This is a genomic window from Micromonospora sp. DT31 (assembly GCF_049841795.1).
GTDB lineage: Bacteria > Actinomycetota > Actinomycetes > Mycobacteriales > Micromonosporaceae > Micromonospora.
This window is the reverse complement of sequence record NZ_JBNCKZ010000018.1, coordinates 38,529-92,165: the sequence shown is the minus strand read 5'-3', so window position 1 is coordinate 92,165 and position 53,637 is coordinate 38,529. Positions and strand designations below refer to the sequence as shown.

49 protein-coding genes are annotated in these 53,637 nt (G+C 74.1%); 30 read left to right on the top strand and 19 right to left on the bottom strand.

The features are described 5' to 3' along the window. The first annotated feature begins 238 nt into the window (after positions 1–238). A complete protein-coding gene (locus tag ACLQ2X_RS23880) occupies positions 239–763 on the top strand; it encodes a GNAT family N-acetyltransferase (protein ID WP_425683323.1) in 525 nt (174 codons plus the stop codon). 30 nt (positions 764–793) lie between these two features. Here ACLQ2X_RS23880 and ACLQ2X_RS23875 read toward each other — a convergent pair whose 3' ends face one another. Beyond that, complete coding sequence (locus ACLQ2X_RS23875; RefSeq protein ID WP_425683322.1) at positions 794–2,245, bottom strand: M20/M25/M40 family metallo-hydrolase; 1,452 nt, start codon at positions 2,243–2,245, stop codon at positions 794–796. 101 nt (positions 2,246–2,346) lie between these two features. On the opposite strand from ACLQ2X_RS23875, the gene ACLQ2X_RS23870 reads away from it, so the two are divergent. Next, positions 2,347–3,645, top strand: coding sequence for an NAD(P)/FAD-dependent oxidoreductase (locus ACLQ2X_RS23870; RefSeq protein WP_425683321.1), 1,299 nt, complete (start codon positions 2,347–2,349; stop codon positions 3,643–3,645). A gap of 15 nt (positions 3,646–3,660) precedes the next feature. Here the strand turns inward: ACLQ2X_RS23870 and ACLQ2X_RS23865 are convergent, their stop codons facing one another. The 3 genes from ACLQ2X_RS23865 to ACLQ2X_RS23855 all read right to left on the bottom strand — a co-directional run bounded on the left by ACLQ2X_RS23865 (position 3,661) and on the right by ACLQ2X_RS23855 (position 6,675). Continuing rightward, the gene (locus ACLQ2X_RS23865) at positions 3,661–4,767 is read right to left on the bottom strand and encodes an AI-2E family transporter (RefSeq protein ID WP_425683320.1); all 1,107 of its coding nucleotides are present in this window, start codon (positions 4,765–4,767) and stop codon (positions 3,661–3,663) included. Between the two features lie 41 nt (positions 4,768–4,808). After that, the gene (locus ACLQ2X_RS23860; RefSeq protein ID WP_425683319.1) at positions 4,809–5,624 is read right to left on the bottom strand and encodes a spermidine synthase; all 816 of its coding nucleotides are present in this window, start codon (positions 5,622–5,624) and stop codon (positions 4,809–4,811) included. An 82-nt stretch (positions 5,625–5,706) separates the two neighbouring features. Then, positions 5,707–6,675: a 4a-hydroxytetrahydrobiopterin dehydratase gene (locus tag ACLQ2X_RS23855; RefSeq protein ID WP_425683318.1), complete on the bottom strand. Its 969-nt coding sequence runs from the start codon at positions 6,673–6,675 to the stop codon at positions 5,707–5,709. A 182-nt stretch (positions 6,676–6,857) separates the two neighbouring features. Between ACLQ2X_RS23855 and ACLQ2X_RS23850 the strand changes: the two genes are divergently transcribed. Further along, the gene (locus ACLQ2X_RS23850) at positions 6,858–7,145 is read left to right on the top strand and encodes a hypothetical protein (RefSeq protein WP_425683317.1); all 288 of its coding nucleotides are present in this window, start codon (positions 6,858–6,860) and stop codon (positions 7,143–7,145) included. A 43-nt stretch (positions 7,146–7,188) separates the two neighbouring features. On the opposite strand, the gene ACLQ2X_RS23845 is transcribed toward ACLQ2X_RS23850, so the two are convergent. Both ACLQ2X_RS23845 and ACLQ2X_RS23840 read right to left on the bottom strand, forming a co-directional pair. Then, the gene (locus ACLQ2X_RS23845; protein ID WP_425683316.1) at positions 7,189–7,560 is read right to left on the bottom strand and encodes an STAS domain-containing protein; all 372 of its coding nucleotides are present in this window, start codon (positions 7,558–7,560) and stop codon (positions 7,189–7,191) included. A 42-nt stretch (positions 7,561–7,602) separates the two neighbouring features. Beyond that, a complete protein-coding gene (locus tag ACLQ2X_RS23840; RefSeq protein WP_425683315.1) occupies positions 7,603–7,965 on the bottom strand; it encodes an STAS domain-containing protein in 363 nt (120 codons plus the stop codon). A gap of 224 nt (positions 7,966–8,189) precedes the next feature. Between ACLQ2X_RS23840 and ACLQ2X_RS23835 the strand changes: the two genes are divergently transcribed. The 5 genes from ACLQ2X_RS23835 (at position 8,190) to ACLQ2X_RS23815 (ending at position 12,578) form a co-directional block, all read left to right on the top strand. Next, positions 8,190–9,974, top strand: coding sequence for a PP2C family protein-serine/threonine phosphatase (locus ACLQ2X_RS23835; RefSeq protein ID WP_425683314.1), 1,785 nt, complete (start codon positions 8,190–8,192; stop codon positions 9,972–9,974). 17 nt (positions 9,975–9,991) lie between these two features. Continuing rightward, entirely contained in the window at positions 9,992–11,026 is a 1,035-nt protein-coding gene (locus ACLQ2X_RS23830; protein ID WP_425683313.1) for a cobalamin B12-binding domain-containing protein, read from the top strand. Between the two features lie 77 nt (positions 11,027–11,103). Further along, a complete protein-coding gene (locus ACLQ2X_RS23825) occupies positions 11,104–11,451 on the top strand; it encodes an STAS domain-containing protein (protein ID WP_425683312.1) in 348 nt (115 codons plus the stop codon). A gap of 72 nt (positions 11,452–11,523) precedes the next feature. Continuing rightward, positions 11,524–11,970, top strand: coding sequence for a response regulator (locus ACLQ2X_RS23820; protein ID WP_425683311.1), 447 nt, complete (start codon positions 11,524–11,526; stop codon positions 11,968–11,970). 122 nt (positions 11,971–12,092) lie between these two features. Next, positions 12,093–12,578: an ATPase gene (locus tag ACLQ2X_RS23815; RefSeq protein WP_425683310.1), complete on the top strand. Its 486-nt coding sequence runs from the start codon at positions 12,093–12,095 to the stop codon at positions 12,576–12,578. A gap of 3 nt (positions 12,579–12,581) precedes the next feature. Here ACLQ2X_RS23815 and ACLQ2X_RS23810 read toward each other — a convergent pair whose 3' ends face one another. The 3 genes from ACLQ2X_RS23810 to ACLQ2X_RS23800 all read right to left on the bottom strand — a co-directional run bounded on the left by ACLQ2X_RS23810 (position 12,582) and on the right by ACLQ2X_RS23800 (position 15,189). Further along, complete coding sequence (locus ACLQ2X_RS23810) at positions 12,582–13,403, bottom strand: hypothetical protein (protein WP_425683309.1); 822 nt, start codon at positions 13,401–13,403, stop codon at positions 12,582–12,584. A 306-nt stretch (positions 13,404–13,709) separates the two neighbouring features. Beyond that, complete coding sequence (locus tag ACLQ2X_RS23805; protein ID WP_425683308.1) at positions 13,710–14,138, bottom strand: OsmC family protein; 429 nt, start codon at positions 14,136–14,138, stop codon at positions 13,710–13,712. Between the two features lie 106 nt (positions 14,139–14,244). Next, on the bottom strand, positions 14,245–15,189 hold the full coding sequence (locus ACLQ2X_RS23800; RefSeq protein WP_425683307.1) for a serine/threonine-protein kinase: 945 nt from the start codon (positions 15,187–15,189) through the stop codon (positions 14,245–14,247). 135 nt (positions 15,190–15,324) lie between these two features. Between ACLQ2X_RS23800 and ACLQ2X_RS23795 the strand changes: the two genes are divergently transcribed. Next, positions 15,325–15,549, top strand: coding sequence for a hypothetical protein (locus tag ACLQ2X_RS23795; protein WP_425683306.1), 225 nt, complete (start codon positions 15,325–15,327; stop codon positions 15,547–15,549). Between the two features lie 3 nt (positions 15,550–15,552). Here the strand turns inward: ACLQ2X_RS23795 and ACLQ2X_RS23790 are convergent, their stop codons facing one another. Together ACLQ2X_RS23790 and ACLQ2X_RS23785 are read right to left on the bottom strand one after the other, a co-directional pair. Beyond that, positions 15,553–16,350, bottom strand: coding sequence for an alpha/beta fold hydrolase (locus tag ACLQ2X_RS23790; RefSeq protein ID WP_425683305.1), 798 nt, complete (start codon positions 16,348–16,350; stop codon positions 15,553–15,555). Further along, complete coding sequence (locus ACLQ2X_RS23785) at positions 16,347–17,228, bottom strand: SDR family oxidoreductase (protein ID WP_425683304.1); 882 nt, start codon at positions 17,226–17,228, stop codon at positions 16,347–16,349. The genes ACLQ2X_RS23790 and ACLQ2X_RS23785 overlap by 4 nt, the downstream gene beginning before the upstream one ends. A 140-nt stretch (positions 17,229–17,368) precedes the next feature. Between ACLQ2X_RS23785 and ACLQ2X_RS23780 the strand changes: the two genes are divergently transcribed. From ACLQ2X_RS23780 to ACLQ2X_RS23765, 4 genes are all read left to right on the top strand, one after another. Further along, positions 17,369–18,109: a response regulator transcription factor gene (locus ACLQ2X_RS23780; protein ID WP_425683330.1), complete on the top strand. Its 741-nt coding sequence runs from the start codon at positions 17,369–17,371 to the stop codon at positions 18,107–18,109. After that, complete coding sequence (locus tag ACLQ2X_RS23775; protein ID WP_425683303.1) at positions 18,087–19,592, top strand: HAMP domain-containing sensor histidine kinase; 1,506 nt, start codon at positions 18,087–18,089, stop codon at positions 19,590–19,592. The genes ACLQ2X_RS23780 and ACLQ2X_RS23775 overlap by 23 nt, the downstream gene beginning before the upstream one ends. Positions 19,593–19,701: 109 nt before the next feature. Then, entirely contained in the window at positions 19,702–20,421 is a 720-nt protein-coding gene (locus ACLQ2X_RS23770) for a helix-turn-helix domain-containing protein (RefSeq protein WP_425683302.1), read from the top strand. Positions 20,422–20,570: 149 nt separating this feature from the next. Continuing rightward, positions 20,571–21,743: a glycoside hydrolase family 16 protein gene (locus tag ACLQ2X_RS23765; protein ID WP_425683301.1), complete on the top strand. Its 1,173-nt coding sequence runs from the start codon at positions 20,571–20,573 to the stop codon at positions 21,741–21,743. 99 nt (positions 21,744–21,842) lie between these two features. Here the strand turns inward: ACLQ2X_RS23765 and ACLQ2X_RS23760 are convergent, their stop codons facing one another. Then, positions 21,843–22,241, bottom strand: a complete 399-nt coding sequence (locus ACLQ2X_RS23760; RefSeq protein WP_425683300.1) for a VOC family protein — start codon at positions 22,239–22,241, stop codon at positions 21,843–21,845. Positions 22,242–22,420: 179 nt separating this feature from the next. Here ACLQ2X_RS23760 and ACLQ2X_RS23755 point away from each other — a divergent pair, with 179 nt between their 5' ends. The 4 genes from ACLQ2X_RS23755 (at position 22,421) to ACLQ2X_RS23740 (ending at position 27,475) form a co-directional block, all read left to right on the top strand. Continuing rightward, positions 22,421–22,579: a hypothetical protein gene (locus tag ACLQ2X_RS23755; RefSeq protein WP_425683299.1), complete on the top strand. Its 159-nt coding sequence runs from the start codon at positions 22,421–22,423 to the stop codon at positions 22,577–22,579. Continuing rightward, positions 22,576–23,991, top strand: coding sequence for a class I SAM-dependent methyltransferase (locus ACLQ2X_RS23750; protein WP_425683298.1), 1,416 nt, complete (start codon positions 22,576–22,578; stop codon positions 23,989–23,991). Before ACLQ2X_RS23755 ends, ACLQ2X_RS23750 begins: the two co-directional genes overlap by 4 nt. Positions 23,992–23,998: 7 nt before the next feature. Further along, positions 23,999–26,026, top strand: a complete 2,028-nt coding sequence (locus tag ACLQ2X_RS23745; protein ID WP_425683329.1) for a sulfatase-like hydrolase/transferase — start codon at positions 23,999–24,001, stop codon at positions 26,024–26,026. Between the two features lie 165 nt (positions 26,027–26,191). Next, positions 26,192–27,475 (top strand): citrate synthase, encoded by a 1,284-nt coding sequence (locus tag ACLQ2X_RS23740; protein WP_425683297.1) that lies wholly within the window; start codon positions 26,192–26,194, stop codon positions 27,473–27,475. Between the two features lie 332 nt (positions 27,476–27,807). Here the strand turns inward: ACLQ2X_RS23740 and ACLQ2X_RS23735 are convergent, their stop codons facing one another. Beyond that, the gene (locus ACLQ2X_RS23735; RefSeq protein WP_425683296.1) at positions 27,808–29,205 is read right to left on the bottom strand and encodes a glycosyltransferase family 4 protein; all 1,398 of its coding nucleotides are present in this window, start codon (positions 29,203–29,205) and stop codon (positions 27,808–27,810) included. A gap of 428 nt (positions 29,206–29,633) precedes the next feature. On the opposite strand from ACLQ2X_RS23735, the gene glgX reads away from it, so the two are divergent. The 4 genes from glgX (at position 29,634) to ACLQ2X_RS23715 (ending at position 36,489) form a co-directional block, all read left to right on the top strand. Then, positions 29,634–31,754 carry a glycogen debranching protein GlgX gene (gene glgX, locus ACLQ2X_RS23730; protein ID WP_425683295.1) on the top strand — a complete coding sequence of 707 codons (2,121 nt, stop codon included), beginning with the start codon at positions 29,634–29,636 and terminating at the stop codon, positions 31,752–31,754. Between the two features lie 3 nt (positions 31,755–31,757). Next, the gene (treY, locus tag ACLQ2X_RS23725) at positions 31,758–34,058 is read left to right on the top strand and encodes a malto-oligosyltrehalose synthase (RefSeq protein ID WP_425683294.1); all 2,301 of its coding nucleotides are present in this window, start codon (positions 31,758–31,760) and stop codon (positions 34,056–34,058) included. Continuing rightward, complete coding sequence (gene treZ, locus ACLQ2X_RS23720; RefSeq protein WP_425683293.1) at positions 34,055–35,788, top strand: malto-oligosyltrehalose trehalohydrolase; 1,734 nt, start codon at positions 34,055–34,057, stop codon at positions 35,786–35,788. Before treY ends, treZ begins: the two co-directional genes overlap by 4 nt. A gap of 140 nt (positions 35,789–35,928) precedes the next feature. After that, positions 35,929–36,489, top strand: a complete 561-nt coding sequence (locus tag ACLQ2X_RS23715; RefSeq protein WP_425683292.1) for a maleylpyruvate isomerase family mycothiol-dependent enzyme — start codon at positions 35,929–35,931, stop codon at positions 36,487–36,489. Between the two features lie 164 nt (positions 36,490–36,653). On the opposite strand, the gene map is transcribed toward ACLQ2X_RS23715, so the two are convergent. Continuing rightward, positions 36,654–37,436, bottom strand: coding sequence for a type I methionyl aminopeptidase (gene map / locus ACLQ2X_RS23710; protein WP_425683291.1), 783 nt, complete (start codon positions 37,434–37,436; stop codon positions 36,654–36,656). Positions 37,437–37,498: 62 nt separating this feature from the next. On the opposite strand from map, the gene ACLQ2X_RS23705 reads away from it, so the two are divergent. The 3 genes from ACLQ2X_RS23705 (at position 37,499) to bla (ending at position 39,500) form a co-directional block, all read left to right on the top strand. Next, entirely contained in the window at positions 37,499–37,783 is a 285-nt protein-coding gene (locus tag ACLQ2X_RS23705; RefSeq protein ID WP_425683290.1) for a helix-turn-helix transcriptional regulator, read from the top strand. Between the two features lie 52 nt (positions 37,784–37,835). Then, positions 37,836–38,444, top strand: coding sequence for a DUF6518 family protein (locus ACLQ2X_RS23700; protein ID WP_425683289.1), 609 nt, complete (start codon positions 37,836–37,838; stop codon positions 38,442–38,444). Positions 38,445–38,537: 93 nt separating this feature from the next. Next, the gene (gene bla / locus ACLQ2X_RS23695) at positions 38,538–39,500 is read left to right on the top strand and encodes a class A beta-lactamase (protein WP_425683288.1); all 963 of its coding nucleotides are present in this window, start codon (positions 38,538–38,540) and stop codon (positions 39,498–39,500) included. A gap of 63 nt (positions 39,501–39,563) precedes the next feature. Here the strand turns inward: bla and ACLQ2X_RS23690 are convergent, their stop codons facing one another. From ACLQ2X_RS23690 to ACLQ2X_RS23680, 3 genes are all read right to left on the bottom strand, one after another. Next, positions 39,564–41,042 (bottom strand): glutamate--cysteine ligase, encoded by a 1,479-nt coding sequence (locus ACLQ2X_RS23690; protein ID WP_425683287.1) that lies wholly within the window; start codon positions 41,040–41,042, stop codon positions 39,564–39,566. A 219-nt stretch (positions 41,043–41,261) separates the two neighbouring features. Beyond that, positions 41,262–42,089 (bottom strand): SAM-dependent methyltransferase, encoded by an 828-nt coding sequence (locus ACLQ2X_RS23685; protein ID WP_425683286.1) that lies wholly within the window; start codon positions 42,087–42,089, stop codon positions 41,262–41,264. A 304-nt stretch (positions 42,090–42,393) separates the two neighbouring features. Further along, a complete protein-coding gene (locus ACLQ2X_RS23680) occupies positions 42,394–43,392 on the bottom strand; it encodes a matrixin family metalloprotease (protein WP_425683285.1) in 999 nt (332 codons plus the stop codon). 258 nt (positions 43,393–43,650) lie between these two features. On the opposite strand from ACLQ2X_RS23680, the gene ACLQ2X_RS23675 reads away from it, so the two are divergent. Continuing rightward, positions 43,651–45,528 (top strand): BTAD domain-containing putative transcriptional regulator, encoded by a 1,878-nt coding sequence (locus ACLQ2X_RS23675; protein WP_425683284.1) that lies wholly within the window; start codon positions 43,651–43,653, stop codon positions 45,526–45,528. Between the two features lie 91 nt (positions 45,529–45,619). Beyond that, positions 45,620–45,961, top strand: coding sequence for a DUF3817 domain-containing protein (locus ACLQ2X_RS23670; protein ID WP_425683283.1), 342 nt, complete (start codon positions 45,620–45,622; stop codon positions 45,959–45,961). Here the strand turns inward: ACLQ2X_RS23670 and ACLQ2X_RS23665 are convergent. Both ACLQ2X_RS23665 and ACLQ2X_RS23660 read right to left on the bottom strand, forming a co-directional pair. Beyond that, a complete protein-coding gene (locus ACLQ2X_RS23665) occupies positions 45,942–46,832 on the bottom strand; it encodes an alpha/beta fold hydrolase (protein ID WP_425683282.1) in 891 nt (296 codons plus the stop codon). The genes ACLQ2X_RS23670 and ACLQ2X_RS23665 overlap by 20 nt on opposite strands. A 35-nt stretch (positions 46,833–46,867) precedes the next feature. Further along, complete coding sequence (locus tag ACLQ2X_RS23660) at positions 46,868–47,416, bottom strand: hypothetical protein (RefSeq protein WP_425683281.1); 549 nt, start codon at positions 47,414–47,416, stop codon at positions 46,868–46,870. Positions 47,417–47,557: 141 nt separating this feature from the next. On the opposite strand from ACLQ2X_RS23660, the gene ACLQ2X_RS23655 reads away from it, so the two are divergent. From ACLQ2X_RS23655 to ACLQ2X_RS23640, 4 genes are all read left to right on the top strand, one after another. After that, a complete protein-coding gene (locus tag ACLQ2X_RS23655; protein ID WP_425683280.1) occupies positions 47,558–48,682 on the top strand; it encodes a Vms1/Ankzf1 family peptidyl-tRNA hydrolase in 1,125 nt (374 codons plus the stop codon). Beyond that, complete coding sequence (locus ACLQ2X_RS23650; protein WP_425683279.1) at positions 48,675–50,429, top strand: thiamine pyrophosphate-binding protein; 1,755 nt, start codon at positions 48,675–48,677, stop codon at positions 50,427–50,429. Before ACLQ2X_RS23655 ends, ACLQ2X_RS23650 begins: the two co-directional genes overlap by 8 nt. A 278-nt stretch (positions 50,430–50,707) precedes the next feature. Continuing rightward, positions 50,708–52,108: a hypothetical protein gene (locus ACLQ2X_RS23645; protein WP_425683328.1), complete on the top strand. Its 1,401-nt coding sequence runs from the start codon at positions 50,708–50,710 to the stop codon at positions 52,106–52,108. A 224-nt stretch (positions 52,109–52,332) separates the two neighbouring features. Beyond that, entirely contained in the window at positions 52,333–53,472 is a 1,140-nt protein-coding gene (locus ACLQ2X_RS23640) for a SigB/SigF/SigG family RNA polymerase sigma factor (protein ID WP_425683278.1), read from the top strand. The last annotated feature ends 165 nt before the right edge of the window (positions 53,473–53,637 follow it).

The following is a 53,637-nucleotide window of genomic DNA, read 5'->3' as shown; positions in this document are numbered from 1 at the left end:
GCTGATCCGCGCCGTCAGCCATGTACAACGCCGCCGACCCGGCCCGGATTCCGCCGTGGCGGTGGCGCCCACCACCATCCCCACCGGCCAAACATCCGGCCCGCGCCGCTCGTCCGATTCAGCGCGGTGATGCTGGTGCGGAACGCCCGGATAAGGGCGGTCTCATCCCAACGCCTCGGCACGGTGGGCGCGGCCCCGGGTGGGGTGGCACTGGGCGGGTGGGTGAGAGTGGTGCATCGTGAGGTATCTGCGCAGCGACGGCCGGGTCGCCATCCGCCGGCCCCGCCCCGCCGACGAGGCGGAGTTCGTCGCGGCCGCCCGGCGCAGCCGCGAGCTGCACCATCCGTGGCTGTCGGCGCCTGACGATCCCGACCGGTACGCGGCCTACCTGCGCAGGACCCGGCGGCGGGACACCTCCGGGTTCCTGTTCTGCGACCGGAAAACCGGCGAGATCGCCGGCTACGCGAACATCGGCGGCATCGTGCTGGGGGCGCTGCGCGGCGGCTACCTCGGGTACGCGGCATTCCACCCGTACGCGGGCACCGGGCACGCCTCGGCCGGGGTGCGGCTGGTGGTCGGGTACGCGTTCGGGCCGCTCGGGCTGCACCGGCTGGAGGCGAACATCCAGCCTGGCAACGAGCCGTCGAGACGACTGGCCCGCCGGCTCGGCTTCCGGCTGGAGGGCTTCTCCCCGGACTACCTGTTCGTCGACGGCGCGTGGCGCGACCACGAGCGCTGGGCGATCACCGCACCGGCCACCTGAGGGCGACCGGGGCGGTGACCGTCCGGCAGGTCAGCTACCCGGCCTGGGGAACGCCACCGGGCTGCGGTGCCCGGCCCGGTCCACCGCCCGGACACCGAAGAACACGTTGTCCTTGGACAGGTCCACGGTCACCTCGGTGACGTCGCCGACCGGCAGCACCCGCTGCCAGTCGGCAGCGGTGGTCTCCCGCCACACCACCTCGTAGCCGGCCAGGTCCGGCTCCGGGCCGCGCTGCCAGCGCAGCGTGGTGTCGTTCGTCAGGTTGGTGGTCACCACGGTGACGCCCCTGGGTGTGCCCGGCGCCTGGGCCAGCGACCAGAGCGTGGCGGCGTTCACCCGGGCCACCCGGGTGATGTAGTCGAAGTCGCAGAACTGCGGCAGGTCGCCGTACTGGACCCCGTCGACCACGCGCACGTCCTGGTGCTGGTGGGCGAAGTTCTCGTTCGGCTCGGTGAACCGGCCGGCCGGCCAACCCTCGCGCAGGAACGAGATGTGGTCGCTGCCGCGCAGGTAGCGGTCCCGCCGGTAGATCACCCGGACGTCCATGCCGGTGGCCGCGTTGTCGGCCACGTCGCGGACGAACCGGGCCAGCTGCCGCGACGGCGAGTCGTTCTCGCCGCCGACGGACTGCCGCACGCTCGCCTCGGCCGGGGTCTCGGCGGTCGGCACGCCCTCGGCGAACAACCGCACGGTACGCGGGTCGCGGGTGCCGTCGTCGGCGGTGCTCGACCCGACGATGTCGTTGCTGAACATCGCCTGCACGTCCACGCCGGCCGCCTTCAACCGCCCGGCCAGGTACGCCGAGCCGTACAGCCCCTGCTCCTCTGCGGCCACCGCGGCGAGCACGATGGTGGCCTCGGTGCGCCGGGTGGACAACACCCGGGCCAGTTCCATCACCACCGCCACCCCGGAGGCGTCGTCGTCGGCGCCGGGCGCGTCGCTGACCGCGTCCATCACGTCGCTGGCCCGGGAATCGTAGTGGCCGGTGACCACGTACACCCGCTCGGGCGTGACGTCGCCGCGCAGGGTGGCCACCACGTTGGTGATGGTGGTCGGGGTGGGGATGCGGGAGGCGGGCTGCTGCACGTACGACTGGAGTTCGACGGTCATCCGGCCGCCGGACGCGGCCGCGTACCCGGACAGTTGGGCGTGGATCCAGTCGCGGGCGGCGCCGATGCCGCGTACCGGATCGGTCTGGCTGGACAGGGTGTGGCGGGTGCCGAACGCGGCGAGCCGGCGCACGGTGGCCTCGATCCGGCGCCTGTCGATTTCGCGCAGCAGCGCGGTCAGCTCCCGGTCGGGACGCTGCGGGCGGGCCGGGCGGCCCGGCCCGGGTGGCCCGCCGGCCGGGGTGGCGGCGGCCGGGGTGGCGGCGGTGAGCGGCGTGGCGACGGCGGCGGCGGTGGCCGCGGCGGAGGCGGTGAGGAAGGTGCGCCGGCTGGACCTCGTGGGTCGACCCTCGACGCTCGCGTGATTTCCCATCTCGGCATCCTCGCGCCGATCGGGAGGAATGTCCATATCGGTGGGGCTGGATGAATGTCCGCCCACGTTTGTCGCAGGCCAGCCCGGGAACGGCAGCGGGCATGACGAAACCACGGGTGGTGATCGTGGGGGCCGGGTTCGCCGGATACCACGCGGCCAAGACGTTGCGCCGGCTGGCCCGCGACCGGGCCGAGATCGTCCTGCTCAACTCGACCGACTTCTTCCTCTACCTGCCGCTGCTGCCCGAGGTGGCGGCCGGGGTGATCGAGCCGACGCGGATCGCCGTGCCGCTGGCCGGCACGCTCGACGGGGTGCGGGTGGTGGTCGGCGAGGCCGACCGGGTGGACCTGCAGAACCGGTGGGTCGGCTACCGCACCGCCGAGGGCGAGCAGGGTCAGCTCGCGTACGACCGGCTGGTGCTCTCCGTCGGCAGCGTCAACAAGCTGCTGCCCATCCCCGGGGTGACCGAGCACGCACACGGTTTCCGCGGCCTGCCCGAGGCGCTGTACCTGCACGACCACGTCGTCCGGCAGGTCGAGGTGGCCGAGGTGACCGAGGACCCGGCCGAGCAGCGCTCCCGCACCACGTTCGTGGTGGTCGGCGCCGGCTACACCGGCACCGAGGTGGCCGCGCACGGGCAGCTGTTCACCGACCGGTTGGCGGCCCAACGCCCGCACCTGAACATCCGCCCCCGGTGGATGCTGCTCGACCTGGCGCCCCGGGTGCTGCCCGAACTGGACCGGCGGATGTCGGCCACCGCCGATCGGGTGCTGCGCCGCCGGGGCGTGGACGTGCGGATGGGCACCTCCGTCAGCGAGGCCACCCCCGACGGGGTGATGCTCACCGACGGGGAGTACGTGCCGACGTGCAGCCTCATCTGGTGCGTCGGGGTCCGCCCCGACCCGTTCGTGGCCGAGCTGGGCCTGCGCACCGAGAAGGGGCGGCTGGTGGTGGACGGATACCTCAACGTCCCCGGCTACCCGGAGGTGTTCGCCTGCGGCGACGCCGCCGCCGTGCCCGACCCGACCCGTCCCGGGCAGGTGTGCGCGATGACCGCGCAGCACGCCCAGCGGCAGGGCAAGCTCGCCGCGCACAACATCGCCGCCTCCTACGGGCAGGGCACCCGCAAGTCGTACAAGCACCACGACCTGGGCTGGGTGGTCGACCTGGGCGGCAAGCAGGCGGCGGCGAACCCGTTGCAGGTGCCGCTGTCCGGACTGCCGGCCAAGGTCGTCACCCGCGGCTACCACCTGCTGGCCCTGCCGGGCAACCGTCCCCGGGTCGCCGCCGACTGGGCGCTGGACGCCACGCTGCCCCGGCCGGCGGTGCAACTGGGTCTGGTGCCGGCCCACACGGTGCCGTTGGAGAGCGAGTCGCCGGAACTGGCCCGCCGGGCCTGACCGGCAGGCGTGCGCTCACCCACCGGCCGGCGGTCGGTCCGGCCCGACCGGACCGGGACCGTCGGCCGGTTCGCCGTCGGCGGGCAGGGGCAGTGTCTGGCGGCCGGCGGGTACGAACTCGCGCAGCAGCACCTGCGCGATGCCGGCTGCCGGGATCGCCAGCAGCGCGCCGACCAGACCGGCCAGCTCGACCGACAGCAGGACGGCGACCAGCACCGTCAACGGGTTCAGGCGTACCGCGCGGGCCATGATGAACGGTTGCAGCAGATGGTTCTCCACCTGCTGGTAGACCACGAAGAAGACGAGCACCACGACGCCGGCGACGGGGGAGTGCAGGAACCCCGCCCCGGCCGCGACCGCCGCACCGAGGGTGGCCCCGACCAGCGGGATCAAATCGGCCACCGCCACCGTCAACGCGATCACCGCGGCGAACGGTACTCCGAGCACGAACAGCACCACGAACGTCAGACCGCCACAAATCACGCTGATCAGCAGATTGCCGCTGAGGTAGCCGGTGACGATCCGGGACGAGTCCCGCCCGATGCGCCGCAGCCGCTGCGCCGGACCCTCGCCGACCAGCCGCAACGCCCCCGTCACGATCTTCGGGGCCTCCAACACCATCAGGTACGCCAGCACCACCACCGTGACCAGCGCAGTCACCGCCTGGGCGACGCCGCGGACCAGCCCGAAGGTCGGCTCGCCGAGCCGCGAGCCGAAGCGGCGCAGCTGCCCGGGCTCGGCGTATCGGAGCAGGTGGAAACGGTCCAACAGCCGCCCGACCGGGCCCTGCCCGGCCTGCGCCTCGCGGACGAGCTCCGGCAGCCGGTCGGCGAACCGGGCCACCTCGTCGAGCAGCGGCAGCACGATCAACGCACCCAACGCGGCCAGCAGCACGAACGCGGCCAGGAAGACCAGCAGGGTGGCCAGCGCCCGACGGCGTACCCGCCGTTGCAGCCGGTCCACGAGCGGTTTGAGGGCGACCGCGAGCAGCGCCGCCACGAGCCCCCAGACCAGCACCCGCCGGGTGGCCAGGACCAACGCCAGGCCGACCGCGGTGGCGAGGACCAGACCGATCACGATCAGCGTCCGGCGGGCGGTGGACCGGTCGTCGGCGGTGCTCATCCGGCGCGGCTACCCGGGACGCCGGGAAGAAAACGCCCGGCTCAGCCCCGGTCGGCGTCGACGACCGGGCGGGCCCCGGCGGTGAACGCGTCCAGCGTTGCGGCGTGCAGGACCGCCCCGGGCAACGGGTCGGCGGCGACCCGGGCGGCCAGGCGCCGTGCCGGCACCCGCTGCGGCGCGGGCGCGGCGGCGAGCACCACGTTGCCGTAGCGCCGGCCGCGCAGCATCCGCCGGTCGGCGACCAGGCACACGTCGGCGAAGACCGCGCGCAGCGTGGCCACCTGCGCGCGGGTGTGCGCCAGCGGCGGCAGGTCGGTGAGGTTGACCAGGTAGAGGCCGTCGGGCCGGAGCACCCGGGCCACCTGCGCGGCGAACTCGGCGGCCGCCACGTGCGCCGGCATCCGCGCCCCCCGGTAGACGTCGGCCACCACCACGTCGTACGCGCCGGCCGGCGCGGCGGTGACCGCGTCCCGGGCGTCGCCGATCGTCACCGTCACCTCCGGCGGTACCGGCGGCAGTTCCCGGCCGACCAGTTCGACCACCGCCGGGTCACGCTCCACCACCCGTTGCGGCGAGCCGGGCCGGGTGGCGGCCAACCAGCGCGGCAGGGTCAGCGCGCCGCCGCCGAGGTGCAGCGCGGCCAGTGGGCGGCCCGGCGGGGCGGCCAGGTCGATCGCGGCGGCGATCCGGCGCACGTACTCGAAATGCAGGTACCGGGAGTCGTCGAGGTCGACGTACGACTGCTCGACGCCGCCGGCCAGCAGCGTCCGCCCGCTGCGGCGGGCCGGGTCCACGACGATCTCCAAGGCGTCGGCGTCGTCCACGACGATCTCCAGGGCGTCGGCGTCGCGTTCCACGGCGGGACACGGTACCGGGTGCACGGGCGTCCGGCGGGGCCCCACCGCTGCCGAACCGGCGAGCGGGGCCCCGCCGTCCCGCTCAGCCGGCGGCCATGCCGGCGCCGGCCTCGTCGACGGCCGCGTCGACCCGGTGGGCCAGGTCCACGTCGGCGGCCGTGACACCCTGGGCCTGCTGGGTCCGTACGGTCAGCACGGCGTTGTCCGGGTCCGGCCGGCCGATCTGCGGGGCCCGCCCGACCTCGGTCTTGAGCTGGTCCAGCCGGTCGAGCACCCGGTCCAGGTTGCCGCCGGGCAACTCGATGGTGCGTATCAGCGAGCGCCGGTCACTGGACCAGTAGGGCAGGGCCGCCAGGGCGTCGCGCAACTCCGCGTCGGTCAGCGGCGCGGTCGCCGAGGACACCCCGACCAGGCCACCGCCGACGTCGGTCGGCCCGAGCAGGTCCCGCAACCCGTCGGGTACGTGCAGCGACCCGACCAGTTCGGCGTCGGCCGCGGCGAGCGCGGCGAACGTCGCCTCCGCCCGGTAGCGGGCCCGTTCCGGGGTGAGCCGGCTGTGCCGGCCGACCTGGGCCAGGAAGCCGGGCAGGTCCTGGCGTCGTTCCATGCCGTCGACCGGCACCACGTCGTGCAGGGTGAGCGGCACCGCGTCCAGCAGCCGTTCCCGCTCCGCCTCGTCCAGCGCCCACGCCAGGGACAGCACCGTGGCCTCCGCCGCGACCCGGGCCTCGGAGAAGCCCACCCCGACGCGCCGGCTCACGTCGTCCACCAGGTCCCGGAAGCCGAGGGTGGCCGCCCGGGGCCGCGCGTCCGGCAGCGGGCGCGGGCGTTCGGCGACCGCGACCGGCGGCGGGGCCGGACCGCCCCGGGAGCTGTCCGGCTTGTGTCGCCCGGCCGGCTGCGGGCCCGACCGCGCGTGCCTGTCCAGCGAGGTGACCTGCTTGGACGCGCCCAGGCTGGCGTCGACCTGACTCGGCCGCATGCCCCGATCCCGGGCCTGCCGGGCCAGCGCCCGGCGCCGCTGGTTGTCGCCCTCCATCTGCTTGCGCATCGTCGCACCTCGTTCCTGCTCGGTTCCGCTTGCGTCGACCGCGTTCCCGGCCCGGCCGGGAAGCTAACGGCAACCGCCGCGCGGCCGGCTTCACTCGCTGCGGGTGAGGGGCGCTCACCCGCCCAAGCCGCAGGATCGGGTGGACCGGACAACTTCCGACGCACGCGGAAGGGCAGGTCGGCATGAAACAGATCGTGGAGATCGTCCCCGCCCGGCCGGGCTGGTACGCCCGCTGGCGGATCGCCCCGGACGTCACCCGCTGCTACCCGGTGACCCTGTGGGCGCTGCTGGCCGACAACGACGGCGATGGGCGCGAGGTGATCGGGGTCGACTGCGCGGGACAGTGGCCCGGCGCGGACGACACCGCCGCCGAGGATTTTGTCCGGTACCTGTTTCAGACGCCCGATTCCGGTGAGCCGGAGGACGTCGAGACGCCGGCGGGCCGGCCGGCCCCCGCGCCCGCCGCCTGAGCCAACCTGACCGACCCCCCGCCCCTGGTCCCAGGGTCGGGGGTCACCCCTTTCCCGCGTCGGCGGCGGTCAGCCCCACCTCGCGGTGGCCGGCCAGCCCGCGCGGCGCGGCGGCCAGCAGTTCGCCCAGCCCGGTGCGGTCGAGCAACTGCCGCACCTGCGGGCACGGGTTGAGCAGCCGGACCGCGCTGGTGCCGGAGCGGTGGATCACCACGAGCGCGCTCAGGCCGGAGGAGTCGCACAGCAGCACGTCGGTGAAGTCGAGCTCCAGTGCCTCCAGGCCGTCGCGGCGCAGGTCGGCGACCGCCTGGACGAGGTCGGGCGCGGTGTCGAAGTCCAGCTCCCCGGCCACCCGCAACCGGGCGGACCGGGCATCGAACCGGTCCACCTCGATGGTCAACATCTGGGAGGGCACGGGACCATGTTCCCAGCCGGGCGGGACGGGGAAACCCTGGGGTCACGCCGACGCGGACGAACCGAACCGCGGGCGCTCGTCGACCTGTCGTTCGAGCAGGCCGGCGACCCCGGTCAGATCGAGGATGGTGGTCAGGAAGCGGGGCACGGCGCGCAGTTCGACGCCGGCGCCCACCTCCTGGCCGACCTGCCAGGCGTGCACGAGCACGGACAGGCCGGTGCTGTCCAGGAAGAGCAGGCCGGTGAAGTCGAACACGAGGGTGGTCGGTCGCCCGCCGAGCAGGTCGTCGATCTCCTCGCGCAGGGGAGCGGCCGTGTCGTAGGCGAGGTCGCCGGCGACGCCGAGCACCGGGGCGGCCGGGTCGGATCGGTCCACGGAGATGGTCAGCGGCGCCGCCTCGGGCATTCTCCGTTGGGGAACCACCATCACGCCTTTCCGGAGACCGCCGTGTCGGGCAGGGAGCAACCGGATCGTAACAACCGGTGGGCCGTGCCGCTCGGCGTGCGTGAGCTGCCCCCGGCGGCGTCGTGGGGTGGCGGTCCGGGTATACCGGCGTAGGGTGGTCGCACTGGCCACAGGCGCCGCGCTCGGCGCCCCGGGGGGTTGACGAGGAGAGTGGGGCTCAGCTGGTGACTGCTGCCGACGTCAGGGGCGCCGACCCGGGCGACGGACGGATCTCCACGCCGAGCGCCGCGCGGGCCACGGCGTGGTCGTCCGCCGCCGCCCCGGCGCCCTCCACCGCCACCCAGGCGTCCTCTGCCGCCGCCCCGGCGCCCTCCGTGCCGCCCTCGCCGGCCGGCGACCTGAGCCTCGCCGTCCCGGACTGGACCGAGGTGCTCGAGCACTTCCGCGAGGGCTTCGTGGTCTGCGACGCCGACGGGGTGGTGCGGCACGTGAGCCCGGTCGCCGAGCGGCTGGTGCCCGAGGTGACGCCCGGCGAGCTGTTGGCCGCCGCCGGCGTGTCCCCGCTGTCCGGCGACGGTCCCAGCGAGTTCGCCCACCACGGGCGGCGGTTGCGGGTCCGGCCGGTCACGCTGTCGCAGCACCGCCGCTGCTGGTACGTCGAGGACGTCACCGAGATCGTCAGCCGGGCCGACGCGTTGCTCGCGGAGCGGGCCCGTTCGGCGTTCCTGGCCGTGGTCGGCGAGAAACTCGGCAACCCGCTGCACCCCGACCGGGCGTCGGCTGCGGTGGTCCGCCTCGCCGTGCCCACGGCGGCCGACGTGGCGGTGCTGGTGCTGGCACCGCGTTCCGGCCGCTCCCGCTGGTGGCGGGCGGTACGCGTGGACGACCAGGCACCGGTGGTGGACAGCGGGATGCGGCCGGTCACGGCCCTGCCCGCCGCCATCGAGGCGGGTCTGGCCGGCAGCGAGCCGCACGAGCTGGACTGGCTGGTCGAGCAGGCCGCCGAGGCGGGCTGGCTGACCGGTCCGGATGCCTCCGGCGCCACCGCGCGGGTGGTGCCGCTGCCCGGCCGGGAGGCGCCGGCCGGCGCGCTGCTGGTGGCCCGCCGGGACGGCCGCTGGTACGACGACGCCGACCTGGAGCTGATCCGCGCGTTCGCGGCCCGGGCCGGCGCGGCGTTGACCACCGCGATGCTCTACCGCGACCAGGCCGAGGTCGCCGACACCCTGCAGGCCAGCCTGCTGCCGGTGGAGCCGAGCGCGGCGGCCGGTGTGCAGTGGGGCACCGCGTACCGGCCGGCGCAGGCCGGGTTGCGCATCGGCGGTGACTTCTACGGCTCGCACCGGCTCGCCGACGGCGGGTCGGTCTTCTTCCTCGGCGACGTGTCCGGCAAGGGCGTGGAGGCGGCCGTGTTCACCGGCCAGCTGCGCCAGTGCCTCCAGGCCCTGCACCGGGTCGAGACCCAACCGGGGCGGCTGCTGAAGCTGCTCAACGACGCGCTGCTGGAGACCACCCAGGCGCACGGGCAGGGCCGGTTCGCCACCATCGTGCTCGGCGTGGCCCGCCCGCACCGCGACGGCGGCCTGACGTTGACCCTGGCCGGTGGGGGGCACCTGCCGCCGCTTGTGCTGCGCGAGTCCGGCGACATCGAGGTGGTGTCGCTGCGCGGCATGCTGATCGGCGTGGTTCCCGACCCCCGCATCGGTGAGGTCACCGTGCAGCTCGCGGCCGGGGAGACGTGCCTGTTCTACAGCGACGGGGTGACCGAGGCGCGGGGTGGGCGGCGCGGCGACGAGCAGTTCGGTGCCGATCGGCTGCTGCACGCGGTGACCGGTTGCCACCGGATGCCGGCCCCGGCGCTGGCCGAGCGGGTCGAGCAGATCACCTGCGACTGGCTGGGTCACGGCGACCACGACGACATCGCGGTGCTGGCGTTGCGGGCCACCGGCCCGGCCGGGCGCGCCCAGCGCCACCTGCACGCCGTACCGGATTCGGACGGCATCCAATGAGTGAGGGAGCTGTCCGCGTGACCGTGCCGACCGTCGAGGCCGATTTCCCCCGCTACCTGGAGTGTCTGGCCGAGGCCGACGAGTCCGCGGCGGTCGCGGTGGCCCGGGGGCTGCTGGACGGGGGCGTACCGGCCGAGCGGGTGCTGCTGGACCTGGTCGCTCCGGCGCAGACCGAGGTGGGGGAGCGGTGGGCCCGTAACGAGTGGAGCGTCGCCCAGGAGCACGCCGCCACGCACATCAGCGAACGGGTGGTGGCCGCGGTGGCCGCGTACGCCGATCCCCGGCCGACCCGGGGGCGGATCGTGATGGCCTGCATGGACGGCGAGTGGCACGCGTTGCCGGCCCGGCTCGTGGCCGAGGTGTTGCGGCTGCGCGGCTGGCAGGTGATCTTCCTGGGCGCCAGCGTGCCGGCCGCGCACCTGGTGTCCTACCTGCACCGCTACGACGCGGAGGCGGTGGCGTTGGCGTGCGCCCTGCCGATGCGGCTGCCGCATGCCCATCGCATGGTGGAGGCGTGCCGGCGCTCCGACGTGCCGGTGGTGGTGGGCGGTCGCGGGTTCGGTGTCGACGGCCGGTGGGCGCGGGTGCTCGGGGTGCCGTGGGCGCCGGACGCGCCGACCGCCGCCGATCTGGTGGCCGACGAGCGGGCGCTGCGAGCGGCGCCGCCGGCCCGGCTGGACCACCTCGCCGACGACGAGTACGCCAGTCTGGTCAAGCGACGCGGCGAGCTGATCGACAGCGCCCTGACCGACCTGCGTGAGCGGGTGCCGGCGGTGGCCGACTACAGCTCCGCGCAACTCGACTCGACGGTCAGCGATCTCGGCTACATCGTCGACTTCCTGGCCGCCGCGCTCTACGTGGACGACGGCACCCTGTTCACCGAGTTCGTCGGTTGGCTGGTGGAGATCCTGGTCAGCCGGGGGGTGCCCGCGCAGGCGGTGGGGCTCACCCTGGAGCACTATGGACAGCTGTTGCGGGATTTCCCGCGCGCGGCGGCCTTCCTCGACCGGGGGCGGGCGCTGGTGGGCGGGTTGGCCGATGCCGGTCGCTGACGGGCAGGAGGCCGACCGTCCCGTATGCTTGCACCACTGCAAGGGTTCGCCTGCGGTGGGGAGCGAGAGGGGCCACGGTGACGTTCACCGTCACGCACGCCCGACGGGACGAGGGCGGCGTGTGCCTTCGGCTCGCCGGCGAACTCGACCTCGGCGCGGCCGGTGAGTTGAACGCGGCGATCGACAGCGTGATCGCCGCCGGGCACCGGCAGCTGCTGCTCGACCTCACCGAGCTGACCTTCTGCGACTCGACAGGCATCGCCGCGTTCGTCCGCGGGGACAACCTCCTCGCCGCCGACGGCGGATGGCTGCGGCTCACCGGCGCCGATGGCCGGGTGGCCCGGGTGCTTGAGGTGACCGGGCTGGCCGAGGTGCTCCAGCTGGACCGCGACACGGCCGACCCGACGGCGTCGGCCAGCGCCTGATCGGATACATTTCCCCGCCAGCACCCGGCCCCCACGGCCGGACGCCCTACCCGAGACGAAGCAGGTAACCCCATGGGTCAGCCCAGCTCGAACCCCGTTCGCATCCTGGTGGTGGACGACGACCCGGGCGACGTTCTGATGATCGAGGAAGCGCTCGCCGAGTCCGACGTCGACAAGGTCATCGACGTCGTCGCCGACGGCGAGGAGGCCATGGAGTTCCTGCGCCGCGAGGGCCGGCACGGCGAGGCGCAGCGGCCGGACGTGATCCTGCTCGACCTGAACATGCCCCGGATGGACGGGCGGCAGGTGCTCGGCGAGGTCAAGAACGACGAGAGCCTGCGGACCATCCCGATCGTGGTGCTCACCACCTCCAACGCCGACACCGACGTGGTCAGCAGCTACACGTTGCAGGCCAACGCGTACGTGACCAAGCCGATCGACCTGGACGACTTCAACGACGTGGTGCGCCGCATCGACGAGTTCTTCGGCCGGGTGGTCGTGCTGCCCAAGCACCCGTAGGGCGGGCCCGGGCGCCGCGCCGCCCGGATGGTGAGCATTTTCCGCGAACGACCGACCCGCGTGTCGGCATGCCCGCAGGATCGTCAGGTGGGGACGTACACCGGCTGCCTGGGGGGCGACGCATGAGGTTCTCGGTGGTGGAGGCCGGCTACGACCGGCGTCAGGTCGACGCCTGCCTGGACGAACTGGGCCTGCGGCTGGGCCGGTTGGCGGCCCGCGCCGAGGGGATCGCCGGGGTTGGTCGGGAGTGGGACCAGATCCGGTCGGAGGCGCTTCAGCTGTGCGATTTCCTGCAGCGTCGTACCGCCCCCGAACCCGATCCGGTCCGTCGCCCGGACGCGGACCGGGAGGCCGCCGAGCTGCTCACCCGCGCCCGTGCCGAGCTGGAGGCCGCGCGCGCCGAGGCCCGGCGGCTGCGCGAGGAGGCGTACGCCGAGGCGGTGCGGGCGCGTCGGGAGTTCGAGGCGGGCCTGGTGGCACGTCGACGCCGGGAGGCCTGGGTGGACGAGCTGCTGACCGGGGTGCGCGCCGGGCGGGTGCCGGTGGACACGCCGACCGCCGCCGCGGGCGTGCCGTCCGGTGGCGCCGGACGCCCCGCCGCGCACTGAGACTCAGCTCAGCGCCGACACCACCGCGGTGGCCCGCCTCTCGTGCCGGGCGTAGGCGTCGGGATACGCGGACAGCTGCACCGCCTGGGCCGCGCCGGTGACGCTCATCCGCGCCCAGCCGGGCACGTCCAGCAGGGCGGTGTAGAAGGCACGGGCCGCGTACGCCGGCCGCATGATCTGGGCGACGGTGCCCCAACCGCTGCTCGGGCGCTGTTGGAACAGCCCGACCGAGTCGTGGTCCGAGCCGCTGCCCTGGTGCGGGTGGTCGAAGGACGCGGGGAGCACGTCGCTGGCCAGGTTGTAGAGGTTGCTCTCCTGCATGGCGGTGGCCACGGCCACGACCAGGGCCCGCCGGGGGACACCCAGGTCCCGGCCGACGTCCACGATGATCTTCGCGTTGTCCGTCTGCCGCTGGTCGAGCCCGGCGACCGGGCGCGGACGCGCCGGGCGGGCGGGTTTACGCGGCGTCGCCTTCGCCGTCGGCATGGCGCTGGGTGCCGGGGACGGCGCGGTGGCCTCTGGCAGCGTTCGGGTCAGGCGGGACGCCCGGTGTTCGGCGGCGGCGCGATCGGCGACCGCCTCGCGTACCTCCAGGTGTGGCTCCGGTGCGCTCTCGCCGACGGCGGCCACGCCGATCAGACCGAGGCAGCAGGTGACGCCGGTGGCCACCGCGAGGCGGCCGGGCACGGTGCGGGCCGGGCCGCGGCGGGACGGTGTCGGAGCGCGGTGCCGCCCCACTCGCCGTTCGGCGGAGGCCGGGTCGATCGTTCGGCGAATCGGTGCGGTGGTGGGGGACTGCTGGTGCGCGGGGTGGTCGGGAGGCACCCGCCGAGGTTAGAAAGCTGGGTCGCGATTGCCATCGGGGTACTTGGTGGCATGCGCCACATTATGCCGGAATTCGCGAGCGCATTGCCGGCAAGCGATCACCAACCGCGCCTACCTCGCGTCTCCAGCACATCGCCTATATGCGGTCCAGCCAGATCAAAACGCACCCGCGATCGGTTCTTCGGCGTGCGTCCCCGGCCTCCTCCGTTCGGACCCCGGGGAGGTACCGTAACCGGCCGCGCCACCGCCCGACCGCAGGATACGGCCGGTGCCTCCGACGGTGCCGGTGACCGCCGCCGGTGCGGCTCAGTGCCGGCCGTTGTCCGCCGGGGTGACGGTCAGCCGGTGCCGGGTCGGGTCGCTGCTGGAGAACGGCCACAGCCGATCCGCGTACGCGACCAGGTCGGCCAACTGCTCCCGGGTCAGCCCGGCCGAGGAGATCTCGGCGTGCACGTCGGCGCAGTACCGACCCTCGTCGTCGCGGCCCAGCTTCGCCTCCGCGGTCACCTGCACGGTGTGCGCCTCGTCGGTGATCTCCCCGGCCGCCTCCACCGCGGCGTGGTGCAGGCAGGAGGCGAACGCGGCGGCCAGGAGCTGCTCCGGCGTCAGACCCGAGCAGTGCGGCGCCAGCGGGGACGCCAGGGCGGAGGAGAGACCGCCGTCGTCGGTGCGTACGTGACCGCCCGCGGCGGTCGCCGTGGCCGTCTCGGCCAGCCAGGAACTCTGATCCGGCATCGCGTTCCTCCCGTCACTCACCGGCCGGCGTTCCCGGCCACCGGGCAGCGAAACCGGTCGGGGGTCGCGGCGATCGGGCGGGCCCGCCGCCGGGCAGGCGGTCGGCTCAGCGGATGCGGCCGCTGGTCGCGGCGTCCACGGCCATCGCCTCGGTCGCCTCGGCCGCCGCCCGATCGGTCCACGGGGACACCTGCCCGCCACGCTGCCGGGGCGGCACCGCGGTCATCGGCACGTACACCCGGGCGTCCACCGCCTCGGCCAGCAGCAGCGCCGCCATCGGGCTGGTCGGCCGGGCCGCCGGATCGTCGTCGAGGCAGCGCCGGCACAGGTCGACCACCTCCGGCGGGAGCCCGGGCACCTCCGGCAGCGGCCGGACCGACCGGCCCCGGCGGGAGCCGGGCAGTCCGGCGCTGCCGGCCGCGTACGGCAGGTTGCCGGTGAGGCAGTAGTAGAGCAGCACCCCGAGCGCGTACATGTCCGCCGCCGGGGTGGCCGGCTTCCGGTCGAACTGCTCCGGTGCCAGATAAGCCGGGGTGCCCACCACGATCCCGTCCGGCGACCGGTCGGGGGCGCCGGCCGGGGTGGCGATGCCGAAGTCGAGCACCTTCACCCCGCACGGGGTGAGGATCACGTTCGCCGGCTTCACGTCCCGGTGCACGATGCCGTGCGCGTGCGCGGCCGCCAGCGCGGCGCACACCTCGGCGCAGACCCGCACCGCGATCCGCCAGTCCAGCGGCCCGCTGCGCAGGTGCGCGGCCAGGGTCTCGCCCTCGGCCAGCTCCATCACGATGTACGGCACCGGCCGTCCGTCCGGCAGCGCGGCGGTGCCGAAGTCGTGCACGCTTGCGACGTTCGGATGCACCAGCCGCGCCGCCGACCGCGCCTCGGCCCGGATCCGTTCCACCGAGGTGGCGTCGCAGTCCAACCCGGGCGAGATCAGCTTCACCGCGACGGTCCGGTCCAGCACGCGGTCGTGCGCCCGCCAGACCTCCGACATGCCCCCCAGGCCGGCCCGCTGTTCGAGCTCGTACCGCCCGCCCAGCGTCCTCATCGCGCACTCCTCGCCTCGTCCGCCACCCTCCGGTCCCGCTACCCGCGTCGGGAGCTGCGCAAACCGCCGGGGGTGGGCGCCGGGGCGGGGTAGCTTCGCGGCGGGGACGTCGAACGGGGGACGGGAGAGTGGACGATGGCTCTGGTGCGCGTGCGGTTCGTCGGCGGTCCGGCCGACGAGTTGGACCGGGACCTGCCGGCCGGGCCGGACGGCGGGCCGCCGACCCGGTGGGTGCTGCGGCACCCGGACTCCCCGGCCGACGGCGTCGCCGACCACCTCTACCAGCGCGACGACCGCGCCGGTCCGGGAGGTTGGACCATGCGGTACGTGCACACCGTCCCGTTCGGGGTGACCGAGTGAGACTCAGGCCGCCCGGGCGCCCGTGGTGCCGAGGATGACCGAGGTGACAAGTTCCGGGTCGTCGTGCATCGGCACGTGCCCGCACCCGGGCAGGTCCAGATGCCGGGCGGTGGGCAGCCGGGCACGGGCCAGCGCGGCCTGCCGGTAGGGCAGGATCCGGTCGCGGGTGCCCCAGGCCACCGTCACCGGCACGGTGGGCGTGCCCGCGTACGCGTACCCCCGGCCGGCGCGGGCCACGGCCCGGAACGCGCGTGCCTCGCGCAGCGCCCGGGCGTCGGCCAGCGCCGCGTCCAGCGTCATCCGGTTCGGCCGGGACAGGATCATGCCCATCGCGAGCGTCCGCAGCGCCGGCGCGGCGAACAGGCGACGCAGCACCGGCTCGGGCAGTCGGGCGGCGTTGCGGTGCAGGGCGAGCACGGTCAGCGCCCAGCGCAACTCCCGCGCGGTGCAGAAGCCGGCCGGGGACAGCGCGGTGGCCGAGGCGACCGCGCCCAGGGCGGCCAGTTCCAGGGCGATGGCGCCACCGAGGCTGTTGCCGGCCACGTGCGGGCGGTGCAGCCCGAACGCGGCGAACAGCCCGGCCACGCCGGCCGCCAGCGCCTGCATGTCGGCGGGCAGGCCGCCGGCGGGCATCGGCGACCGGCCGAAGCCCGGCAGGTCCACGGCGATCACGTCGTGCGCCTCGGCGAGGCGGTCCAGGATCGGCAGCCAGGCGCCCGAGTGGTGGCCGATGCCGTGCAGCAGCACCAGCGTGGGCCCGGCGCCCCGCCGTTCGAAGACCACCTCCGGCGGCGCGCTCACGACCGCGCCTGCGGTGTGCTCACCCCGAAGCCGCGGCCCAACGCGCGGGACTGCTCCTCGATCAGCGGGACGGTGACCCGGGCGGTGCGCCCCACCAGCCGGTCGGCCAGCGGGCTGACCAGCACGGACCGCACGGCCTGCACGCCGCCCACGGCCCGGGGGACGTACACCCGCCGGCTGCGGCGCTCGATCGCCCGGACGAACGCGCGGGCGCACTCTGGCACCGTGGTGGTGCGGCGCAGCGGCCACGGCAGCTTCGCCAGCGCCGTCTCGAAGGCCGGCAGGTCGGTACGCGCCTCGCGGACCAGGTCGGTGTCGACCCAGGACGGATGGGCGGTGCCCACGGCCACACCCCGGTGCGCCAGTTCCAGCCGGACCGCGTTGCCGAACTGTTCGACGCCGGCCTTGGAGGCGCAGTAGGCGGCCATGCCGGGCAGCGCGGCGAACGCCGCCGCCGAGGAGACCAGCAGCAGGTAGCCGCCCCGGTCGACGAGCGCCGGCACCGTCGCCGCCGCGGTGCGCATCACGCCGATCAGGTTCACCTCGACGGTACGCACCAGCGCCTCGATGTCACCGACCGCGATGGTGCCCCGGTTGGCGACCCCGGCGTTGGCCACCACCGCGTCGATCCCGCCCAGCGTGGCGACCGTCGCGTCGACCGCCTGGGCCAGCGCGGCCTGGTCGGTGACGTCGGCGGCGTGCCACGTGTGCCCGGGGCCCAGGTCGGCCGCGAGCGCGGCCAGCCGCTCCGGTTCCAGCCCGACCAGGGACAGCCGCGCGCCCCGGGCCGCGGCGAGGCGGGCGGTGTGCTCGCCGATGCCCCGGGCCGCCCCGGTCACCAGCACCACCTTGCCCGACAAACGACCGTCGATGGACATGCCGGGAAGTTACCACCGGGTAGCCGTGCGCGGAAGCCCCGGCCGGAACGCCCGGATCGCCCCGCGCCGCCCGCACAGCTGGTACACAGAATCGGGACAGCTGCGCTACAGCGGGTCCACCCACGATGGGGGACATGGTCATGAACGGGCAGGCCGCGCAGGGGCGCGTCGAACTGCGCCGGCCGGACGGTGAACCGGTCCGGGTCCTGGTGGTCGACGACGAGCCGACACTCACCGACCTGCTCTCGATGGCCCTGCGGTACGAGGGCTGGCAGGTCGCCACCGCCGGCAGCGGGACGGCGGCGGTCGCCACCGCCCGGCAGTTCCGCCCGGACGCGGTCGTACTCGACGTGATGCTGCCCGACCTGGACGGCTTCCAGGTGCTGCGCCGCCTGCGCGTGGAGTCCCCGAGCGTGCCGGTGCTGTTCCTGACCGCCCGCGACGCCGTGGAGGACCGGGTCGCCGGGCTCACCGTCGGCGGTGACGACTACGTGACCAAACCGTTCAGCCTGGAGGAGGTGATCGCCCGGCTGCGCGCCCTGCTGCGCCGCTCCGGCTTCGCGGTCGCCGCCCGGCAGGACGCGGTGCTCACCGTCGGCGACCTCACCCTCGACGAGGACAGCCACGAGGTGCGCCGCGGCGACGACCTGATCACGCTCACCGCGACCGAGTTCGAGCTGCTCCGCTATCTGATGCGCAATCCGCGCCGGGTGCTCAGCAAGGCGCAGATCCTCGACCGGGTGTGGAACTACGACTTCGGCGGCCAGGCGAACGTGGTCGAGCTGTACATCTCGTACCTGCGCAAGAAGATCGACGCGGGCCGGTCTCCCATGATCCACACGTTGCGCGGGGCGGGCTATGTCCTCAAACCGGCCCGGTGACCGGGGTGGGCCGATGGCCGGCTGGTCGCTGCGCCGCCGGCTGGTGCTCTCCGTGGTGGCGCTGCTGGCGCTGGTCAGCATCGGCATCGGCAGCCTCACCACGGTCGCGTTGCGACACTTCCTGACCACGCAGCTCGACAACCAGCTCACCTTCGGTGACCGCCGCCCGGCCGACCTGGAACGGTGGGTGCGCCGCGACGGCGCGCCGGGCCGGCCCCTGCCGCCGGGCCAGGAGGGGTTGCCGGTGCCGCCGAACGGCTTCCCGTCGGGCTCGATCGCGGTCCGCAGGCCGGCATCCGGCGAGCCGACGGGCGGGATCCGGGTGGAGAACGGCGACACCGAGTCGTTGCCCGACACGGACCTCGGCGGCCTGGCCGCGCTGCCCACCGACGACCGCCCGCACACCGTCGCCGTCGCCGGTCGGGGCGACTACCGGGCCATCGCCCTGCCCTCCCCGCGCGGCGACGGTGACGTCCTGGTCCTCGCGATCCCGCTGGCCCCGGTCGACGAGACGGTGATGTGGATGGTCGTCGCCCAGGCCGGGGTGATCGGTCTCGGTCTGCTCGTCGCCGGCACCCTCGGTGCGCTCATCGTCCGGGGCGCGTTGCGTCCGCTCAACCGGGTGGCCGCGACCGCCGCGCGGGTCACCGAACTGCCGTTGGACCGCGGCGAGGTGGCTCTGTCGGTGCGGGTGCCCGCCGCCGACACCGATCCCCGCACCGAGGTCGGCCAGGTCGGCGGCGCGCTCAACCGGATGCTCGGCCACGTCGCCGCCGCGCTCGCCGCCCGGCAGGCCAGCGAGACCCGGGTACGCCAGTTCGTCGCCGACGCCAGCCACGAGCTGCGTACGCCGCTGGCCGCCATCCGCGGGTACGCCGAGGTGGCCCGGCGCGGCCGGCAGGAGGTGCCGCCCGACGTGGCGCACGCGTTGCGCCGGGTCGAGTCGGAGAGCACCCGGATGACACGTCTCGTCGACGACCTGCTGCTGCTCGCCCGGCTGGACTCCGGCCGCCCGCTCGCCGCCGAACCGGTCGACCTCACCGCGATGGCGGTGAACGCGGTCGGCGACGCGCACGTCTCGAGCCCCGACCACCGGTGGCAGCTCGACCTGCCCGACGAGCCGCTCACCGTCACCGGCGACGCCCACCGGCTGCACCAGGTGCTGGCGAACCTGCTCGCCAACGCGCGGGTGCACACGCCGGCCGGCACCACGGTCACCGTCCGGCTGGCGTCGGCTCCCGGGGGTGTCGAGCTGCGCGTCACCGACGACGGGCCGGGCATTCCCGAGCAGTCGCAGCCGGAGGTGTTCGAGCGGTTCGCCCGTGGCGACAGCTCCCGCTCCCGGGCCCAGGGCAGCACCGGACTGGGCCTGGCCATCGTCGCGGCCGTGGTGGAGGCCCACCACGGCCGGGTGCACGTCCGGAGCCGACCGGGCCGCACCGCGTTCACGGTGTGGCTGCCGGGCTCCACGGCCGACGCATAGGGCGCCGGTCACCCCGGCCGACCCCGTCGACCGCGAGGCCGACGGCGCGACACGCCCGGCGCCGCTGCCGCCCACCTCATGATCGACAGGGAGGTGGCAGGCTGGTGGGGTGTACCGGGAGTGGCGAGCGGCGGGAGTTCCGGGCGCGGTGGCGTGGACCAGCGTGGCCCGGGGGGACGGGCCGGTGCGGGTGCTGCCGGACGGTTGCCTGGACCTGCTGTGGTCCAGCCGGCGTGGGTTGCTCGTCGCCGGTCCGGACCGCACCGCGCAGGTGTCCCTGTCGGTGCCGGGGGAACGGTGGATCGGGCTGCGCCTGCCGCCGGGGGTCGGCCCGGCGGTGTTCGGGGTGCCCGCCGAGGAACTGTGCGACAGTCGCGTCCCGCTCGCCGACCTGTGGGCCGGCGCCGCGGCCGAGGTCGTCGAGCGGGTCGGGGCCGCGGTGGACACGACCGGCTGGCCGACCGCCGGCGCCGCCGTCCTTACGGATGTCGCCCGGGACCGGCTGCGGGCCGCCGGCGGGCCGGACCCGCTCGGCGTGCGGGTCGCCACCCGGCTGGCCGCCGGGGCGGCGGTCGCCGCGACCGCCGCGGAGGTCGGCCTCGGCGCGCGCGCCCTGCACCGGCGCAGCCGGGCCTTGTTCGGGTACGGCCCGAAGACGCTCGCCCGGATCCTGCGGATGCGTCGTGCGCTGGACCTGGCCCGGGCCGGCGTCCCGCTCGTCGAGGTCGCCGTGCGCGGCGGGTACGCCGACCAGGCCCACCTCACCCGCGAGGTGCGGGCGCTGGCCGGGGCGCCGCCGACCCGGCTGCTCGCCCCCGGCGGCGACTGAGCCCAGGCGCGCGGTGCCAGTGCCTCGCGTCCTGCTCGGGCGAGGCGGTCGCGGTGGCTCCGCATCGAGGCCGCTGCTTGCCGCCCGACCCCGAGACATATACCGTTGTCGATCGGACAAGGCGTAGTGTGATCGGGAGGAGCGACCGGGTGAGAGTTCGCGCCATGCTGCTGACGTTGGTCACCGTGCTCGCCAGCACGTTCCTGGTGGGCGGACCCGCGCAGGCCGCGACGTACGAGAGCACGTTCACCAACATGAACGTGCCCGAGTTCACCAACTCCGGCAACCAGCTTGTCACCGTCTCCGGTCGCATCACTCCCGCCCCGGTGGCCGGCAGGACCATCAGCCTGTACCGGGTCCAGGGCGACGGCTCCACGACCTTCGTGCAGGGAACCACGGCCGACGCGGCGGGCAACTGGGCCATGACCTTCGCCGTGAGCGTCGTGAGTACCTACCGGTTCTTCGCCGCCCGGTTCGTCTCCGGTAGCAACACCTACAAGCAGGTCACCTCCCCGAACTACACGGTGAAGTCGTTGCGGCTGTGGGACAGCTTCGACTATCCCTCGCGCACCGAGTTGCAGAACTCCGGCAAGTGGCAGCTGCGCCAGGGCACCTACGAGACCAGCCCTCAGGTCCACAACAGGTCGTCATGGAGCGCGATCTCGATGCACGCCGACTCTCCGAGCGCGGTGCAGTTCAACATCGTCGCCGACACGCCGGCGGCGGACGGCTCGCCGCGCTACCTCAGCCCGCAGATCACCGCCGGCAATCTCGGTGTGGTCAACGGACACCTCGAGGCGCGCATCAAGTTCCAGAAGCCCAAGGGTGCGCACGGAGCGTTGTGGTGGCAGTCGGGCTACGGCGCCGGCGGCGGAGAGTTCGACGTCGCGGAGTTCTTCGGCAAGCGCGGGGACGCCGAACAACCCCCCTTCCTCAGCCAAGCCGTCCAGCACACCATCCATCCCACCCTGCAGACCCAGGCCTGCTTCAAGAGCTGGACCACCACCGGGAGCACGGGCGGTGGGTGCACCGGCACCGACCACGAGTTCCTCAACTACGACAACAACACGTGGTGGAACGACTGGCACACCTACGAAGGCTTCTGGAGCAGCGACCGCTACATCTTCTCCATCGACGGCAGAAGGGTCGGCGAGATCGGTCCGGCCCAGGGCGTCACCCCCGCCACCACGCCTGGCGAGGTCATCCTCAGCCTGCTGGTCTCCGACGGCAACGAGTACGACAACCTCCGGGCCCACCTCGCCGGCGGGGGCCAGCTCAGCGACTACCGCATGCTTGTCGACTGGGTCCGTCTCTGGCGTTAGCCGACCGGTGTGGACAACGGCGGTCGACCGGGACCGGTCGGCCGCCGTTGTCGCGTGGGCGGTGCCGGCCGGCACGAGGCCACCGTACGCGTCGCCGCGTCAGTCGCCGTTCAGCGGGGCGAACAGGTCCACGCCGTTGCCGTCCGGGTCGTGCACGACCGCGTACCGCTGACCCCAGTACGCGTCCCACGGCGGCAGTTCGCCGTGGTGGCCGGCGGCGGTCAGGTCGGCGTACCAGCGGTCCACCTCGGCCGGGTCGGCACACCGGAACGCCAGGCTCATCCGGTTGTTGCCGACGGACGGGTCGAAGTCGGGGTGGAAGCCGCGGACGGTCTCCACGGTGTCCCACGCCAGCCGTACCCCGCCGGGGAGCATGACCTCCACGTGCGGCTGCGTGTCGGCCTCGGGCGGGATCGGCAGCCCCAACCGTCGGTAGAAGTCGAGCGTACGTGCCATGTCGGTGACCACGGCACCGATGAGATCGAACTGCGGTGTCATGCCGGCCACCCTAGGTGCGCGGGCCCCGGCGCGTCTTGAACGGATCGGACGGGGGACGAGTCACCGGTGTGCCCGCGCGTCCTGTTCCGACCACGTACGGTGAAATCGAGCCCGGCGAACCAGAGCAAAGCTCACATGCCGGGCGACCCTCCGATGGTCGACGACGGAAGGAAGCAACCGTGACGCACCTGGCCTACCTGGACGCGGGATCGGGCAGTCTCATCGTGCAGGCCGTGGTCGGCGGGGCAGCCGGCGTGGCCGTGGCCGCCAAGCTGTACTGGCGACGCCTGGTGTCCCGGTTCCGCCGCCAGCCGTCCGACCGGAGCGAAGCGGCGTGACGGTCCCCGACACCGACGTGCGCGTCGAGCCCGGCTCCTTCCGCGACCCCGGAAACCGGGTGTTCCACCGGGGGGACGAGGTGTTGCGCGGTCTGGACGAGCGGTGCGCCCGGGACTGGCGGGCCCTGTCGGTCACCGACTTCTTCCGGGCGCAGACCGCGGCCGGGCGGATCGTCGGCACCGAGGAACTCACCCCGACACCCGTCGACGCCCCCTGGGCCGCGGTGCTGCGACACGAGCGGATCCCGTTCGTCTCGCACCCCTACGAGTGGTCGTACGGCATGCTGCGCGACGCGGCACTGCTGCACCTGGACGTGCTGGCCGCCGCGCTGGAGGCCGGCTTCACCACCAAGGACGGCTCCGCCTACAACCTGCAGTGGCACGGCGCCCGGCCGGTGTTCATCGACATCGGCTCGTTCGAGGCGCTGCGCGACGGCGAGCCCTGGGCCGGCTACCGGCAGTTCTGCCAGACCCTGCTCTACCCGCTGCTCATCCAGGCCCACCTCGGGCTGGACTTCCAGCCCTTCCTGCGCGCCCGCGTCGACGGTGTCGAACCGGAGCAGATGCGCCGCCTCTTCGCCGGCCTGCGACGCTGGCGGGCCGGCGTGCCCACCCACGTGCACCTGCACGGCGCCATCCAGTCCCGCAACTCGGCTGCCAGCACCCGCGACGTCCGCGACCAGCTGCGCGCCGCCGGGTTCTCCCGCGAACTGGCCCTGGCCACGGTACGCGGGCTGACCAGACTCGTCGGCCGCCTCGACCACCGGCCCGGTGACAGCCACTGGTCGGACTACCAGCGCACCTGCGCGTACTCGGTGCCGGACCGCCAGGCCAAGGAGGCGTTCGTGGACCGGGCGGTGGCCGGCGCCGGGGCGTACTCGGTGCTGGACCTGGGTGCCAACGACGGCCGGTACGCCCGCATCGCGGCGCGGCACGCCGGACACGTCGTCGCCGTCGAGCAGGACCCGGCGGTCGTCGACACGCTCTACCGCACGCTGCGCGAGGAAGGTGAGCAGCGGATCCTGCCGCTGGTGATGGACCTGGCCGACCCGTCGCCCGGCGGCGGCTGGCGCGGCGTCGAGCGGGCCGCGTTCGTCGACCGGGCCCGCGCGGACGTGGTGCTCGCCCTGGCCGTCGTGCACCACCTGGCCATCGGGCGCAACGTGCCGCTGCCCGACGTGCTGGACCAGCTCACCGCGCTCACCGCGACCGGCGGCAACCTCGTGGTGGAGTTCGTCCATCCGGACGACCCGATGGCCCGGCGGCTGCTGGCCAACAAGCCCGACGGACTGTTCCCGGACTACCGGCGCGACGCGTTCGAGGCGCTGCTGGCCCGCCGGGGCCGGATCGTCTCCCGCACCGTGCTGCCGTCCGGGACCCGCACGCTCTACCAGGTGGTGGTGGGTGGCTGAGGACACCCTGGCGTTACCCCGCGAACGTGCCGCCGGGGCGGGCCGGCGGACCCGCCGGGACGGCTGGCGGGCCGAAGCGGCGCGGCTGGCCGAGGTGACGGCGCTCGTCGGCCTGGTGGTCACCCAACCGCTGCTGGACACCCTCGGCCGCAGCCCCGACTTCTTCCTGTTCCACGGCGCCTCCCGATCCGACGTGCTGCTGCTCGTCGCCCTGGTGGCGCTGGTGCCGACGGTGCCGCTCGCGCTGCTCGGCGCGCTCGCGCTGACCGTCGGTCGGGTCGCCCGGGCCGCGGTGCACACCACGGTCGTGGGACTGCTGCTCGCCGCGCTGGCCGTCCAGGTGGGCCGGCACCTCACGCCGCTTCGGGGCGTACCCCTGCTTGTCGTGGCCGCCGTGGCCGGCGCCGCGGCGGCGGCCGGGCACCGGCGGTGGCGGGCGCCGCGCCGCGTGCTGCGGGTGGCCGCCGCCGGGCCGGTGGTGTTCGTCGCGCTGTTCCTGTTCGCCTCGCCGGCCTCCGCCGTGGTGCTGCCCCGCGGCGGCGGCGGCGCGGCCGGGGTGGCCGGCGCGGGCGCCCACCCGCCCGTGGTGATGATCGTCCTGGACGAGCTGCCGCTGGTGTCCCTGCTCGGGCCGGACGGCCGGATCGACGCCACCCGCTACCCGAACTTCGCCGCGCTGGCCGGCGGATCCACCTGGTACCGCAACGCCACCGGGGTCAGCGGGTGGACGCCCTACGCGCTGCCGGCCATGCTCACCGGGCGCTACCCGCAGCACGCGGTGGCGCCGCACTACTCGCAGTACCCGGACAGCCTGTTCACCGCGCTCGGCGGCCTCTACCGGATCAAGGCCGAGGAGAGCATCACCCGACTCTGCCCGCCGAGCCGCTGCGAGCAGGCGAGCACCCCCGAACAGGGCCTGGGGGTGCTGGTGCGGGAGAGCGGCCGGCTGCTGGGCCGCATCGCCGCGCCGGTGGACAGCCGGATCGACCCCGAGGACTCCTACCGCGAGCGGACCGCCGCCGAGGCCGGACTGGACGCCGCCGAGCCGGTGCCGGACGACCCGAAGTTCCGCTGGGACACCCTGGACGACAACCAGCCAGCCCGGTTCACCGCGTTCCTGGCCGGGCTGCGCCCCGCCGACCGGCCCACGCTGCACTTCCTGCACCTGCTGATGCCGCACTCGCCGTGGGCGTACCTGCCGTCCGGAGCGCAGTACGCCGCCCCGGAGGACCTGCCCAACGACGACGCCGGGTGGCTGGACCTGGCCCGCTCCCGGCACCTCGCGCAGCTCGGCTACACCGACCGGCTGATCGGCCAGACGCTGCGGACGCTGCGCGCCACCGGCCTCTACGACCAGGCGTTGGTGCTGGTCACCGCCGACCACGGGGTGAGCTTCCGCCCCGACTGGCAGGGGCGGGGGATGGGCGCCATCACGCACGCCGCCGACCAGGTGGCCTGGGTGCCGATGTTCGTCAAGGCCCCCGGTCAACACACCGCGCGGGTCGACGACCGCAACTGGGAGCACGTCGACCTGCTGCCGACCGTCGCCGCCGAGACCCACATCCGGGTGCCCTGGCGGATGGACGGCCGCCCGGCGCAGGCGGCCCCACGTGCGCGCGCCGACAAGCGGTTCTACGACCGGCCCGGTCAGCCCGTCACCATCACCGGCGGGGTGCCCGCCGCGCCGCCGCCGCCCGCCGTCGACCCGCTTGTCGGCACCCGGCTCGGCGACGCGCCGACAGGTGGTCCCGCCACGGTGGCGAACCTGGCTGCGTTCGACGCGGTCGACCCGGCCGGCGGTCGGCTGCCGGCGCTGGTGTGGGGCACCGTGCCGGACGGCGTGCCCGACGGCGCCCGGCTCGCGGTCGCGGTCAACGGCACGGTCGGCGCGGTGGTTCCGGTGGTGCCCCCGGACGCCGGCGGCCGGCGGTTCGCCGCGCTGCTGCCCGACGACCGGCTCTTCGCCGCCGGCGCGAACCGACTCGACCTCTACCGGGTCGACGGCGGGCCGCCGCGGCGGCTGACGCTGTCCTGACCGACTTCCCCCGGGCACGCTCCCATCGGTTTCCCTGGCGTCAGGTCGGGAATCAGGTGATACACACCTCACCCCGAAACCATGACGAGCGGTGTTCTCCGCGCCGTGATTACGGTAGAAGCGAAGGCAATTCAACGAAGATCTTGCCGGCGAAGCGAGGAACAGATGACGGAAGTCAAGCTCGACCACCCCGGTGGGCAGCTGTCGATGCCGGTGCAGTCCGCGGTTGAGGGCCCCGCCGGGATCGGGGTGAGCAAGCTGCTCAAGGAAACCGGGATGACCACCTACGATCCCGGTTTCGTGAACACCGCGTCCTGCTCGTCCGCGATCACCTACATCGACGGTGATGCCGGCATCCTGCGGTACCGCGGATACCCCATCGACCAACTGGCCGAGAAGTCCTCCTTCCTGGAGGTCTCCTACCTGCTGATCTACGGCGAGCTGCCGACCCAGACCCAGCTCACCGAGTTCAGCGAGCGGATCCGGCGGCACTCGCTGCTGCACGAGGAGATGCGCCGCTTCTTCGACGGCTTCCCCCGCGACGCGCACCCGATGGCCGTGCTCTCCTCGGCCGTCAGCGCCATCTCCACCTTCTACCAGGACAGCCTGGACCCGTTCGACTCCGAACACGTCGAGATGTCCACCGTGCGGCTGATGGCGAAGGTCCCCACCATCGCCTCGTACGCGTACAAGAAGTCGATCGGGCAGCCGCTGCTGTACCCGGACAACTCACTGGGCTACGTGGAGAACTTCCTGCGGATGACCTTCGGCGTGCCCGCCGAGCCGTACGAGGTCGACCCGGTGGTGGCCCGGGTGCTGGACATGCTGTTCATCCTGCACGCCGACCACGAGCAGAACTGCTCCACCTCCACCGTACGGCTGGTCGGCTCCAGCAACGCCAACCTGTTCGCCTCGGTCTCGGCCGGCGTGAACGCGCTGTTCGGCCCGCTGCACGGCGGCGCCAACCAGGCCGTGCTGGAGATGCTCCAGAAGATCCACGCCGACGGCGGCGACGTCCGCTCCTTCGTGCAGAAGGTGAAGGACAAGCAGGACGGCGTGAAGCTGATGGGCTTCGGCCACCGGGTCTACAAGAACTACGACCCGCGCGCCGCGATCGTGAAGCAGGCCGCGCAGGACGTGCTCGGCCGGATGGCCAAGCCCGACCCGCTGCTGGACCTGGCGGTGCAGCTGGAGGAGATCGCGCTCGCCGACGACTTCTTCGTCTCCCGCCGGCTCTACCCGAACGTGGACTTCTACACCGGCCTGATCTACAAGGCCATGGGCTTCCCGACCAAGATGTTCACGGTGCTGTTCGCGCTGGGCCGGCTGCCCGGCTGGATCGCCCAGTGGCGCGAGATGATCAGCGACCCGGAGACCAAGATCGGCCGTCCGCGGCAGATCTACACCGGTGCCGCCGAGCGGGCCTACGTCCCCGCCGCCGACCGCTGAGGGTGTAAGGAAGGGCCCCCTGTTAACGCCTCCGGTAGAGGAAGGGCCCGCCCCTTCTTAACACCGCTGACGAGTGAGGCCGCCGACCCGCGCAGGGTCGGCGGCCTCTCGCATGTGCCCTGGCGGTGCGGCACGCCCGCGTGCGGCGCGGCCGGAGTCAGGCGGTGCAGCCGCGCCGCCGACGATACGTTCCGCGGCCGGCGGTGCCGGTGTGCCTGTGACGACGCCCGGCTGCTTGGCGTGGTGACGCCGGCCTGCCCCTGGCGGTGCGGGTGTTAACAAGGGCCCCCTTGCCTACCGGAGGCGTTAATAGGGGGCCCTTCCTTACACCATCAGCGGAGGCCGGCGGCGGCGAGGAGGTTGCCGTCGGGGACGGCGGGCACGGTGCGGCCCGCGCTCATCCGCTGCTCGGTCCGGGCCGCGGTGAACGCGGCGTCACCGGCGATGGCGGCGGCGTACGCGGCGGCGGTGCGCGACGCGATGGCCGCCCAGCCGTACTGCTCGCGCACCATGGCGCGGGCCCGTCGGGCGAGCGCGCGGGCCCGGTCGCGGTCGGACAGCAGCGCGTGCACCGCCTCGGCGAGCCCGTCCGGGTCGTGCGGGGCGAAGGTCATCCCGGTGACGCCCGGCTCGACGATCTCGGCCAGTCCGCCGGTCCGCGACACGGCCAGCGGGGCGCCGGCGGCGGCTCCCTCCAGTGCCACCATGCCGAACGGCTCGTAGATGCTCGGCACCGTGAAGCAGTCCGACGCGGCCATCACGGCCGGCAGGTCGGCGCCGCCGAGGAAGCCCGGCATGCTTACCGTGGCGGTCAGCCCCAGCCGGTGCACCTCGGCCTCCAGTTCGGCCTTGTACGGCCCGTCGCCGACGATGACCGCGCGCAGCCCGGGGTGCCGGTCGCGCAGCCGGGTCAGCCCGGCCAGCAGGTGCTGCACGCCCTTCTCGTAGACCAGACGGCCGGCGTACGTGACCAGCGGGCCGTCGGCGGCGAAGCGGGCGCGGGCGGCGGTGACCGCGGAGGCGGGCACCCGCCAGCGGTGCGCCTCGACGCCGTTGGGCACCACGTCGACCCGGGTGACGTCCACCCCGAACAGGGCGCCCACCTCGTCGCGCATGTAGCCGGAGCAGACGATCACCCGGCCGGATTCGCCGGCCAGCCAGTGCTCGACGCCATGGATGGTGCGGTTCATCTCCGCCGGCAGCCAGCCCTGGTGCCGGCCGGCCTCGGTGGCGTGGATGGTGGTCACCAGGGGCACGTCCAGGTGCTCGCGCAGCGTCATGGCGGTGTGCGCGACGAGCCAGTCGTGGGCGTGGATCACGTCGTACCCGCCGGTTTCGGCGGCCCGCAGCGCGGCCCGGGTCAGGGTGTGGTTGAACGCCATGGTCCAGGCCAGCAGCGAGCCGGTGGCCAGGGGGAAGGTGACCGGGTCCTCGGCGGCGCGGACGACGCGCACACCGTCGGCGTACTCCTCCAGCGGCGCGCCCTCGGCGTGCCGGGTGACGACGGTGACCTCGTGTCCGGCGGCGACCAGGGCGACGGAGAGCGCGTGTACGTGGCGGCCGAGCCCACCGACGAGGACCGGCGGGTACTCCCAGGACAGCATCAGGATGCGCCGGGTCCGGGGTGCGGCTCCGGCCGGCGGTGGCGGGGTCGGGCGGGAGGTGAGGGTGGGCCGGTGGCGCCGGTCCGTCGCGGTGGCGGCCTGCGCGCCGACCCGCAGAGTGCTCACGTCGATCTCCGTCCATGCATGGTGAGGCGCGCCGGCTCCGGTGGCGGCGTCGAGTGGTGGTGAGGGGTGACCCGGACAGGCGGGCGGGGCCCGCCTCCGGTCACTCCGCCCAACCTACTGCTTGTGATCGCCTCGCGCGCGTCGTACCGATCCCTGTCCCACCGTCGGCGGCGCGCCCGCCGTGACCGTCGGTGCGGTGGGCGCGGGGACGACCTGCCCGGACCGGGTCCGCCGGCCGGCTCCGGCCGTGTGGCGGCAACGGACGATCGTGACCGAGGACACCCGAATGTGCCTCCGGTCGCGGGAGGGCGGATTTCGGTTACGGTCCGAACGGGTGGATTGGCGGCAGGCACGACGGGGCATCCCCGGCGTGCGCACCGACGGTTCCCCCGTCCGGTGCGCTCACGATCATGGGCCGAAGGAGCGAGATGCAGGTCTGGCCGGGTGACAGCTACCCCCTCGGCGCCACGTACGACGGGATGGGCACCAACTTCGCGATCTTCTCCGAGGTGGCGGAGCGGATCGAGCTGTGCCTGTTCGACGAGTGGGACATCGGCACCGAGCGCCGGGTCGAGCTGCGTGAGGTCGACGCGTACGTCTGGCACGCCTACATCCCGGGGATCGGGCCGGGCCAGCGCTACGGCTACCGGGTCCACGGTCGGTGGGACCCGGCAAACGGTCTGCGCTGCAACCCGCACAAGCTGCTGCTCGACCCGTACGCGAAGGCGGTCGACGGGGAGGTCACCTGGCACCCGTCGGTGTACGACTACGAGGTCGGCGGCGACCCGGACCGGATGAACACCGTCGACTCGGCGCCGTACATGCCGAAGTCGGTGGTGGTGAACCCGTACTTCGACTGGGGCAACGACCGGCCGCCGCGCACCCCGTACCACCACTCGGTGATCTACGAGGCGCACGTGCGCGGGCTGACCATGCGCCACCCGGACATTCCCGAGGAGCTGCGCGGCACGTACGCGGCGATCGCCTCCCCGGTGATGATCGAGCACTTCAGGCGGCTCGGGGTGACCGCGGTGGAGCTGATGCCGGTGCACGAGTTCGTGCACGACCACCGCCTGGCCGACCTGGGGCTGCGCAACTACTGGGGCTACAACACCATCGGCTTCTTCGCCCCGCACCACGGCTACTCGGCGCTGGGCCGCCTGGGCCAGCAGGTGCAGGAGTTCCGGGGCATGGTCAAGGCCCTGCACGCCGCCGGCATCGAGGTGATCCTCGACGTGGTCTACAACCACACCGCTGAGGGCAACCACCTGGGGCCGTCGCTGAGCTTCAAGGGCATCGACACGCCGAGCTACTACCGCCTGTCCGAGGACGACCGGCGTTACTTCGTCGACTACACCGGCACCGGAAACAGCCTCAACGTGCGCAGCCCGCACTCGCTGCAACTGATCATGGATTCGTTGCGCTACTGGGTGACCGAGATGCACGTCGACGGCTTCCGGTTCGACCTGGCCGCCACCCTGGCCCGCGAGTTCTACGAGGTGGACCGCCTGTCCACGTTCTTCGAGGTGGTGCAGCAGGATCCGGTGGTCGGGCGGGTGAAGCTGATCGCCGAGCCGTGGGACGTCGGCCCGGGTGGCTACCAGGTCGGCAACTTCCCGCCGCAGTGGACGGAGTGGAACGGCAAGTACCGTGACACGGTCCGCGACTTCTGGCGCGGCGAGCCGGCCACCCTCGCCGAGTTCGCCTCCCGCATCTCCGGCTCGGCCGACCTCTACCAGGACGACGGCCGCCGCCCGTTCCACAGCATCAACTTCGTCACCTGCCACGACGGGTTCACGCTCGCCGACCTGGTCGCCTACAACGACAAGCACAACCAGGCCAACGGCGAGGAGAACCGGGACGGGGAGAGCCACAATCGTTCCTGGAACTGCGGCGTGGAGGGCGAGACCGACGACCCGGGCGTGCTCGCGCTGCGGGCCCGGCAGCGGCGCAACTTCCTGGCCACGCTGATCCTGTCCCAGGGCGTGCCGATGCTCGGGCACGGCGACGAGTTGGGCCGCACCCAGCACGGCAACAACAACGCCTACTGCCAGGACAGCGAGCTGGCCTGGGTGGACTGGGAGCGGGCCGACACCGGGCTGCTGGACTTCGTCCGGCGGCTCACCGACTTCCGCAACCGGCACCAGGTGTTCCGCCGCCGCCGGTTCTTCACCGGCCTGCCGGTGGGCGGTCGGGCCGCCGACGCGGCGCTGCCGGACCTGGCCTGGTACACCCCGGACGGCCGGGAGATGACCGGCGAGGACTGGGGCAACGACTTCGGCCGCTCGGTGGCCCTGTTCGTCAACGGCGACGGCATCGGTGAGCGCGGCCAGTACGGCCAGCGCCACCGGGACAACTCCTTCCTGCTGCTGTTCAACGCGCACGACGCGCCGCTGGACTTCACGCTGCCCGGGGCGGAGTTCGGGCCGTGCTGGGAGCTGGTGATCAGCACCGCGGAACCGGAGCCGGAGAAGACCACGGTGGTCGAGGCGGGCGGCACGGTGTGCGTGCCGGACCGCGCGCTGCTGGTCCTGGAGAGGACGGCCTGACCCATGCCCGACACCCCTCGCTCGACCTACCGGGTGCAGGTACGCCCGGCCTTCGACCTGGACGCCACCGCCGGCCTGACCGACTACCTGTCCGCGCTCGGCGTCACCCACCTCTACACCGCGCCCCTGCTCACCGCCACCCGCGGCTCGGAGCACGGCTACGACGTGGTGGACCACCGCGCGGTCAACCCGCAGCTCGGCGGGGAGGCCGCCCGGGCCCGGCTGGTCGGGGCACTGCGCGCCGCCGGGCTGGGCCTGGTCGTGGACATCGTGCCCAACCACGCCGGGGTGGCCCGCCCGCAGGCCAACCCGGCCTGGTGGGACGTGCTTCGGCGGGGGCGCGACTCGGCGTACGCGTCCTGGTTCGACATCGACTGGGACAGGGGCCGGCTGCTGCTGCCGGTGCTCGCCGACTCCCCGGGCGCGCTCGACGACCTGAGGCTGGTCGACGGGGAGCTGCACTACCACGAGCACCGGTTCCCGGTCGCCGACGGCACCGGCGACGGGACACCCGGCGAGGTGCACGACCGGCAGCACTACGAGCTGGTGAACTGGCGGCGTGGGGACGCCGAACTGACGTACCGCCGGTTCTTCGCCGTGTCCGACCTGGCCGGCCTGCGGGTGGAGGACCCGGCGGTGTTCGACGCCACCCACGCCGAGGTCCTGCGCTGGGTCGACGCCGGGGACGTGACGGGCATCCGCGTCGACCACCCGGACGGGCTGCGCGACCCGGCGGGCTACCTGGCCCGGTTGCGCGCCGCCGCGCCGCACGCCTGGCTGGTGGTGGAGAAGATCCTGGAGTACGGCGAGGACCTGCCGGACTGGCCGGTCGACGGCACCACCGGCTACGACGCGCTGGCCGCGGTCTGCGGCCTGTTCGTCGACCCGGACGCCGAGGCGGACTTCACCGCCCTGGACGGCCGGCTCACCGGGCGGCACCCCTCCTGGGCGGATCTCACCCACGACACGAAGCTGGCCGCTGCCACCCGGCTGCTCGCCGCCGAACTGGGCCGCCTCGCGGCGCTCGTGCCGGAACTGCCCGGCGAACAGGCCCGCGCCGCCCTGGCCGAGCTGGCCGCCTGCTTCCCGGTCTACCGCGGCTACCCGCCGGTGGGCGCCCGGCACCTGGCCGCCGCCCGCAGCGAGGCCGGCCGCCGCCGCGCGGACCTGACCGGCGTGCTGGACGCGGTCACCGCGCGGCTGCGCGACCCCGGCCACGAACTGGCCGCCCGGTTCCCGCAGTTCACCGGCGCGGTGATGGCCAAGGGCGTGGAGGACACGGCCTACTACCGGTGGAGCCGGTTCGTCGCGCTCAACGAGGTCGGCGGCAGCCCGGCCCACTTCGGTGTGCCCCCGGCCGAGCTGCACCGCTTCGCCGCCGCCCGGCAGGTGCGCTGGCCGGCGGGCATGACCACGCTCTCCACCCACGACACCAAGCGCGGCGAGGACGTCCGGGCCCGCCTCGCGGTGCTGTCCGAGCTGCCCGGCCGTTGGGCCGAGCGGGTCACCGACTGGATGTCCCGGGCGCCGCTGGCCGACCCGTCGCTGGCCCACCTGCTCTGGCAGACCGCCGTCGGGGCGTGGCCGATCGAGCGGGACCGGCTGCACGGGTACGCCGAGAAGGCCGCCCGGGAGGCGTCGGTGAGCACCGGCTGGGCCGACCCCGACCCGGCCTTCGAACACGAGCTGCACGCCCTGGTCGACCGGATGTACGACGACCCGCAACTGCATGCGCAGCTCACCGCGTTCGCCGACGAGATCACCCCGGCCGGGTGGTCCAACGCGCTCGGGCAGAAGCTGGTGCAGCTCGCGATGCCCGGCGTGCCGGACGTCTACCAGGGCACCGAGCTGTGGGAGAACTCGCTCGTCGACCCGGACAACCGGCGCCCGGTCGACTTCGCCGTACGCCGGCGGACGTTGGCCCGGCTCGACGCCGGCTGGCAGCCGGAGGTGGCCGCCGACGGCGCGGCGAAGCTGCTCGTGGTGTCCCGCACGCTGCGGCTGCGTCGGGACCGCCCGGAGCTGTTCGGCGGCTACCGGCCGGTGCCGGCGGGCGGCCCGGCCGCGGCGCACGTGGTGGCGTTCGACCGGGGCGGCGCGGTCGCGGTGGCGACCCGGCTGCCGCTGCGGCTGGCCCGCTCCGGCGGTTGGCGGGACACGACCGTGTCACTTCCCGTTCACCGATGCACCGACGTGTTCACCGGCCGGATCTACAGTGGTTCAGAGCTGCTCCTGGAAGATCTGCTGAGCACCTATCCCGTCGCCCTCCTCGCACCCGCCGACCCTCTGGAGGCCGCCGCATGACCGAGTTCACCGTGTGGGCGCCGCAGGCCGCCCGGGTGCGGCTGCGCCGGCCCGACGTGGCCGACCAGGAGATGCGCTCCGGCCCGGACGGCTGGTGGCGGGCCGAGGCGCCCGACGCCGGGCCGGGCGCCGACTACGCGTTCCTGCTCGACGACGACGAGCAGGCGCTGCCCGACCCCCGGTCGGCCTGGCAGCCGGCCGGAGTGCACGGCCCCAGCCGGCTCTACGACCACGCCGCGTTCGGCTGGACCGACGACGCCTGGACCGGCCGGCACCTGCCCGGCAGCGTGCTCTACGAGCTGCACATCGGCACGTTCACCCCGGAGGGCACGTTCGACGCGGCGATCGCCCGGCTCGACCACCTGGTCGACCTCGGCGTCGACCTGGTCGAGTTGCTGCCGGTCAACGCGTTCAACGGTGAGCACAACTGGGGTTACGACGGCGTCTGCTGGTATGCCCCGCACGAGCCGTACGGCGGACCGGACGGGTTGAAGCGGTTCGTGGACGCGGCCCACGCCAAAGGTCTGGGGGTGATCCTCGACGTCGTCTACAACCATTTCGGGCCCTCCGGGGCCTACGCGCCGCGCTTCGCGCCCTACCTCGCCGAGCAGAGCAACCCCTGGGGCCGCACGGTCAACCTGGACGGCCCGCACTCCGACGGGGTGCGCCGCTACATCGTCGACAGCGTGCTGATGTGGCTGGGTGACTACCACGTCGACGGGTTGCGGCTGGACGCGGTGCACGCGATGCCCGACGGCCGGGCCACCCACTGGCTGGAGGAGGTCGCCGCCGAGGTGGAGGCGCTGTCCACGCACCTGGGTCGGCCGCTGTCGCTGATCGCCGAGAGCGACCTGAACGACCCGCGGCTGATCACGCCCCGGGAGGCGGGCGGCTACGGCCTGCACGCCCAGTGGAACGACGACGCCCACCACGCGCTGCACACGCTGCTGACCGGGGAGCGGCAGGGCTACTACGGCGACTTCGGCTCGCTGGAGTGCCTCGGCGACGTGCTGACCAAGGCGTTCTTCCACGCCGGCACCTGGTCCAGCTTCCGTGGTCGCGCCCACGGTCGGCCGGTGGACCGGCACCGCACGCCGGGGCACCGGTTCGTGGCCTACCTGCAGAACCACGACCAGATCGGCAACCGGGCCACCGGCGACCGGATCTCCACGACGCTCTCGCCGGGGCTGCTGCGGGTCGGCGCCACGCTGCTGATGACCGCGCCGTTCACGCCGATGCTGTTCATGGGGGAGGAGTGGGCGGCGTCCACGCCGTGGCAGTTCTTCACCAGCCACCCGGAGCCGGAGCTGGCCGCGGCGGTGGCCACCGGCCGGCGGCGGGAGTTCGCGGCGCACGGCTGGGCCACCGACGACGTGCCCGATCCGCAGGACCCGCAGACGTTCCTGCGCTCCCGGCTGGACTGGGCGGAGCTGGACAAGCCCGAACACCGGGAGATGTACGAGTTCCACAGGCGGCTCATCGCGCTGCGCAAGTCGCGGCCGGACCTGTCCGACCCCCGGCTGGACCGGGTCGAGGTGCGCCACGGCGACCAGTTCCTGGTGCTGCGTCGCGGCGACACGCTTGTCGCGGCGAACCTGGCCGACCGGCCGCAGCGGGTCAACCTGCCCGCGGTGGTGCGCCGGGTGCTGCTCGCCACGTCCGAGGGGGTCACGGTGATGCGGGACGGGATCGAGCTGCCGGCGGAGAGCGCGGCGATCGTCGCCGTCTGACCCCCCGTTCGCCGCTGTCGTCGGTCGTCGGCCGGGGCGCGGCGCGACCGGGTGAGACCGTCGTCACCCGTCGAGGGGTGGGCGATGAGTTCCGGGCCGGAGCGCGGTCGTACCGGCAACGGCCCGACTCTGGAGGTTCCATGCCCGACACGCTCACCCGAGGCGACCTGTGGGCGCTCGCGCACGCCGAGCGCGCCGCCCTCGCCGACGACCTCGCCGGGCTGGACACGGCGGGCTGGGCGCGGCGCTCGCTGTGCGGCCGGTGGACGGTGCGGGAGGTGGTCGCGCACCTGACCGCGGCGGCGACCGTCGGCCGCACCCGCTGGCTGGTCAGCGTGCTCGGGGCGCGGTTCGACTTCGCCAGGCACAACGACCGTCGGCTGGCCGAGCACCGGGGCGCCGACCCGGGGGAGACGCTCGACCGGTTCCGCCGGATCATCGGCAGCACCACGTCGACGTTCGGGCCGACGCAGGCCTGGCTCGGTGAGGTGATCGTGCACGCCCAGGACATCCGGCGTCCGCTCGGCCTGGGGCGCACGCCGCCGGTGGGGGCCCCGTCACGCCGGTCGCCAGGTTCTACGCCGGCCGGGACTTCACGGTGGCCGGGCGCAGCGCGATCGACGGCCTTCGGGTGGAGGCGACCGACGGGCCGTTCACCGCCGGTGCCGGTCCGCTGGTCGGCGGCACCACGCTGGCGCTGACCATGGCGATGGCCGGGCGGGTGGCCTACTGCGACGATCTCACCGGGCCGGGCGTGCCCACCCTGCGGGGGCGTTGCGGGCCCGCCTGACGGTGTGCGACTGTCGGTGGCGGCGGTCCGGTGGCGGGCGGTGCGCGCCGGGCCCTTCCGGCGGCGGGGGTCAGGTCACGGCTGTGTGGGCTGCGGCAGGGTGAGGATCTCCGCGCCGTCGTCGGTGATGGCGATGGTGTGCTCGCTGTGCGCGGTGCGGCAGCCGGTGGCGCTGCGCAGGGTCCACCCGTCGGCGTCGGTGACCAGCGTGGCGGTGTCGGCCATCACCCACGGCTCCAGCGCCAGCAGCAGGCCGGGGCGCAGCGTGTAGCCGCGTCCCGCCCGCCCGGTGTTCGACACGTGCGGGTCCTGGTGCATGGTGGAGCCGACGCCGTGGCCGCCGAACTCGGTGTTGACCGAGTAGCCGGCCGCGCTGAGCACCGAGCCGATCGCGTGCGAGAGGTCACCGACGCGGGCGCCGGGGCCGGCCGCGGCGATGCCGGCGCGCAGTGCGCGTTCGGTCGCGTCGATGAGGGCCACGCTCTCCGGGGGGCGCGCGTCGCCGACCAGGAAGCTGACGGCGGAGTCGGCGACCACCCCACCGAGACTGACCGCCAGGTCGAGGCTGAGCAGGTCGCCGTCGGCGAGCGTGTAGTCGTGCGGCAGCCCGTGCAGCACGGCGTCGTTGACCGAGGTGCAGATGTAGTGCCCGAACGGCCCTCGCCCGAAGGACGGCGCGTAGTCGACGTAGCAGGACTGCGCCCCGGCCTCGATGATCATCTCGCGTGCCCACCCGTCGATCTCCAGCAGGTTGGTGCCGACCGTGGTGCGGCCCCGGAGGGTCTGCAGGATGCCGGCGACCAGGGCGCCGGTGTCCCGTGCCCGACGCACGTCGGTGGGGCTCAGGATCTCGATCATGCAGGTGCCTTCCTCCGACCAATAAGTATCCCGGTCATGTTATCCGGTATTAGAATCCGAGCATGGTCCGGTTGCCCCTCACGCCCGCCGAGGTCGAGCGCGGGCAGCGGCTCGGCGCGCTGCTGCGGCAGGCCCGGGGTGAGCGGTCCATGCTCCGTACCGCGCTCGACGCGGGCGTGTCGCCGGAGACGCTCCGCAAGATCGAGTCCGGTCGGGTGGCCACCCCGGCGTTCCCCACCATCGCGGCCATCGCCGACGTCCTCGGTCTCTCCCTCGACGCGGTCTGGGCCGAGATCAACCGGCCGGAGGTGCTGCTCGCCCCCTCCGGGCGGCGACTGGCCTCGTAGGAAGCCCTGCCCCGCTGCCTACCCGCAGAGCATACTCAGTATGCTTCTCGCCATGCAGCCCTCCCGCCCCGCCGTGACCCTGGTCGCCCCGGTTGCCGGCTTCCTGCTCGGCGTCCTCGACTTCGTCTGGATCACGCGGGTGCCGTACCCGTTCGCCGAACTCGGCAACTCCACCGCCACCTGGGCGGTCGCCGCGTTCGCGCTCGGCTGGTGGGTCCGCTCCGGGCCGGTACGGGCCGCCGTGGCCGCCGTCGTCCTGCTCGTCGTCGCGGTGCCCAGTTACTACCTGGCAGCGACCCTGTTGCAGGGCGACGACCTGGCCGTGATCTGGTCGCCCGCCTCGCTGCTCTGGATGGCGTTCGGCGTGGTGGCGGGCGTGGTCTTCGGCGTCGCCGGCACCTGGGCGCGTACCGCCGGATGGCGGCGGGTCGTCGGCACCGCGCTGCCGGCGGCCGTCTTCGTCGAGGAGGCGCTGCGGTTCGCCCTGAAATCGCGGTCCGGCTATCCCGACGTGTGGTGGAACGTGGCCATCGACCTCGCACTGGCCGCGTTGCTCGTCGTGCTGGTCGCCCGCTCCGCCCGGCTGAGGCTGCTCGCCACCGCGGTGGCGCTCCCACTGGCCGCCCTCGGTGCGGTGACGTTCGCCGCCGTCGCCGGCTGACCGCCGGACCCGGGGCCGGTCGACCGCCCGACCGCCGGGGTCGCGACAATGACGCCAGGCCGGCGTGCGCCGGTCGACCGGGCAGGGGGAGTGATGATCCGACGGCAGGTGGTGACCGTGGCAGCGGCGCTCGTCACGGCACTCCCGGCCGGCTGCGCGGCGGACCGGCCCGAGGCCGCACCCCACTCCACCGGCCTGGCCGCCCCCACCGTCCCGACCACGCCGACCACACCGGCCACACCGGCCAACCCCGCCACCCCGGCCAGCTCGCCGGTGCCCCCGCCCGTCGAGCTGGCGGCCCTGGAACGGCGCTTCGACGCCCGCCTCGGCGTCTACGCCCTCGACACCGGCACCGGCCGCACCCTCGCCCACCGGGCGGACGAACGGTTCGCGTACGCCTCGACGTGCAAGGCGCTGGCGGCCGGCGCCATGCTCGCCACCACCTCCGACGCCGACCGCGACCGGGTGGTCCGCTACCGGCGCACCGACCTGCTGGCGCACTCGCCGGTCGCCGAACAGCACCTCGGCACCGGGATGACGGTGCGGGCGGCCGCCGAGGCCGCCGTGCGGCACAGCGACAACACGGCCGGCAACCTGCTGTTCGCCGCGCTTGGCGGCCCGGCCGGCTTCGCACGCGAGCTACGCGACATCGGCGACCGGGTCACCCGGCCGGCCCGCACCGAACCGACGCTCAACGCGGCCACGCCCGGCGACGTCCGCGACACCAGCACACCCCGCGCCCTCGCCGACTCGCTGCGGGCGTACACCCTCGGCGACGCCCTGCCGCCCGCCGACCGGGAGCTGCTGCTCGGCTGGATGAGGGCGAGCACCACCGGGGCCGGCCTCGTCCGGGCCGGCGTGCCGGCCGGCTGGCAGGTGGCGGACAAGTCCGGCACCGGCGGGTACGGCACCCGAAACGACATCGCCGTGGTGTGGCCACCCGGCGGGGCGCCGATCGTGCTGGTCGTCCTGTCCACCCGCGGCGCCCGCGACGCGGAACCCGACGACGCCCTGGTCGCCCACGCGGCGCGGGTGACCCTGGCGGCGTTGCGCTGACCCGGCGCGGCGGTGCGACCGGCCCCGGTCACGTGCCGCGTGGCAGGTGCGGCACGCGACCGCTCAGGGGATCGGCCACTCGTGTACCGGCTGGTTGCTGTGCATCAGGTCGACGTAGTGGCGGACCACCTCATGCAGCGCCGCCGGCCGGTCCATGTGGTCGGCCGACTCCAACCGGTGCAGCGTCTCCACCTGCCAGGTCGCGCCGTTGCGGCCGGTCAGGCAGCGCTGCTCGATGACGCCGAGCAGCCGGTCCCGCTCCACCGGGTCCAGGCCCCACCGGTCCAGCCCGTGGTGGGCCAGCGGCAGCAGCCGGCGCAGCACCAGCTCGGTCACCGGCAGGTAGCCCAGGCCGGGCCAGAACACCTGCGCGTCGATGCCGTGCCGGGCACAGGAGTGGAGGTTCTCCTCGGCCGCACTGAACGACATCTGCGACCACAGCGGCCGGTCCGACTCGGCAAGCGCCCGGACCAGGCCGAAGTAGAACGCGCCGTTGGCCACCGTGTCCAACACGGTCGGCCCGGCCGGCAGCACCCGGTTCTCCACCCGCAGGTGCGGACGACCCTTCGACACGTCGTAGACCGGCCGGTTCCACCGGTAGATGGTGCCGTTGTGCAGGCGCAACTCGGCCAGCTTCGGCGCCCCGCCGCTGGCCAGCGTCGCCGCCGGGTCCTCCGGGTCGCAGACCGGCAGCAGCGCCGGGAAGTAGCGCACGTTCTCCTCGAACAGGTCGAACACCGAGGTGATCCAGCGCTCGCCGAACCACACCCGCGGGCGTACGCCCTGAGCCTTGATCTCCTCCGCCCGGGTGTCGGTGGCCTGCTGGAACAGCGGCACCCGGGTCTCCCGCCACAGCTCCCGGCCGAAGAACAGCGGAGAGTTCGCCCCCAGCGCCACCTGCACCCCGGCGATCGCCTGTGCGGCGTTCCAGTAGTCGGCGAACCGGTCCGGGCTGACCTGGAGGTGGAACTGGGTGCTGGTGCACGCCGCCTCCGGCGTGATCGTGTCGGCTGTGGTGGCCAACCGCTCCACCCCGCTGATCGCGATCTGCAGGTCCTCACCGCGGGCGGCGAAGATCTGCTCGTTGAGCAACGCGTACCGGGGATTCGCCGACAGCGTCGCGGCGGTCAGGTGCTCCGGGCGCAGCGTCGGCAGGATGCCGATCATCACCATGTGCGCGCCCACCGTGCGGGCCTTCTCCTCGGCGGCGTTGAGGCTTTCCCGCACGTGCTGCTCGAACCCGGCGGTGCCGGTGCCGACGAGCCGGCGCGGCGCCACGTTGATCTCCACGTTGAACTGGCCCAGCTCGGTCTGGAACGTCGGGTCGGCGATCGCGGCCAGCACGTCGGCGTTGCGCATCGCCGGATCGAAGCTGTCGTCGACCAGGTTGAGTTCGATCTCCAGGCCGGTCATCGGCCGTTCCACGTCGAACCGGGCCTCGCGCAGCATCCCGGCGAACACGTCCAGGCACCGGCGGACCTTCTCGCGGTAGCGCGCCCGGTCCTCCCGGCTGAACGTGCGCGCGCCGACGTCCTCGCCCATGGTCACCGCCTCGTCACCGTTGGTCTGCCCAACCTCGCACGGAGCGGCGGGTCAGGAAAGACCTGAGGAGCCCTTTCTGTACCCCGTCCCGGCCGTCGTGACCCTCGTGGCCCGCCCCGGGATCACGTCGGCGGGAAGCCCCGGACACGGGGCGTGACCTCGCTGCGGGTCTCGGCAGGACGAGCGCCGGCCCGGTCGAGCGGCCCCGTCGGACGGAACCTACGGTTTGCGGCCGAGGAGTCCGACGAAGGTGTGGTAGGTGTCGGTCTGGTTCGGGGCGTCCGCGTCCGGCGCCGGACGCCACTCGGCCAGTGGCACGAGCCCGGGTTCCAGCAACGTCAGCCCGTCGGCGAAGGCGAGGATCTCCTCGTCGGTACGCCAGCGGCCGGTGCCCAGCGACTCGTTGAAGACCCGCTCGACCTCGCGGGCCTTGCGGGAGCCCTCCGGGTCACGCTCACCCGGGTCGCGGAAGTGCGAGATCGCCACGTAGCTGCCGGACGGCAGCGCGTCTATCAGCTCCGCCGCGACCGCTCGCGGCTGCTCGTCGTCGCCCAGGTGGTGCAGGATCGCGAAGAGCAACAGCCCGACCGGCCGGTCGAAGTCGAGGAACCGGCGGACATCCGGGTCGTCGAGGATCGCCTGCGGTTCCCGGATGTCGGCCTGGATCACCGTCGCGGTGCCCTCCGCGGCGAGCAGGGCCCGCCCGTGGGTCAGCACGATCGGATCGTTGTCCACATACACCACCCGGGCGGCCGGGTTGTGCTCGGTGGCGACCTCGTGCACGTTCCCCTGGGTGGGCAGCCCTGATCCGATGTCGAGGAACTGGTCGATGCCCGCCTCGGTGACGAGGAAGCGGACCACCCGACGCAGGAACGCCCGGTTCGCCTGGCCGGCGGCGGGGCCGTCCGGCGTGATCCGCAGGGCGTGCTCGGCGACCTTCCGGTCGACCTCGAAGTTGTCCTTGCCGCCCAGGAAGTAGTCGTAGACCCGGGCCACGCTGGGAACGGTGAGGTCGATTCCGGGCGGTGCCGCCTTGTCGCGGGTCACAGACGTCTCCATTCGATTCCGATACGCGCCGCCGCCTTCGTGGGCGGGCCCGGTCTTTTCCGGGAGTGTAGCGATCGGACCGGGTGGCTCGGTGCCCCGCTGGTAGCGCTCCCGGCGGCTCAGCCCGCCACCAGGAGGTTCGTCGGGCAACACGCGAGAACGGCCCACCCCGACATGTCGGGGTGGGCCGCGTGAGGGCTTGTTCTCGTCCACCGCCATCAGCGGCAGAGCCGCCTCCTCCCGCCTTGTCGTCGCCCGGGGACCACGACGGGATGTGGGCCGGGAAACCGGCCCACATCGATCGTCAGCGGACGACGGAATAGAGGTCGCTGAGCAGTACCGGGTTCTCGCCGCCGATGTCCTCCCGGGTGGTGGCGGACGGGTAGAGCACGTCGTAGTCGTAGGTGTTGTGTCCAAGCCCGAGGATGTGCCCGACCTCGTGGGTGACCACGTTGTTGCGGGTGAAGGTCGTCGGCGCGTAGTAGTCGTTGAGCTGGATCCACTGGCCGGAATCCGCGAAGGCGCCGCTGAACGTGCTGGACGGGTAGGTCCGCTGCGCCAGGCCCACCCAGTCTGCGGCGCCGTAGTTGCCGGAGAAGACATCGATGCACCGGGCACCGGCTACGGCCGGGCAACCGTTCCACTGGTACCAGCTGTCGATGTTCGGCACCTGGTTCCACTTGGGCACCGCCTCGGTCAACGGCCAGACCGAGCCGGAGTGGTCGTTGAACACGACGATCGGATTCTCGTTGCCGTTGTTCCGAAAGAACGACACCGGACACGAGATCGTCCGGGCGTGGCCGTAGGCGCAGGACTCCGAGTCCGACGTCGAGAAGGCGGACGGCCGGTTCACCCGCACGCCCTGCTTGCCCTGCGACCGCAGGCTGGTCGCCAGCTGATCCGGCGTGACGCCGGGCGCCGGAAGGTAGGTCTGCACGATCGTGGCGTCCTTGGTGAACCGAACCACCTCCACGGTCGCGTGCGCCGAGGTGTCGATCGTCGGGGCGCCGGTCGCCGGGGCCTGGCCCATCCTGTCGCGCATGGTGGCGAGCTGCCGTTCGGTGAGCTTGGGGTAGGTGCTCAGCGAGGTCGTCGGGGCCTTCGCCTTGCTGCCCGGGTCGGCCGCGCCCAGCCAGCTGCCGTCCGGCCGCCTGCTCGCCAGGAAGTCGGCGTACTGCTGCTCCGGATCGATGATTGTCGACCCGGTCGAGGGCGTGCCCGTCCCGGTTGGGGCTTGCGCCTGTGCGGTTCCGGTCATGGCGATCGACGCCAGCAGGACGGAGGCGGCCGCCGTGCTGATCATCCGTGACCGGGTGGAGCGGTGAGGCATGTGCATCCTTCGTCCCATTCCGTAGAGTGCGTGCTCGCCGCTTCGGCCGGCCTGATCGAGGCGAGCACCCGTGTCCTTGCATCGTGGAGGTCCGCCCTTTACGCGATCTTGCACAGACCTTGAACGACGTGAGGTCCCTCCCGTGCGGAGGTGAGTCGACCGGTCCGGTACGGGCGGGGCGGCCCGGCGTGTGAGAACATCGGTGATCAGCGATGCGTTCCGGGGGTGGACATGTTCCGGTTGCTCGGTCCGACGGGACTGCACGTGGCGGGCGGCGCCGTTGATCTGGGATCGAGGAAACAACGGTTCGTGCTGGCGGTCCTGTTGGCCGAGGGCGGACGAACGGTCACGGTGGGGGACCTGGCCGAGCGCGCCTGGGCCGACGAGGCGCCGTCCGACGCGCGAAACGCCGTCTACACCTACGTCAGCCGCCTGCGGCGGGTGCTGGAACGGGCAACCGCGGCCGAAGCGGACCCGGCGCTCGTCGTTCGGCGTCCGGGTGGCTATGCGATCGAGGTCGACCCCGGCCGGGTGGACGTGCACCGGTTCCGCTGGCTGGTCGCCGCCGGCCTGCGCTACCCGTCCGGCGACCCGGCGCGGGCCGCGTTGCTGCGCGAGGCGCTGGAACTGTGGCGCGGAACGCCGCTTGTCGACCTCCCCGGTGAGTGGGCGACACGGATGCGGTCCGCGTGGTGTCAGCTGCACCTGGAGGCGACGGTGGCGTGGGCGAACGCCGAACTGACCCTCGGCGGCGCGGCCCCCGTGATCGGCCCGCTGACCGAGATGGCCGCGCAGCACCCCTTCGACGAGCCCCTACTCGCCGCGCTGATGCGTGCGCTGCATGCCACCGGGCGCAGGGGGGAGGCCCTGGATTCCTACACCCGGACCCGTCGCCGGCTGCTCGACGAACTCGGCGCGGAGCCGGGCGGTGAGCTCCAGTCCGTGCACCTGAGCATCCTGCGGGAGCGGGCAGGCGCGACGAGCGCGGCCGGCGGTGCTCATCCGCCGGCGCCCGCCACCAGGCCAGCCCAGGTTCCTCCCGCGGTTGCCGCGTTCACCGGCCGGGCCGGGAGTCTCGACCAGTTGGACGGAGTGCAGCCCGTCGGCGAGGCGGTGGCGTCGACAGTGGTCGCGATCGTGGGCACCGCCGGCGTCGGCAAGACGGCGCTCGCCGTGCAGTGGGCCCACCGCGCGTCCCACCGGTTCCCGGACGGTCAGTTGCACGTCGACCTGCAGGGCTATGCCACCCGCCGCCCGACCCGCCCCATCGTCGCCCTCGGCGAGCTGTTGCGGTCACTGGGCGTGCATTCCGCGCAGGTGCCGGCCGAGCTGTCCGAGGCCACCGCGCTCTACCGTTCGGTGCTCGCCGGCCGACGGGTCCTGGTGTTGCTGGACAACGCCCGGTCAGCCGCCCAGGTCCGCCCGCTGCTGCCCGGCAGCGCCGACTGCCTCGTGCTGGTGACCAGTCGTGACCGGCTCGGTGGACTGGTCGCCCGTGACGGCGCGCACCACGTGGCGCTGGACGTGCTGACCGCCGACGAGGCTCAGCTCCTGCTGCAACGGCTCTTGGGTCGGGAACGAATCCGTGCCGAGGCCGCGGCCGCCGCCGACCTCGCCGCCGCGTGCGGCTACCTACCGCTGGCGATGCGAGTCGCCGCCGCCAACCTGACCTGCCGCCCGCACCTGAGTATCACCAACCAGGTGGCCGAGCTGCGCGCCGGCAACCGGCTCGCGGCCCTCGCCCACCGCGGGGACCAGGAATCGACGGTCCGCCGTGCCTTCGACCTGTCGTACCTGTCGGTCTCCGACAAGGCTCAGCACCTGTTCCGGATGCTCGGCGACGCGCCCGGGGCCGACTTCGCCGCCACCGTGGCCGCGTCGCTGACGAACACCACGGTGGAGGAGGTGGCGCCGCTGCTGGACGAGCTGGCCGCGGCCCACCTGATCAACGAATACGTACCGGACCGGTACACCTTCCACGAGTTGCTCCGCCAGTACGCCCGAGAGCACGCCGAGGACGTCTGGCGGGGCCGACGTCCGCGGCGGGGAGCAGCCCGGGTCCGGGTGCGGCGGGCGTACGGCCCGGCGCGGGTGCACGCCGGACCATGACCGGCCCGCGCCACCCGGCCCGTCGAGCGGGGATTTCCCGGGTGCGCGGCCCGGCCGGTTACCATGGCCGCCGACCCGAGGGGAGTGGCTGATGCGCGACGGGTGGATCCGGGCGTTCGTGGTGGCGGCGTTCGCCGAGGCGTGTTCGTGGGCGGCGCTGCTCGCCGGGATGGCGGTCAAGTACGGCCCGCCCCGCGACGAGATCGGTGTGCAGATCTTCGGGCCGATCCACGGCGGGCTGTTCGTGATCTACGGCCTGCTGGCGTTGATGGTGGCCCGGCGGCGCCGCTGGACGCTGGTGCAGACCGGCCTGGCCCTGGCCGCCGCCGTGCCGCCGTTCGCCACCGTGCTGTTCGAGCGCTGGGCCCGCCGCCGGGGCCTGCTCGACGCGCCGACGCCGGCCGAGCGCCCGCTCACTCCCGCCGGTCGCTGAGCCCGGCCGGCTCCTCGACGAGGAAGCCGGCCAGCACGGCGCTCAGTTCCCGCGGCGCCTCCTCGGCCATGTGGTGCCCGGACGGGATCGACGCGGTCCGCACGTCGTCGGCCCAGTCCCGCCAGATCGCGGCCGGATCGCCGTAGAGGTCGACCATGTCGTCGCGCTCGGACCAGGCGAACAGCACCGGGCAGCCGATCCGGCGGCCGGCGGCCCGGTCCGCGTCGTCCGCCGCCCGGTCCGGGCCGAGTCCGGCCCGGTAGTCCTCGCACATGGCGTGCACCGTGGCCGGGTCGTGGATGGCCCGCCGGTAGTCGGCGTACGCCTGCTCACCCATCTCCTCCGGTGACCCGCCGTACCAGGCGTCCGGGTCGGCGTTGATCACCCGCTCGGCCGGCTTGGCGAGTTGTCCCAGGAAGAACCAGTGCCACCAGCGGGCGGCGAACCGGGCGTCGCAGCGGGCCAGCGCCGCACCGATCGGCACCCCGTCCAGCACGCCGAGTCGGGTCACCCGGTCCGGGTGGTCCAGGGCGGTCCGCATGGCCACGTACGCGCCCCGGTCGTGGCCGACCACGGCGGCCCTCCGGTGACCGAGCGCGTCGAGCAGGGCCACCACGTCGGCGGCCATCGCCCGCTTGGCGTAGACCGTGTGCTCCGGGTCGCTGGGCGGCTTCGACGAGCCGCCGTAGCCGCGCAGGTCCGGGCAGATGACGGTGTGCCGGGCAGCGAGCCGGGGCGCCACCCGGTGCCAGGTCGCGTGGGTGCGCGGATGGCCGTGCAGCAGCACCACGGGCGGCCCCGACCCGCCGTGGCGTACCCGCAGGCGGACCGGCCCGACGTCGATCTCGGAGAGCGTGAATCCCGGGAACATGGGGCAGCGGTGCCCCATGCCGCCCGGGTGGAAACTCAGGTCAGCGCGGAGCAGGCGGTCACACCGAGCACCAGCAGCGCGCCGGCCGTCGCCTGCAGCAGCAGCGCCGGCCCCAGGTGCGACCAGAGCGTCGCGGTACGCGGGGTGAGCAGCTGACCGGTGGTCACGTTGACGATCCGTTCGATCCGGGGCGGCAGGTCCGCGTCGCGCTGGGGCCGCAGCGTGAGCTGGACGTGGTCGCCCGGGTGCAGCGCGCTCTGCGGCAGGTGCCCGTGCAGTTCGACCTCGACCAGCCGGCCGGTGCTCTCGCGCACCCTGACCGGGGTGACCAGGAACTCCGGCCCTTCCTTCAACTCCTTGAAGCGGCGTCCGGCGCCGCGGGTGCCGCTGCTGAGCAACGCGCGCGCCACCCGCAGCAGCAGAACCGCCACGCCGGCGGCGGTCAGCACCGCCACCAGCACCGGCTGCCCGACCCGCACCTGTCGGGCGTAGCCCTCCATGAGCCGGACCAGCCGGCCGGTGACGACGCGTTCGGTCGGGTGCACCACGCGCCGGATGGGCAGTTCCGTGTCCATGTTCACCACCGAGAGTCCCGTTGCGTGCACAGATGGTATCGATCTGGCGGGTTGAACGACGTGAATGAACGCTGGTCACGTCCGGTCGGCGGCAGGTGAACTCGGCCGGGGCGCGGGTATGCGTGCGGCCGAGCTGGAAAGGGGTCGAGCATGCAGCTGTCCTTCCTGCGGCCGCTCTACGACCGTCCCGGGCCCTGGTGCTCGGTCTACCTGGACGCCTCCCGCGACACCCACGACGCACGCGCGCAGGTCGACCTGCGCTGGCGTGCGCTCAAGGGCGACCTGCTCGGCCAGGGCGCCGATCCGGTCACCGTCGAGGCGGTGGAGGAGGTGGTCCGCCGGCACGATCCGATGCCCGGCGACTACGGCCTGGCGATCTTCGCCTCCCGGGGCCGGGTGGTGCTCACCGAGTACCTGTCCGCGCCCCCGGCGCGTGACCTGGCGTCCTGGTCGGCGCTGCCGCACACCATGCCGCTCGTGGCCCAGCGCGGCGAGCAGATCGCCTGGGTGCGGGTGCTGGCCGACCGCACCGGCGCGGACGCGATGGCGGTCAGCGCCGGCGCGGTGCCCCGCCGTGCCCAGGTGCGGGGCGCGCAGAGCCGACAACTGCGCCGGGTACAACCGGGTGGCTGGTCCCAGTCGCGTTACCAGCGGGCCGCGATGGAGGCCTGGCACCACAACGCCGGCGACGTCGCCGCGGCCACCGCGGAGCTGGCCGACCGGGTCGGCGCGGACGTGGTCGTGGTGGCCGGTGACGTACGGGCCAGCGGGATGATCGCCGCCCAGTTGCCGGCGCGCTGGCAGGACGCGCTGGTCCGTACCGACGCCGGCGCCCGCGACGTGGGCGCGGACGACACCCTGCTCGACGACATCATGGCGCAGACCATCGCCGAGCTCGCCGACCGGCGGATCAGCGACACGCTGGACCGGTTCGGGGTGCAGGAGGACGTCGGCGCCGGGCTGGACGCGGTCGTGTCGGCGCTGCAACGCAACCAGGTGGACACCATGCTCGTCGTGGACGACCCGTCCGCCGACGGCGAGCTGTGGGTGGGTCCCGAACCCACCGAGATCGCCACCGACCCGGCGCAGTTGTCCGGCATGTCGGTGGCCGACCCGCAGCGGGTACGCGCCGACGCGGCGTTGCTGCGCGCGTTGATCGGCACCGACGCGGACCTGACCGTGCTCGCGCCGGAGGAGGCGCCGGAGTTGACCGACGGGGTCGGCGCGGTGCTGCGCTACGTTGACGCCGACACCCCGGGCCGCGGCGATGGCTGACCGGATCGTCGCCGACCTGGTGGTCGAACGCCTGCGGGCCTGGCGGGTGCCGCGGGTGTTCGGCTGTCCCGGCGCGGCGATCGCCCCGCTGGTGGGCGCGCTCGACGACGCCGGCGGGGACCCGGAGTTCGTGCCGGCCCGCCACGAGGAGACCGCCGCGTTCATGGCCACCGGGCACGCCAAGTTCAGCGGCGGCGTCGGGGTGTGCCTGGCCACCCAGGGGCCCAGCGCGGTGCACCTGCTCAACGGCCTGTACGACGCCAAGCTCGACAGCAAGCCGGTCGTGGCGATCGTCGGCGAGGACATCAGCGGCCCGCTCGGCGGCGCGTACGAGGACATCGGGCTGACCCGGCTCTTCGGCGACGTGTGCAACCAGTTCGTCCGCTACGGACGTGATCCCCGGCAGGTGCCGGCGCTGCTGGACCAGGCGTTCCGTACCGCGGTGGCGACCCGTAGCCCGACCTGCGTGGTGCTGCCCCGGGAGTTGCAGGTGGCCGCCGTGCCGGACCTGGTGCCGCAGACCGCCGGGGTGCTGACCGCGACGCCGGGCGAGCCGCTGGCCCGGGTGCTGCCGCACCACGCCGACCTGGACGCCGCCGCCGCGCTGCTGGGCAACGGGCAGCGGGTGGCGATGCTCGTCGGGCAGGGGGCGCACGGCGCGGCGGAGCAGATCGTCACGCTCGCCGACCGGCTCGGCGCGGGCGTGGCGACCTCGCTGCTCGGCAAGCCGGTGCTGGACGAGCGGCTGCCGTTCCACGCCGGTGTGCTCGGTGAGGTCGGCACCTCGGCCGCGGCGGAGCTCATGGGCGGCTGCGACACGCTGCTGATGATCGGCACCAACGACCCGTGGACCGACTGGTTCCCGATGGCCGGCCAGGCCCGCACCATCCAGATCGACATCGACGGCCGGCGGGTCGGCGCCCACTATCCGGTGGACGTGCCGCTGGTCGGCGACGCCGCCGAGACGCTGCGGGCGTTGCTGGCCCGGGTGCCGGAGCAGCCGAACCGGCCGTGGCGCGCGGTGGTGGAGAAGGCGGTGGACCACTGGCGGGAGACCGCCGCCGAGCGGGCCGCCGCACCGGCGGAGCCGGTCAACCCGCGGCTCGTGCTGCGTGAACTGTCCGCCCGCCTGCCGGGCCGCGCCGCGGTCGCCGTGGACGTCGGCTCGGTCGTCTACTGGTACGCCCGACACCTGGAACTGCCGCCCGGCGTGCAGGCCCGGCTCTGCGGCACGCTCGGCTCGATGGGTTGCGCCCTGCCGTACGCGGTCGCGGCCAAGCTGGACCGCCCGCACGAGCCGGTGATCGCGCTGCTCGGCGACGGCGCGATGCAGCTCAACGGGCTGGCCGAGCTGATCACGGTGGCACACCACTGGACGCAGTGGCGCGACCCCCGGCTTGTCGTGCTGGTGCTGAACAACCGGGACCAGTCCGGGGTGGGCGGTGGCCGGCCCGGGTCGACGGCGGGTCGGCGCCCCGACGTGCCGTACGCGGGCTGGGCCCGCCTGCTCGGGCTGCACGGCGTCCGGGTGGACCGCCCGGATCTGGTCGGCGCGGCCTGGGACGAGGCGCTGGCGGCCGACCGGCCCACCGTGCTGGAGGCGGTGGTGGACCCGGCGGTGCCGTTGGACGTGCCCGAGCCGGCGCTTGCCGACCTGCGTGATCTGGTGGCCGACGGCGACGCGGCCCGCCGGGTGCGGGAGCGGGTGATCTCCACCGGCGCGATCGCCGGGGAGGACCTCGGCTAACCCGGCTCATCGGCGCGGTGGCGGCATCCGAACCGGGTGCCGCCACCGCGCCGCGTCGCCGCGGCCGGGTGCCGGCGGAGCGGGGGCGGTCCCGGCTCGAACCGCACCGGCGTGCCGTTGCGCCCGCGACGGCGGGACCGCGGCCCGACGGCGTACCCGCGGCCCGACGGCGTACCCGGGCGGTGCGACCGCCGGACCGGCCTTGGTCCCACCCGTGGGGAGATGCCCCGTTTAGACCCCAGAGGGACGGGAAGCCGGGCCGCGTGGTGAGCGAACGAGTGCGACGGGCGCCGACGACCGGCGGTGGCCTGCCCGGCGACCGGGTGGTGGCGCCGGGCAGCGTCGCCCGTGTGCTGGTGGCCGCGACGTCCCGGGCGTTGCGCGGCGACGACTGCGGCGACCTGGGCCCGCCGGTCGGGCTGTCCCGCCTGGTCGGCGCGCCCGAGTCGGTGCGCCGCGCCGCCGCGCTGCGAGCCGCCGGCCGGACGGCGCTCACCGCCGGGCAGGTGGCCCGGATCGACGCGGAACGGGTAGCCGGCTGGTTCGCCGACCAGTACCCGGACCGGCGCTGGCCGGGGGTGGTGCTGGGTTCGCCGCACGGTGCCGCCGCCCACCTCGCGGTGGCGCTGGGCGTGCCGTGGCTGCCGGCGGGGTTCGAGGTCGCCGCGCGGTGGAGCGGCGGCGCGGTGGACCGGCCGGACGCCGCGTACGAGCACGGCGTGGACCTGGCCGAGCGGCTGCTGGCCGCCAACCCGGGGGTGCGGGTGCGGCAGGTGCACTGCCCGGCGAGTCGGGGCGGGGCGGCCGGCTCCACCGTGACGCTCGCGGTGCGCTGGGACGCGCTGCCCGGAGCGTACGCCCGGTTGCTGGCCGACCGGCTGGCACCGGCGGCCCCGGTGCTGCTGCTGCACGACGCCCGGACGTGGCCGGTGCGCGACCTCGGCGCCGGGCACAGTTTCCAGGTCGGCAGCCCGGCCAGCGGCCTGGACCCGGTCGACTTCCACCCGGACGCCCGGGTGCTGGATCAGGTGCTGCGCGCCGCCGGTGGCGACGGGGTCCGCTGGACGCCGCCGGAGCTCACGGTGGCGGCGGCGTTCGCCGAGCACGGCGTGGAGTCCGGTTTCGAGCACGACGCCCGCGCCTGGGGGGACCGGCACCACCACCCGCTGCACCGGGTGGTGGTGCGGCAGCCGGACGCGTTGAGCGCGGTCACCGCCGACCTGTACCGGGCCTGGCTGCGCCGCGCCGGCAAGACCGGGAACCGGCTGGTGGTGGAGTGCGGCCGGCTGCTCGACCCGGCGCAGGTGCTGCGGGCCGGCCTGGTGCCCTACTGGTGCGAGAACGCGACCCGGCCCCGGGTGGCCGGCGTCGAGTGGTGGCTGGCCGGCAGCGAGCGGTTCAGCTCGGTGGACGTGCTGCCCGAGTCACCCGGCCTGCGCTCACCGGCGGTCGCCGGGCTGCCCCAGTGGTTGGCCGTCGCCGGGTTCGGCGGCCGCCGGCGGGCCCTGGACCGGGGTGCCGCGCGCGGCTACCCGGTCGCCTCGGTACCCACCCGTCGTGCCACGGAGGTGTTGCGCAACCAACCGTGCGACCTGCCCGCGCCGCCGCCGCTGCGGATGGCCGACGCGCTCGCCGCGCTGCGCGACGCGGGCGCCCACCAGGGCCTGCTGGTCTGCTGACGGCAAACTGGCGAAACATCCTCGCGATTCCTGCGGTCCGTGGTTGAGTACCTACGGAGCGGGAAGACCGCTCGCCGCGCACCGGCCCACGACGCCGTGCGGCGGGCAGCCACCGCTGTCGACGCAATCCGTCATGTGACCCAACTTCCGCCCTCGGTGCGTGGCCCGGCCACGCGCACGACCGGTTCCGATCCGGGCGGGGGACCTTCCTGAGGGAGGCGCGGATGTTCGGACAGACCACCACCACACCCACCCCACCGACCACCGACCGTGGCCTGGAGGACCTCGACGCGGCGGCGCTCGCGTACGCGGCCCGGATCGCCGGGCTTCCACCGGAGCGGCGGCAGGAGGCGCGGGACGATCTGGTCCGCTTCGCGTTGCCGTTCGCCGGTCGGCTGGCCCGCCGCTACCGGGGGCGCGGCGAACCGCTGGAGGACCTGGAGCAGGTGGCCCGGCTCGGCCTGGTCAACGCGGTCGACAGATACGACCCGGAGCGGGGTTCCTTCACCGCGTACGCGGCCATCACCGTCGTCGGCGAGATCAAACGGCACTTCCGGGACCGCACCTGGGGCGTGCACGTGCCGCGCCGGTTGCGCGACCTGATCCTCGAGGTGGGGCAGGCCACCGCCACGTTGACGAGTGAGCTGTCCCGGGCCCCCTCGGTGGCCGAGCTGGCGGTGCGGCTGGAGACACCCGAGGAGGAGATCCTGGCCGCGCTGGAGTCGGCCGCCGGGTACAGCCCGGCGTCGCTCAACGCGCCGGTGGGCGGGGAGAGCTCGGCCGAGTTCGGCGACCTGGTCGGCGAGTCCGACCACGCGCTGGAGTCGGTGGACGACCGGGTCACGGTCAGCGGCCTGCTGCACCGGCTGCCCTGGCGGGAACGGCGCATCCTGGCGATGCGCTTCTACGGCAACCAGACCCAGGCGGAGATCGCCGCCCGGTTCGGCATCTCGCAGATGCACGTGTCCCGGCTGCTGTCGCGGGCGCTGACCTGGCTGCGTCAGGCCATGCTCGCCGACGCGCCGCCGCCCTGGCAGAGCGGCGGCGGTACGGAGGCCGAGCCGGCCCGGGCCCGCATCTCGGTCAAGCAGAACGGTGACCGGGTGGTCGTCGAGGTCGGCGGCGAGATGGACCGGGCGGGCGCGGACCAGCTGCGCCGCGCCGTACTCCAGGCGGTCACCGGGCAGCCGAGCGAGGTGGTGGTCGACCTGGTGGGCGCCGGTGGCGTCGACGCCGGCGGGATCGCCGCGCTGATGGCCGGTCGGGACGCCGCCGCGCGTACCGGGGTGCCGTTGCGGCTGACCCGGGTGCAGCCGGCGGTGCGCCGCTCGCTTGCCGCCGCCGGCCTGCCGGCCGCCGACTGAACCCACCGCCGCGCCGGTTCCCGCCCGGGGGCCGGCGCGTGGCGTGTCCACGGACCGGGCCGGCGCCCGCGGGCGCCGGGCCGGGGCCCCCCCGGTCGTGCGGTCCGTTGTGCGGGGTGTGGCCCTGCCCCCCGGGGTGGCGCCCCCTGTCGTGCGGGGGTGCGT

Bases quoted from the DNA above. Each gene is read 5' to 3' on its own strand.
- ACLQ2X_RS23875 (WP_425683322.1), bottom strand. From the start codon at position 2,245: ATGGGAAATCACGCGAGCGTCGAGGGTCGACCCACGAGGTCCAGCCGG.
- ACLQ2X_RS23870 (WP_425683321.1), top strand. From the start codon at position 2,347: ATGACGAAACCACGGGTGGTGATCGTGGGGGCCGGGTTCGCCGGATAC.
- ACLQ2X_RS23865 (WP_425683320.1), bottom strand. From the start codon at position 4,767: ATGAGCACCGCCGACGACCGGTCCACCGCCCGCCGGACGCTGATCGTG.
- ACLQ2X_RS23855 (WP_425683318.1), bottom strand. From the start codon at position 6,675: ATGCGCAAGCAGATGGAGGGCGACAACCAGCGGCGCCGGGCGCTGGCC.
- ACLQ2X_RS23850 (WP_425683317.1), top strand. From the start codon at position 6,858: ATGAAACAGATCGTGGAGATCGTCCCCGCCCGGCCGGGCTGGTACGCC.
- ACLQ2X_RS23840 (WP_425683315.1), bottom strand. From the start codon at position 7,965: ATGCCCGAGGCGGCGCCGCTGACCATCTCCGTGGACCGATCCGACCCG.
- ACLQ2X_RS23820 (WP_425683311.1), top strand. From the start codon at position 11,524: ATGGGTCAGCCCAGCTCGAACCCCGTTCGCATCCTGGTGGTGGACGAC.
- ACLQ2X_RS23815 (WP_425683310.1), top strand. From the start codon at position 12,093: ATGAGGTTCTCGGTGGTGGAGGCCGGCTACGACCGGCGTCAGGTCGAC.
- ACLQ2X_RS23805 (WP_425683308.1), bottom strand. From the start codon at position 14,138: ATGCCGGATCAGAGTTCCTGGCTGGCCGAGACGGCCACGGCGACCGCC.
- ACLQ2X_RS23800 (WP_425683307.1), bottom strand. From the start codon at position 15,189: ATGAGGACGCTGGGCGGGCGGTACGAGCTCGAACAGCGGGCCGGCCTG.
- ACLQ2X_RS23795 (WP_425683306.1), top strand. From the start codon at position 15,325: ATGGCTCTGGTGCGCGTGCGGTTCGTCGGCGGTCCGGCCGACGAGTTG.
- ACLQ2X_RS23785 (WP_425683304.1), bottom strand. From the start codon at position 17,228: ATGTCCATCGACGGTCGTTTGTCGGGCAAGGTGGTGCTGGTGACCGGG.
- ACLQ2X_RS23780 (WP_425683330.1), top strand. From the start codon at position 17,369: ATGAACGGGCAGGCCGCGCAGGGGCGCGTCGAACTGCGCCGGCCGGAC.
- ACLQ2X_RS23775 (WP_425683303.1), top strand. From the start codon at position 18,087: ATGTCCTCAAACCGGCCCGGTGACCGGGGTGGGCCGATGGCCGGCTGG.
- ACLQ2X_RS23760 (WP_425683300.1), bottom strand. From the start codon at position 22,241: ATGACACCGCAGTTCGATCTCATCGGTGCCGTGGTCACCGACATGGCA.
- ACLQ2X_RS23740 (WP_425683297.1), top strand. From the start codon at position 26,192: ATGACGGAAGTCAAGCTCGACCACCCCGGTGGGCAGCTGTCGATGCCG.
- glgX (WP_425683295.1), top strand. From the start codon at position 29,634: ATGCAGGTCTGGCCGGGTGACAGCTACCCCCTCGGCGCCACGTACGAC.
- treY (WP_425683294.1), top strand. From the start codon at position 31,758: ATGCCCGACACCCCTCGCTCGACCTACCGGGTGCAGGTACGCCCGGCC.
- treZ (WP_425683293.1), top strand. From the start codon at position 34,055: ATGACCGAGTTCACCGTGTGGGCGCCGCAGGCCGCCCGGGTGCGGCTG.
- ACLQ2X_RS23715 (WP_425683292.1), top strand. From the start codon at position 35,929: ATGCCCGACACGCTCACCCGAGGCGACCTGTGGGCGCTCGCGCACGCC.
- map (WP_425683291.1), bottom strand. From the start codon at position 37,436: ATGATCGAGATCCTGAGCCCCACCGACGTGCGTCGGGCACGGGACACC.
- ACLQ2X_RS23705 (WP_425683290.1), top strand. From the start codon at position 37,499: ATGGTCCGGTTGCCCCTCACGCCCGCCGAGGTCGAGCGCGGGCAGCGG.
- ACLQ2X_RS23700 (WP_425683289.1), top strand. From the start codon at position 37,836: ATGCAGCCCTCCCGCCCCGCCGTGACCCTGGTCGCCCCGGTTGCCGGC.
- bla (WP_425683288.1), top strand. From the start codon at position 38,538: ATGATCCGACGGCAGGTGGTGACCGTGGCAGCGGCGCTCGTCACGGCA.
- ACLQ2X_RS23690 (WP_425683287.1), bottom strand. From the start codon at position 41,042: ATGGGCGAGGACGTCGGCGCGCGCACGTTCAGCCGGGAGGACCGGGCG.
- ACLQ2X_RS23680 (WP_425683285.1), bottom strand. From the start codon at position 43,392: ATGATCAGCACGGCGGCCGCCTCCGTCCTGCTGGCGTCGATCGCCATG.
- ACLQ2X_RS23675 (WP_425683284.1), top strand. From the start codon at position 43,651: ATGTTCCGGTTGCTCGGTCCGACGGGACTGCACGTGGCGGGCGGCGCC.
- ACLQ2X_RS23670 (WP_425683283.1), top strand. From the start codon at position 45,620: ATGCGCGACGGGTGGATCCGGGCGTTCGTGGTGGCGGCGTTCGCCGAG.
- ACLQ2X_RS23665 (WP_425683282.1), bottom strand. From the start codon at position 46,832: ATGTTCCCGGGATTCACGCTCTCCGAGATCGACGTCGGGCCGGTCCGC.
- ACLQ2X_RS23655 (WP_425683280.1), top strand. From the start codon at position 47,558: ATGCAGCTGTCCTTCCTGCGGCCGCTCTACGACCGTCCCGGGCCCTGG.
- ACLQ2X_RS23650 (WP_425683279.1), top strand. From the start codon at position 48,675: ATGGCTGACCGGATCGTCGCCGACCTGGTGGTCGAACGCCTGCGGGCC.
- ACLQ2X_RS23640 (WP_425683278.1), top strand. From the start codon at position 52,333: ATGTTCGGACAGACCACCACCACACCCACCCCACCGACCACCGACCGT.